General features: G+C 69.9%; 51 protein-coding genes (1 of these 51 running past the window's edge). 15 read left to right on the top strand and 36 right to left on the bottom strand.

Going from position 1 to position 56,072, the window contains the following annotated elements:
- The 5 genes from VLG41_RS04190 to VLG41_RS04170 form a co-directional block, all read left to right on the top strand.
- Positions 1-750 carry the 3' portion of a TRAP transporter substrate-binding protein DctP gene (locus tag VLG41_RS04190; protein ID WP_325348143.1) on the top strand. 333 nt of this gene lie to the left of the window's left edge, so the window shows 750 of its 1,083 coding nt (coding positions 334-1,083); the start codon falls outside the window, past its left edge; the stop codon is at positions 748-750.
- 120 nt (positions 751-870) lie between these two features.
- Positions 871-1,089, top strand: coding sequence for a type II toxin-antitoxin system Phd/YefM family antitoxin (locus tag VLG41_RS04185; RefSeq protein WP_325348142.1), 219 nt, complete (start codon positions 871-873; stop codon positions 1,087-1,089).
- A gap of 5 nt (positions 1,090-1,094) precedes the next feature.
- Positions 1,095-1,523 (top strand): type II toxin-antitoxin system RelE/ParE family toxin, encoded by a 429-nt coding sequence (locus tag VLG41_RS04180; RefSeq protein ID WP_325348141.1) that lies wholly within the window; start codon positions 1,095-1,097, stop codon positions 1,521-1,523.
- 3 nt (positions 1,524-1,526) lie between these two features.
- The gene (locus tag VLG41_RS04175) at positions 1,527-2,450 is read left to right on the top strand and encodes a delta(1)-pyrroline-2-carboxylate reductase family protein (protein ID WP_325348140.1); all 924 of its coding nucleotides are present in this window, start codon (positions 1,527-1,529) and stop codon (positions 2,448-2,450) included.
- Positions 2,447-3,169 carry an aldolase gene (locus VLG41_RS04170; RefSeq protein ID WP_325348139.1) on the top strand — a complete coding sequence of 241 codons (723 nt, stop codon included), beginning with the start codon at positions 2,447-2,449 and terminating at the stop codon, positions 3,167-3,169. The genes VLG41_RS04175 and VLG41_RS04170 overlap by 4 nt, the downstream gene beginning before the upstream one ends.
- Before the next feature lie 7 nt (positions 3,170-3,176).
- Here VLG41_RS04170 and VLG41_RS04165 read toward each other — a convergent pair whose 3' ends face one another.
- From VLG41_RS04165 to VLG41_RS04145, 5 genes are read right to left on the bottom strand one after another with little or no spacing between them, the layout of a single operon-like run.
- A complete protein-coding gene (locus tag VLG41_RS04165; RefSeq protein ID WP_325348138.1) occupies positions 3,177-4,166 on the bottom strand; it encodes a 2Fe-2S iron-sulfur cluster-binding protein in 990 nt (329 codons plus the stop codon).
- 20 nt (positions 4,167-4,186) lie between these two features.
- A complete protein-coding gene (locus VLG41_RS04160; RefSeq protein ID WP_325348137.1) occupies positions 4,187-5,164 on the bottom strand; it encodes a PdxA family dehydrogenase in 978 nt (325 codons plus the stop codon).
- A gap of 16 nt (positions 5,165-5,180) precedes the next feature.
- Complete coding sequence (locus VLG41_RS04155) at positions 5,181-5,624, bottom strand: aromatic-ring-hydroxylating dioxygenase subunit beta (protein ID WP_414652436.1); 444 nt, start codon at positions 5,622-5,624, stop codon at positions 5,181-5,183.
- 17 nt (positions 5,625-5,641) lie between these two features.
- On the bottom strand, positions 5,642-6,877 hold the full coding sequence (locus tag VLG41_RS04150) for an aromatic ring-hydroxylating dioxygenase subunit alpha (protein WP_325348135.1): 1,236 nt from the start codon (positions 6,875-6,877) through the stop codon (positions 5,642-5,644).
- Positions 6,878-6,885: 8 nt separating this feature from the next.
- On the bottom strand, positions 6,886-7,878 hold the full coding sequence (locus VLG41_RS04145; protein WP_325348134.1) for a tripartite tricarboxylate transporter substrate binding protein: 993 nt from the start codon (positions 7,876-7,878) through the stop codon (positions 6,886-6,888).
- 109 nt (positions 7,879-7,987) lie between these two features.
- On the opposite strand from VLG41_RS04145, the gene VLG41_RS04140 reads away from it, so the two are divergent.
- Entirely contained in the window at positions 7,988-8,806 is an 819-nt protein-coding gene (locus tag VLG41_RS04140) for an IclR family transcriptional regulator domain-containing protein (RefSeq protein WP_325348133.1), read from the top strand.
- A gap of 7 nt (positions 8,807-8,813) precedes the next feature.
- Here the strand turns inward: VLG41_RS04140 and VLG41_RS04135 are convergent, their stop codons facing one another.
- Complete coding sequence (locus tag VLG41_RS04135) at positions 8,814-9,773, bottom strand: LysR family transcriptional regulator (RefSeq protein WP_325348132.1); 960 nt, start codon at positions 9,771-9,773, stop codon at positions 8,814-8,816.
- Between the two features lie 131 nt (positions 9,774-9,904).
- Between VLG41_RS04135 and VLG41_RS04130 the strand changes: the two genes are divergently transcribed.
- From VLG41_RS04130 to VLG41_RS04120, 3 genes are all read left to right on the top strand, one after another.
- Complete coding sequence (locus VLG41_RS04130) at positions 9,905-10,885, top strand: tripartite tricarboxylate transporter substrate binding protein (protein ID WP_325348131.1); 981 nt, start codon at positions 9,905-9,907, stop codon at positions 10,883-10,885.
- Positions 10,885-12,423, top strand: a complete 1,539-nt coding sequence (locus VLG41_RS04125) for an altronate dehydratase family protein (RefSeq protein WP_325348130.1) — start codon at positions 10,885-10,887, stop codon at positions 12,421-12,423. Before VLG41_RS04130 ends, VLG41_RS04125 begins: the two co-directional genes overlap by 1 nt.
- A gap of 129 nt (positions 12,424-12,552) precedes the next feature.
- Positions 12,553-13,302, top strand: coding sequence for an IclR family transcriptional regulator (locus VLG41_RS04120; protein WP_325348129.1), 750 nt, complete (start codon positions 12,553-12,555; stop codon positions 13,300-13,302).
- 1 nt (position 13,303) lies between these two features.
- Here the strand turns inward: VLG41_RS04120 and VLG41_RS04115 are convergent, their stop codons facing one another.
- The 16 genes from VLG41_RS04115 to VLG41_RS04040 all read right to left on the bottom strand — a co-directional run bounded on the left by VLG41_RS04115 (position 13,304) and on the right by VLG41_RS04040 (position 32,473).
- A complete protein-coding gene (locus tag VLG41_RS04115; protein WP_325348128.1) occupies positions 13,304-14,269 on the bottom strand; it encodes a tripartite tricarboxylate transporter substrate binding protein in 966 nt (321 codons plus the stop codon).
- Between the two features lie 40 nt (positions 14,270-14,309).
- Complete coding sequence (locus VLG41_RS04110) at positions 14,310-15,551, bottom strand: CoA transferase (protein ID WP_325348127.1); 1,242 nt, start codon at positions 15,549-15,551, stop codon at positions 14,310-14,312.
- A gap of 3 nt (positions 15,552-15,554) precedes the next feature.
- Positions 15,555-16,700, bottom strand: coding sequence for an FAS1-like dehydratase domain-containing protein (locus tag VLG41_RS04105; protein WP_325348126.1), 1,146 nt, complete (start codon positions 16,698-16,700; stop codon positions 15,555-15,557).
- 49 nt (positions 16,701-16,749) lie between these two features.
- On the bottom strand, positions 16,750-18,312 hold the full coding sequence (locus VLG41_RS04100) for an acyl-CoA synthetase (RefSeq protein WP_325348125.1): 1,563 nt from the start codon (positions 18,310-18,312) through the stop codon (positions 16,750-16,752).
- A gap of 128 nt (positions 18,313-18,440) precedes the next feature.
- Positions 18,441-18,869 carry a PaaI family thioesterase gene (locus tag VLG41_RS04095; protein WP_325348124.1) on the bottom strand — a complete coding sequence of 143 codons (429 nt, stop codon included), beginning with the start codon at positions 18,867-18,869 and terminating at the stop codon, positions 18,441-18,443.
- A 60-nt stretch (positions 18,870-18,929) separates the two neighbouring features.
- The gene (locus VLG41_RS04090; RefSeq protein WP_325348123.1) at positions 18,930-20,372 is read right to left on the bottom strand and encodes an FAD-dependent oxidoreductase; all 1,443 of its coding nucleotides are present in this window, start codon (positions 20,370-20,372) and stop codon (positions 18,930-18,932) included.
- Between the two features lie 7 nt (positions 20,373-20,379).
- Positions 20,380-21,354 carry a tripartite tricarboxylate transporter substrate binding protein gene (locus tag VLG41_RS04085; protein WP_325348122.1) on the bottom strand — a complete coding sequence of 325 codons (975 nt, stop codon included), beginning with the start codon at positions 21,352-21,354 and terminating at the stop codon, positions 20,380-20,382.
- A 38-nt stretch (positions 21,355-21,392) separates the two neighbouring features.
- Positions 21,393-22,379: a tripartite tricarboxylate transporter substrate binding protein gene (locus VLG41_RS04080; protein ID WP_325348121.1), complete on the bottom strand. Its 987-nt coding sequence runs from the start codon at positions 22,377-22,379 to the stop codon at positions 21,393-21,395.
- Positions 22,376-23,278 carry a sugar ABC transporter substrate-binding protein gene (locus VLG41_RS04075; protein WP_325348120.1) on the bottom strand — a complete coding sequence of 301 codons (903 nt, stop codon included), beginning with the start codon at positions 23,276-23,278 and terminating at the stop codon, positions 22,376-22,378. Before VLG41_RS04075 ends, VLG41_RS04080 begins: the two co-directional genes overlap by 4 nt.
- A complete protein-coding gene (locus tag VLG41_RS04070; RefSeq protein WP_325348119.1) occupies positions 23,278-24,000 on the bottom strand; it encodes an SDR family oxidoreductase in 723 nt (240 codons plus the stop codon). Before VLG41_RS04070 ends, VLG41_RS04075 begins: the two co-directional genes overlap by 1 nt.
- A gap of 99 nt (positions 24,001-24,099) precedes the next feature.
- Positions 24,100-25,878 carry a thiamine pyrophosphate-binding protein gene (locus tag VLG41_RS04065; protein ID WP_325348118.1) on the bottom strand — a complete coding sequence of 593 codons (1,779 nt, stop codon included), beginning with the start codon at positions 25,876-25,878 and terminating at the stop codon, positions 24,100-24,102.
- Between the two features lie 13 nt (positions 25,879-25,891).
- Positions 25,892-27,352 (bottom strand): aldehyde dehydrogenase family protein, encoded by a 1,461-nt coding sequence (locus VLG41_RS04060; protein ID WP_325348117.1) that lies wholly within the window; start codon positions 27,350-27,352, stop codon positions 25,892-25,894.
- Positions 27,352-27,744: a cupin domain-containing protein gene (locus VLG41_RS04055; RefSeq protein WP_325348116.1), complete on the bottom strand. Its 393-nt coding sequence runs from the start codon at positions 27,742-27,744 to the stop codon at positions 27,352-27,354. The genes VLG41_RS04060 and VLG41_RS04055 overlap by 1 nt, the downstream gene beginning before the upstream one ends.
- A gap of 50 nt (positions 27,745-27,794) precedes the next feature.
- Positions 27,795-30,329 carry a branched-chain amino acid ABC transporter ATP-binding protein/permease gene (locus VLG41_RS04050; RefSeq protein WP_325348115.1) on the bottom strand — a complete coding sequence of 845 codons (2,535 nt, stop codon included), beginning with the start codon at positions 30,327-30,329 and terminating at the stop codon, positions 27,795-27,797.
- Between the two features lie 10 nt (positions 30,330-30,339).
- The gene (locus VLG41_RS04045; RefSeq protein WP_325348114.1) at positions 30,340-31,215 is read right to left on the bottom strand and encodes a branched-chain amino acid ABC transporter permease; all 876 of its coding nucleotides are present in this window, start codon (positions 31,213-31,215) and stop codon (positions 30,340-30,342) included.
- A gap of 7 nt (positions 31,216-31,222) precedes the next feature.
- Entirely contained in the window at positions 31,223-32,473 is a 1,251-nt protein-coding gene (locus VLG41_RS04040) for an ABC transporter substrate-binding protein (RefSeq protein ID WP_325348113.1), read from the bottom strand.
- 160 nt (positions 32,474-32,633) lie between these two features.
- Between VLG41_RS04040 and VLG41_RS04035 the strand changes: the two genes are divergently transcribed.
- Positions 32,634-33,569, top strand: a complete 936-nt coding sequence (locus tag VLG41_RS04035; RefSeq protein ID WP_325348112.1) for a LysR substrate-binding domain-containing protein — start codon at positions 32,634-32,636, stop codon at positions 33,567-33,569.
- A gap of 72 nt (positions 33,570-33,641) precedes the next feature.
- On the opposite strand, the gene VLG41_RS04030 is transcribed toward VLG41_RS04035, so the two are convergent.
- The gene (locus tag VLG41_RS04030; protein ID WP_414652434.1) at positions 33,642-36,143 is read right to left on the bottom strand and encodes an autotransporter domain-containing protein; all 2,502 of its coding nucleotides are present in this window, start codon (positions 36,141-36,143) and stop codon (positions 33,642-33,644) included.
- A 234-nt stretch (positions 36,144-36,377) separates the two neighbouring features.
- On the opposite strand from VLG41_RS04030, the gene VLG41_RS04020 reads away from it, so the two are divergent.
- On the top strand, positions 36,378-36,833 hold the full coding sequence (locus VLG41_RS04020) for a hypothetical protein (protein ID WP_325348109.1): 456 nt from the start codon (positions 36,378-36,380) through the stop codon (positions 36,831-36,833).
- 11 nt (positions 36,834-36,844) lie between these two features.
- On the opposite strand, the gene VLG41_RS04015 is transcribed toward VLG41_RS04020, so the two are convergent.
- The 5 genes from VLG41_RS04015 to VLG41_RS03995 all read right to left on the bottom strand — a co-directional run bounded on the left by VLG41_RS04015 (position 36,845) and on the right by VLG41_RS03995 (position 40,654).
- Entirely contained in the window at positions 36,845-38,044 is a 1,200-nt protein-coding gene (locus VLG41_RS04015; RefSeq protein WP_325348145.1) for an MFS transporter, read from the bottom strand.
- 137 nt (positions 38,045-38,181) lie between these two features.
- Positions 38,182-38,490, bottom strand: coding sequence for an Atu4866 domain-containing protein (locus tag VLG41_RS04010; protein WP_325348108.1), 309 nt, complete (start codon positions 38,488-38,490; stop codon positions 38,182-38,184).
- Positions 38,491-38,549: 59 nt separating this feature from the next.
- On the bottom strand, positions 38,550-39,047 hold the full coding sequence (locus VLG41_RS04005; RefSeq protein ID WP_325348107.1) for a carboxymuconolactone decarboxylase family protein: 498 nt from the start codon (positions 39,045-39,047) through the stop codon (positions 38,550-38,552).
- Between the two features lie 119 nt (positions 39,048-39,166).
- Positions 39,167-40,135: an AraC family transcriptional regulator gene (locus tag VLG41_RS04000; protein ID WP_325348106.1), complete on the bottom strand. Its 969-nt coding sequence runs from the start codon at positions 40,133-40,135 to the stop codon at positions 39,167-39,169.
- 90 nt (positions 40,136-40,225) lie between these two features.
- A complete protein-coding gene (locus VLG41_RS03995; protein WP_325348105.1) occupies positions 40,226-40,654 on the bottom strand; it encodes a helix-turn-helix domain-containing protein in 429 nt (142 codons plus the stop codon).
- Positions 40,655-40,747: 93 nt separating this feature from the next.
- Between VLG41_RS03995 and VLG41_RS03990 the strand changes: the two genes are divergently transcribed.
- The 4 genes from VLG41_RS03990 (at position 40,748) to VLG41_RS03975 (ending at position 42,647) form a co-directional block, all read left to right on the top strand.
- Positions 40,748-41,239 carry a DUF2938 family protein gene (locus VLG41_RS03990; RefSeq protein WP_325348104.1) on the top strand — a complete coding sequence of 164 codons (492 nt, stop codon included), beginning with the start codon at positions 40,748-40,750 and terminating at the stop codon, positions 41,237-41,239.
- Positions 41,240-41,319: 80 nt separating this feature from the next.
- On the top strand, positions 41,320-41,889 hold the full coding sequence (locus tag VLG41_RS03985; protein ID WP_325348103.1) for a flavodoxin family protein: 570 nt from the start codon (positions 41,320-41,322) through the stop codon (positions 41,887-41,889).
- A gap of 26 nt (positions 41,890-41,915) precedes the next feature.
- Positions 41,916-42,146 carry a DUF2798 domain-containing protein gene (locus VLG41_RS03980; RefSeq protein ID WP_325348102.1) on the top strand — a complete coding sequence of 77 codons (231 nt, stop codon included), beginning with the start codon at positions 41,916-41,918 and terminating at the stop codon, positions 42,144-42,146.
- 12 nt (positions 42,147-42,158) lie between these two features.
- A complete protein-coding gene (locus VLG41_RS03975; RefSeq protein ID WP_325348101.1) occupies positions 42,159-42,647 on the top strand; it encodes a DUF6622 family protein in 489 nt (162 codons plus the stop codon).
- Between the two features lie 4 nt (positions 42,648-42,651).
- Here VLG41_RS03975 and tcuB read toward each other — a convergent pair whose 3' ends face one another.
- The 8 genes from tcuB to VLG41_RS03935 form a co-directional block, all read right to left on the bottom strand.
- Positions 42,652-43,827, bottom strand: coding sequence for a tricarballylate utilization 4Fe-4S protein TcuB (gene tcuB / locus VLG41_RS03970; RefSeq protein ID WP_325348100.1), 1,176 nt, complete (start codon positions 43,825-43,827; stop codon positions 42,652-42,654).
- Positions 43,814-45,229, bottom strand: coding sequence for an FAD-dependent tricarballylate dehydrogenase TcuA (gene tcuA, locus VLG41_RS03965; RefSeq protein WP_325348099.1), 1,416 nt, complete (start codon positions 45,227-45,229; stop codon positions 43,814-43,816). Before tcuA ends, tcuB begins: the two co-directional genes overlap by 14 nt.
- Positions 45,230-45,340: 111 nt before the next feature.
- Entirely contained in the window at positions 45,341-46,294 is a 954-nt protein-coding gene (locus tag VLG41_RS03960; protein ID WP_325348098.1) for a LysR family transcriptional regulator, read from the bottom strand.
- A 17-nt stretch (positions 46,295-46,311) separates the two neighbouring features.
- Positions 46,312-47,733: an efflux transporter outer membrane subunit gene (locus VLG41_RS03955; protein ID WP_325348097.1), complete on the bottom strand. Its 1,422-nt coding sequence runs from the start codon at positions 47,731-47,733 to the stop codon at positions 46,312-46,314.
- A gap of 5 nt (positions 47,734-47,738) precedes the next feature.
- Complete coding sequence (locus tag VLG41_RS03950; protein WP_325348096.1) at positions 47,739-50,882, bottom strand: efflux RND transporter permease subunit; 3,144 nt, start codon at positions 50,880-50,882, stop codon at positions 47,739-47,741.
- Between the two features lie 5 nt (positions 50,883-50,887).
- Entirely contained in the window at positions 50,888-54,058 is a 3,171-nt protein-coding gene (locus VLG41_RS03945) for an efflux RND transporter permease subunit (RefSeq protein ID WP_325348095.1), read from the bottom strand.
- 7 nt (positions 54,059-54,065) lie between these two features.
- Positions 54,066-55,280, bottom strand: coding sequence for an efflux RND transporter periplasmic adaptor subunit (locus VLG41_RS03940; protein ID WP_325348094.1), 1,215 nt, complete (start codon positions 55,278-55,280; stop codon positions 54,066-54,068).
- Positions 55,281-55,464: 184 nt separating this feature from the next.
- The coding region (locus tag VLG41_RS03935) for a LysR substrate-binding domain-containing protein (RefSeq protein WP_325348093.1) at positions 55,465-56,072 on the bottom strand (608 nt) is incomplete at its 5' end.

Raw genomic sequence — 56,072 nt, 5'->3', positions numbered from 1 at the left:
GTGCCCTTCGGCCTGACCGCGCGCCACATGGACGCCTGGATGGAGCACGGCAACGGCCGCAAGCTCATGGACGAGTTCTACGCCAAGTTCAACATCCTCTCCATGAGCTCCGGCAACACCGGCACGCAGATGGGCGGCTGGTACCGCAAGGAAATCAAGACGGTGGCCGACCTCAAGGGCCTGAAGATGCGCATGGGTGGCGGCCTGTTCGGCGAGTCCATGGCCAAGCTGGGCGTGGTGGCGCAGAACATGCCCGCCGGCGAGGTGTACCAGGCCCTGGAGAAGGGCACGCTGGACGCCACCGAGTTCGTCGGCCCCTTCGATGACGAGCGCCTGGGCTTCAACAAGGTCGCGCCCTTCTACCACTACCCCGGCTGGTGGGAAGGCGGCGCCGAGCTCGAGTTCTTCATCAACAAGAAGGCCTTCGACGCGCTGTCGGCCGAGAACAAGGCGATCGTGCGCGCCGCCGGTGCGGTGGCCGCGCGCGACATGACCGCCAAGTACGACGCGCAGAACCCCATCGCCCTCAAGCGCCTGGTGGCTTCGGGCACCAAGCTCGTCGCCTTCCCCAAGGCCGTGATGGACGCGGGTTTCAAGTCGGCGCAGGAGGTGTTCGCCGCGCACGAGGCCAAGTCGCCCGAGTTCAAGAAGATCCACCAGGACATGCGCGCCTTCCAGCGCGACCAGATCCTGTGGAGCCGCTTCTCCGAGTGGCGCTACGACAGCTACATCACCTCGGCCAAGATCTGAACGATCGGCCCCGAGACGAAGCCCGCCGCCCGGCGGGCTTTTTTTTGTCTTATGAGCGCTAAAATCAGCGCTTATTTTGGAGCGAATATGGATACCATTCTTGCTGACCAAACCGTAAGCATGTCGGACTTCAAGAAAAATCCCGCAGCCGTGCTGCGCGAAGCCAAGCACAAGCCCGTGGCCGTGCTCAGCCACAACCGGCCGGCCTTCTACATGCTCAAGCCCAGCCTCTTCGAAGCCATCATGGAAGAACTCATCGATCACGAACTGCAAGCCAAGGTCGCGGCGCGGCTCGCGGAGAAGATGAACGCCATCGAGGTCGACATCGACTCCGTCTGAGCGCCGTGGCCAAACCCAAAGCACCTGCATCCGCACCCGCAGCGGTGCAGTCAGCTCAGCCTCACAAGTTCCGGCTGAAATTCCTTCCCTCGGCGCTGGAAGAGTGGAAGAGCCTCGATGGCTCCGTGAAGGAGAACTTCAGAAAGCTGCTGAAGTCGCGCCTTGACAACCCTCACGTGCCGGGCGCGGAATTGCGGGGCGAGCTGAGGGGCTACTACAAGATCAAGCTGCGCAAGCAGGGCTATCGCCTGGTGTATGGCGTGGAGGACGATGCCCTCGTCGTGATGGTGATGGCCGTGGACAAGCGCGAGGATTCCGAGGCATACGCATCGGCCATCGCGCGCCTGCAGCCGTCCAGCAAACGCATCGCAAAAGCGGGTGCTGGCGAGCGATCACCCCCGAAGAACACCAGGCCAGGCAAACGAGGCCACTGAACCATGAGCCATCCCACGCTGTACTCGCCCGAGGCCACCGCCGCCGCCCTGCCCTATCCCGAACTGGCCAAGGCTATCGCGGCCTTGCTGCGCGACCCGGCGGTGAAGGTGCCGGCGCGCACCGTGTTGCCGCTGCCGGCGGGCGGTGTCCTCATCGCCATGCCCGCTACAGACGCGCGCGTGGCCATCACCAAGCTGATCAGCTTCGTCGCCGACAACGGCGCGCGTGGCCTGCCCGCCATCCAGGGCGATGTCATCGTGTTCGACGCGCGCGACGGCCGCCGCCTGGCCCTGCTCGACGGGCCAACGGTCACGGCGCGGCGCACCGCCGCCGTCTCGCTGCTGGCCGCGCAGCGGCTGGCGCCGCGCACCGACGGGCCACTGCTCATCGTCGGCGCGGGTGTGCAGGGGCGCGCGCATCTCGAGGCTTTCGCCAGCGGCCTGGGCGTGAAGCAGGTGCGCGTGGCCTCGCGCAGCGCCACGAGCGCCGACGCGCTGGTGGCGCACGCGCGCAATCTGGGCCTGGACGCGATCCGTGTCGACGACGCCGACGCCGCGCTGCCCGACTGCCCCCTGGTGGTCAGCGCCACGCCCGCGCAGGCCGCCTCGCTGCACGCCACGCCGCGCGACGACGCCTTCATCGCCGCCGTGGGCGCCTTCACGCCAGCGATGCTGGAATGGGCGCCCGAGGTCTGCCGCCACATCGCCGCGCGCGGCACGCTCGCGGTGGACACGCGCGACGCCGACCACGAGGCCGGCGACCTGTTGCAGGCCGGCCTGGACGTGCCGGCCGTGGCCACGCTGGCCGATTGGCTCGATCGACCGCGCCCCTCGGGCCCGGTGTTCTTCAAGAACTGCGGCTGGGCCGGTTGGGACCTCGCCGCCGCCCGGCTGGTCGCAGCCGATCTCATCGACACCACCCCATGAACCACGAACACGACTTCCAGAGCGACACCGTGCGCCAGTTGCGCGCCGACCTCGCGCTGGCCCTGCGCGCCGCCGCGCACTTCGGCCTGTCCGAAGGCGTGTGCAACCACTTCAGTGTGGAACTGCCCGACGGCTCGGGCCGCTTCCTGCTCAACCCGCGCGGCCTGCTGTGGCAAGAGGTGCAGGCCGACGACATCGTGATGGTGGACACCCAGGGCCAGGCACTGGCCGGCCGCCACCCGGTGGAGAGCACGGCCATGCACATCCGCGCCGGCGTGCACCGGGTGGCGCGCCAGGCCGTGGTGCTGCACACGCACATGCCCTACGCCACGGCGCTCACGCTCACGCGCGAGCGCGCACTGGACACCGCGCTGTCGCAGAACGCCATGCGCTTCCACGGCCGCGTCGGCACCGACCCGGTCTACAACGGACTCGCGCTCGACCACCCCGAGGGCGAACGCATCGCGCGCGCCATGGGCGGCGCCGACGTGGCCTTCCTCGCCAACCACGGCGTCATCGTCTGCGGCGCGCGCATCGACCACGCCTTCGACGACCTGTACTACCTGGAGCGCGCCTGCATGGCGCAGGTGATGGCCGCCTCCAGCGGGCTGGCGCTGGCACCCAGCACGCCCGAGATGGCCGCGCGCGTGGCCGAGCAGACGCTGGGCGAGCGCCTGCAGTCGGAGCTGTTCTTCGAGGCGTTGCGGCGCCGCTTGTGAGCGCGCGTCAGCCGACGACGAAGATGTCGGCGTGAAAGCGCTCGGGCGGCAGGCCCAGGGCCGTGCACGCGGCGCGGACCGCCGACACCATGGCCGGCGCGCCGCAGCAGTACACCTCGGCATCCTCCAGGCCATCGGCCACGGCGCGCACCGCCGAGTCGACGCGGCCGTGGTGGCCTTGCAGCGCCTGCGCGTCGGCTTCGTCCTCCAGCGCGGGCACGAAGCGCCAGTCCGGCAGGCCGCGCGCCCACTTCTGCACGTGCTCCAGCAGGTACAGGCCTGATCGATCGCGCGCACCCCACACCAGCGTCACCGGCCGCGTGGACTTCTGGCGCAGCAGGTGATCGAGCAGCGACTTCACCGGCGCGAAGCCGGTGCCGCCGCACACGCACAGCAGCGGGCGTTCCGACGACGGATCGATCTCCACCTGGCCGAAGGGCAGTTCCACGTCCAGCGTGTCGCCGGGCTGCAGCCCGGGCACGATCGCGCTGAAGCGGCCACCGGCCACGTGCCGCACGTGCAGTTGCACGCCATCGCTCTCGTGCGGCGGGTTGGCCATGGAGTAGCAGCGCGGCTCACCACCCGGCAGTTGCACCTGCAGGTACTGCCCGGCGCGAAAGCGCGCGCGCTTGCCGGCCGGCAGGCGCAGTTGCAGCAGGCTCACGTCGGGCGCGGCCAGGGTGTTGCGGTAGACCTTGAGCTGCAGGCGCTGGCGCGCACCCGGCTCGGCGCGGCGCCAGCTCGCGGGCGCGATGCTCAGGTCGCTGCGCGGGCGGCACTGGCACAGCAGTTCCTGCCCGGGCGGCGTCGCCTCGGCGGAGACGACACCGCGCTCGAACTCGCCACCCTCGACGCGCGCGGCGCAGTTGCCGCACACGCCCTTGCGGCAGGAATAGGGCATCTCGATGCCCGCCTTCAGCGCCGCGTCGAGCACGGTGTCGGTGGGCTCGCAGGCGAAGGACACGTCGGTGCCGGCGATGCGGATCTGGTGGGTCATGCGAACAAGAGGGAACGGGTTCAGGCCGGGGTTGGGGTCGGCGTGGAGGTCGGCGTTGGGCCCAGCACCAGGCGCAGGCTGCGCAGCAGCGCATCGGGCCGCGCCTGGCCGGTGCCGGCGATGTCCATCGCGCTGCCGTGGCCGGTGCTGGCCAGCAGCACCTCGGCGCCGATGGACAAGGCGCTGGCGCCCTGCGGGGCCAGCAGCTTGATGGGGATGTGGCCCTGGTCGTGAAACATGGCCACGTACAGGTCGTGCGGGCGGCGCGGATGGTCGGCCAGCAGCACGTCGGCGCCTTGCGGCTCACCCACGTCCAGGCCCTGCTCGCGCAGCGCGCGCGCCGCAGGCACGGTGCAGCGCGCATCGTGCGGGCCGAACAACTCACCCTCGGATGCGTGCGGGTTGACGCCGAACAGCGCCACGCGCGGCTCGGCGATGCCCAGACGGTGGCAGGCGCGCACGCCGGCCTGCGCGGCGGCCACCACCAGCGCCGGGTTCAGGCGCGAGAGCGCGCGCTCCACGCTTTCGTGCAGCGTGGCGTGCACGATGCGCAGACCACCGCCGATGAGCAGCAGGAAGACCTCGTCCTCGCTCTGCCCGCACACGGAAGCGACCAGGCTCGGGTAGCCGCTGAAGCGGATGCCCGCCTGCGCGATGGCGGTCTCGTGGTGCGGGCCCGCCACCACGGCTTGCACCTCGCCCGCGCGGCAGGCCTCGATGGCCGCGCTCGCGCTGGCCACCGCGCTGCGGCCGGCCTCGGCGTGAATGCGCCCGGGCTGGTGCGCGCCGGCGGGAAGGCCGCCCACGTGCACCTGCGCCACACCGACCAGCAGGTGCTGCAGGCCCAGGGACCGCGCAGTGGCGCGCAACACCTCGTCAGGCCCGTAGACCACGAGGCGTTCGCGTTCCTGCGGCGCCAGTTCAGCCAGCGCCTTCAGCGCGATCTCTGGACCGACGCCGTTGGGGTCGCCCAGGCTCAAGGCCACGCGCGATGTCATCGCTCGCTCCGGAGGCTCACAGCGGCAGCGCCATCAGCGTGTCGGTGACGGTGCTGTCGCACACCGCCACGCGCTCGGCCAGCAGCAGCTTCCCATCCACCCGCACGAAGCGGTCGCGGTACACGCCGGTGGCGAAGAGCTGGGTCTCGCCGTGCGCCATGATGCGCGCCACCATGAAGGGCGTGCTCGCGCGCGCCGTGTGCTCGTCGGCCGCTTCCAGCAGCGGCACACCGAGCAGGTGGCGGTAGCGCTGGCGCTCGTAGATATTGGCCTCGCGCAGCGCGGCCACGCGGTCTTCCAGCATGGCGCGCGAGTCGGCCCAGACGATGCCGGCCGGCAGGCCCTGCTGCTCGTTCTCCACGTGCGTGATGCGGTAGTGCGCATCGGACGCGAAGAAATCGGGCCACCGCTCCAGGCGGTCGCTGTCGATGGTCTCGGCGTACGCCGCATGAAAAGCCATGAGGTTCAGCAGATCGATCACGCCGCCACCCCCATGTGCTGTCGGTAGGCTTTCCAGAAGCCACGCACCGAGGTCTCGGTGGCCCGGCCTTCGCCGGAGGCCACCACGTCGCCGCCCATGGCCACCACGGCCTGCTGGTCGCGCGCGCCGGCGATGCCGCGCTGCACGAAGCCGCCCACCGCGCCGTCTTCCATGGAAATGAAGCCCGCCGGGCCCACCAGGTTGCACTGCTTCAGGCGCACGCGCAGTTGCTCGGGCGTGTCGTCCTCGAAACCCAGGTAGACCCAGTGCAGCTCGCTGCGGTCCTTGCCCTTGGTGACGACCTGGCGCACGGCCAGGCAGTTCTGGATCTGCTGCAGCACGAAGCCCGGAAACACCGAGAGGATCTGCAGGGTGATGCCATCGGGCCACTCGTCGAAGCCGGCGAGCACGCTCGGGTCCTTCAGGCGGTAGCGCTCGTGGTCGGAGCGCAGACCCTGCTCCTTGTACGACTCGTCCTTGGCCGCCGGGTCGATCATCGAGTAGCTGACGTGGTTGCCGCCCGATTCGTCCACGATCACCCCGCCCTTTTGCGAGAGGCGGTTGAGTTCGAAGGTGGTGAAGAACAAGTGCAGCAGGCTCGCGTGGTAGCTGTCGCGCACGTTCTCCACGTAGAGCTTCCAGTCGTTGGGCAGGGCCTGGGTGAAGCGGCCGATGACCTTCACCGGCTTGTGCAGCACGCGCTCGATGCGCGCGCAGATCTCCTCGCCGAGGTACTCCTCGATCGGCGGCACGTCGTCGCTGAAGCTGCCGAACACCAGGCCGCAGTACACCGCCACGCGCAGCTTGCGCGGGCCGTGCTCTTGCTTGCAGAAATCGGGCGGCATGCCGCCCTGCCCCTTCACGCCTTTCTCGAAAGCCACGCCGGTGAGGTCGCCCTGGCGGTTGTAGCTCCAGGCGTGGTACACGCACTGGAAGCTCTCGGCCTTGCCGGATTTCTCCAGCGCGATCAGTGCGCCGCGGTGCGCGCAGCGGTTCTCGAAGGCGTACACCTCGCCGTCGGCGTCGCGCACCACCACCACGGGCGTCTCGCCCACGAAGGTGGTGCGGTAGCTGCCGTCCTCGGGCAGCTCGGCCTCCAGGCACAGGTAGTTCCAGGTGGCGCCGCGGAACACGCGCTCCTGCTCCTGCGCGTGCACCTCGTCGTCCGCGTACACGGCATAAGGCACGCGGGTGAGCCTATCGGCCCAATGAATGGCTTGCACGTCTGACATGTCGGCGGTCACTCGAGGGTCACGTTGGCGGACTTGATCACGCGGGCCCATTTGTCGGACTCGGCCTTGATGAAGGCGCCCGTCTGCTTCGGCGTCTGGCCGCCGGGCTCGGCGCCCTGCGCGGCGAACTTCTCGCGCACGTCCGGCAGCGTCATGGCGGCGGCGAAGTTCTTCTGCAACTGCTGGACCGCTGCATCGGGCGTGCCCGCCGGCGCGACCACGCTGAAGAAGGTCACGGCCTGCATGTCGGGCAGCTTGAGTTCACCGAAGGTCGGCACATCGGGCAGCGCCTTCGAGCGGCGCTCGTCCGCCACGGCCAGCACCTTGATGCGCTTGCTCTGGTGGTACTGCGCCGAGGAAGCGATGTTGTCGAAGAACACGTCCACCTGGCCGCCGACCAGGTCGGTCAGCGCGGGCGCGGTGCCACGGTAGGGGATGTGCACCATGCGCGTGCCGGTGAGCTGCATGAACAGGTTGGCCGTGAGGTGCGAGGTGGAGCCGTTGCCTTGCGAGGCGTAGGTCACCTTGTCGGGGTTGGCCTTGAGGTAGGCGATGAACTCGGCCAGGTTGTTCGCCGGCACCTTGGTGGACACGCCCAGCACATTGGGCACCGTGGCCACCACCGTCACCGGCACCCACTTGGTGGGGTCGAACGGCATGGTCTTGTAGAGGTGGTGGTTGATGGCGATCGGGCCGGGCGGCGACACCAGGAGCGTGCTGCCATCGGCGTCGGCGCGTGCAACGAATTCGCCGCCGATGTTGCCGCCCGCGCCGGTGCGGTTCTCCACCACGATGCCGGCGGGGTACGCGTCGCGCATCTTCTCGGCCAGCACGCGCGGCAGCACGTCGGCGGTGCCGCCGGCGGGAAACGGCACCACCAGGCGCAGCAGCTTGGGCGTGGCGCCCGACTGGGCCAGTGCGTTCAGGGGCAGCGCGGCGCTCAGGCCGGCGGCGATCGACACCGCCGCGAGGGCGCGTCGTGTGAATCGGGGGGAGTTCATGTCATTCCTCTGCGTGGGTGGGCGAAACGTGTCGGCCAATCACCGGCACGGCGGCGCAGTCTAGGCGCGTGCTTGATCAGCATCAACGAATTCGCACAAAATGTGCGCTATGCGAACTTCCAATAAGACTTTCCCCAGCATCAACGAACAGGACGTGACGAATGGCACGGCCGAACGCTCCGAGCGCGACTACGTCATGGCACTGGAGAAGGGCCTGGCCATCATCGAAGCCTTCGGCCAGTTGCGCGGCGCGGCCACGCTCACGCAGCTCGCCGAGGTCACGGGCCACACCAAGGCCTCGGTGCGCCGCTCGCTGCACACGCTGTGCCACCTGGGTTACGCCACGCAGGACGGCCGCCAGTTCCAACTGGCCGCGCGCGCCTTGCGCCTGGGCTCGGCCTTCGTGGTGTCGGACGCGCTCACGCGCCTGGCCCAGCCCATCCTGGAGACCACCGCCGAGCGCACGAAGGAATCGGCTTCCATCGCGGTGCTCGATTCGCAGGACTCGGTCTTCGTCGCGCGCGCCACGCACCGGCGCAGCCTCTCGGTGGGCCTGGGCGTGGGCGCGCGCCTGCCGGCCTACGCCAGCGCCACGGGCCGCGTGCTGCTGGGCGGGCAGCCGCGCGACTGGGTGCGCTTCATGCTCAACCGCATGGGCCGGCCCGCGCTCACGGTCAAGACCATCACCAGCCTGCCCAAGGTGATGCAGCAGGTGGACCTGGCCCAGCGCCAGGGCTACGCGCTGTGCGACCAGGAACTGGAGATCGGCCTGCGCTCGATCGCGGTGCCCATCCTCGACCGCCGGGGCCGCACCATCGCGGCGATGAGCCTGTCGGTGGCCACGAGCCGCATGGACGTGCCCACCATCCTGGAGAAGCTGCTGCCCGAGCTGGAGCGCGCGAAGCAGAAGTTTCCGGCGCTGCTGTAGAACCTGCTCAGCGCGCTGGCCGCCGCCGCGGCCTCGCACCGCGCCGCGCGCTCGCGCGCAGCAAGCCCAGCAGCTTGTCGGCCGCCGGTGTGCGCAGGCCGCCGCGCAGCATGATGATCCCCACCGGCGGCAGCTCGATCGGCACCGGCAGCGGCAGGGTGCGCGCGAGTTGTTCGTCCTCCAGGTAACGCGCCACGTCATGCGCCACGAAGGCCACGCGCCGGTGCTGGCGAAGGCAGCTCAGCGTCACCAGGAAGGACGCGGTCTCCACGATGTCGACCGGTGGCTCCAAGCCGTGCTTGTAGAACATCTGGTTGAGCTTGATGCGCGAGGAGGCCCAGGGCGGTGGCACCACCCAGGGCTGCGCGGCCAGGTCCGCCCAGCCAGGTTGGCGTCGGCGGGCCAGTGCATGGTCCTGCGCGACCACCACGCTCATCGCCTCGGTGTACAGCGCCTCGGTCTCCAGATCGGGCGAGGCGTAGCCCGGTTCGATCCGGCCGACGATGAAGTCCAACTCGCCCACGCGCAGGCGCGGCAGCAGGCGCGACAGGTCGCCCTCCTCCACCAGCACCGCCGTGCGCGGCGCTTCCTGCTTCAGGCGGCCGACCGCCTCCACCAACAGGCCCGGCGTGGCCACCACCATCGCCCCCACGCGGATGCGCCCGGCCCCGCCGCTGGCCACGGCCGAGATGTCCTCGCGCGTGCGGTCGAAGTCGGCCAGCACCGAGCGGGCGAAGCGCGCCACCTTCTGCCCATAGGCCGTGGGCTCGGTGCCGCGCGTGGAGCGCACGAACAGCTCCAGCCCGAACAGACGCTCGATCTCGGCCAGCGACTTGCTCACCGCCGGCTGGGTGAGCGAGAGAAACTCGGCGGAGCGCCCGAGGTGGCGGAACTCGTCGAGCGCGACGATGAGCTGCAGGTGCTTGAGCTTGAGGTTGGAACGCAGCACGCGGTCGATGTCGCTCACGGGGTGTTCTCCTGGATGGGCGCTACATGAAGAATATGACATGCAGACTGTCCACTTCTTCATTGGTCCGGCATGACACGAATCACCAGAATGCGACGCGTTCCCCCACGCACAACGACAGGAGACAAGCCATGCACATGAACCGCCGCCAACTCATGCTCGGCACGGTGGGCGCCGCGCTCTCGGGCGCCACGCCCTTGCTGCGCGCCGCCGGCTACCCCGAGCGACCCATCACCTTCATCTGCCCCTGGCCCGCCGGTGGCACCGGCGACATGACCATGCGCGCCCTGTGCGTGGCCGCCGCCAGCGCGCTCGGCCAGCCCGTGGTGGTGGAGAACCGCGCGGGCGCCTCTGGCATGCTGGGGCTGAAAGCGCTTGCCATGGCGCGCCCCGATGGCTACACCGTGGGCCAGATCCCGATTTCGGTGACGCGCTTCTCGCAACTGGGCAGCGTGCAGGTGGACCCGATGAAGGACCTCACCTACCTGGCCCGCACCTCGGGGCAGACCTTCGGCATCGCGGTGCGCGCCGACTCGCCGCACAAGACCTTGAAGGACTTTGTTGCCGCGGCCAAGGCCGCCCCAGGCAAGCTCACCTACGGCAGCGCGGGCGTGGGCGGTGCCACGCACGTCGGCATGGAAGAGTTCGCCATGGCCGCTGGCATTGAGCTCAACCACGTGCCCTACAAGGGCGGCGCGCCCGCCCTGCAGGACCTGCTCGGCGGACAGATCGACGCGCTGGCCGATTCCAGCTCCTGGGCGCCGCACGTCAAGTCGGGCAAGCTGCGACTGCTGGCCACCTGGGGCGAGCAGCGCACGCGCGAGTTCGCGGACGTGCCGACGCTCAAGGACTCGGGCTACGACGTGGTGGTGGACGCGCCCAATGGCGTGGGTGCCCCGAAGGGGCTGGACCCGGCCATCGAGAAGCGCCTGCGCGAGGCCTTCAAGGCCGCCGCGGCGAGCCCGGAGTTCGCGGCCGCCTGCGGCAAGATCGACGCGCCGCTGATGTACCTGGATGGGCCCGATTACGCGAGCTATGTCGCCACCACCTACCGCAAGGAGACGCAGCTCATCGAGCGGCTCAAGTTGCGCGAACTGATGAGCAAGAGCTGATGCCCGTGCCGGTGCCCGACGCCTCGCCGCTGATCCGCCTGCACGCCAGCGACAACGTGCTGGTGGTGCGCCAGCCGCTGGCGCTGGGGCAGTCGCTGCCGGGCTTCGGCCTGCGCGCGAAGGCGCAGTTACCGGCCGGCCACAAGATCGCGGCGCGCGACATCGCCGCCGGCGAGCGCGTGCTCAAGTACAACGTGCCCATCGGCCGGGCCGCGCGCGACATCGAGGCCGGCGAGCACGTGCACGGCCACAACCTCGAGCTCACGCATGAGGCGCACGACCCCGGCTTCGGCCTGGACGCGCGGCCGGTGGACCACGTGCCCGAAGCCGAGCGCGCGCATTTCATGGGCTATGTGCGGGCCGACGGCCGCGTGGGCACGCGCAACTTCATCGGCATCCTCAGCTCGGTGAACTGCTCGGCCACGGTGATCCACCGCATCGCCGCGCACTTCACGCCCGAGCGCCTGGCCGACTACCCGAACGTGGACGGCGTGGTGGCCTTCGCGCAGACCAGCGGCTGCGGCATGTCCAGCCCCAGCGAGCACTTCGACCTGCTGCGCCGCACGATCGGTGGCTACGCGAGCCACCCCAACCTGGCGGGCGTGCTCATCGTGGGCCTGGGCTGCGAGCGCAACCAGGTGTCCGATCTCATGGCCTCGCAGGGCCTGCAGGAGGGCCCGCTGGTGCGCGGCTATGTGATGCAGGACGTGGGCGGCACGCGCGCCACCATTGCGGCCGGCGTGGCCGCCGTGCAGGCCATGCTGCCGCTGGCCAACGCCGCGCGACGCCAGCCCGTGAGCGCCGCGCACCTGAAGGTAGGCCTGGAATGCGGCGGCTCGGACGGCTTTTCCGGCATCGGCGCCAACCCCGCGCTGGGCGCGGCCATGGACCTGCTGGTGCGCCACGGCGGCACGGCCATCCTGTCGGAAACACCCGAGATCCATGGCGTGGAATTCATGCTCACGCGCCGCGCGGTGAGCCCCGAAGTGGGACAGAAGCTGCTGGACCGCCTGGCCTGGTGGACGGAGTACACGCGCGGCCACCAGGCGCAATTCAACGGCGTGGTGGGCGCGGGCAACCAGGCCGGCGGCCTGGCCAACATCGTGGAGAAATCGCTTGGCTCAGCCATGAAGGGCGGTACCACGCCGCTGGTGGACGTGGTGCGCTATGCCGAGCGCATCGACACGCCCGGCCTGGTGTTCATGGACTCGCCCGGCTACGACCCGGTGGCCACCACGGGCCAGATCGCCAGCGGCGCCAACCTCATCTGCTTCACCACCGGGCGCGGCAGCATGTTCGGCAGCAAGCCCGCGCCCACCCTCAAGCTCGCCAGCAACACGCCCATGTTCCAGCGCCTGGAGGAGGACATGGACATCAACTGCGGCCTGGTCATCGACGGCGAGCTCGACATCCCGCGCATGGGCGAGCGCATCTTCGAGCACATCCTGCGCACGGCCTCGGGTGAACGAACCAAGAGCGAGCTGCTGGGCCTGGGCGACCACGAGTTCGTGCCCTGGCACCTGGGCATCGTGAGCTGAAGGACCGCGCCCTGCCCTCGGCCGAGGGCAGGGCGCAGCGCTCCTCTATGATGCCGGCCAGTTCCTGCCCCTGCCCGCGACCCTGCCGGCCCCGCCATGGCGACCAGAGAAAAGCCCCCCAAAAAGGAAATGCGCGTCCGCGCCGTTCCGGCCGTCACCCGGTCCATCGCCATCCTGCGCCTGCTGGGCGAGAACAAGCAGGGCATGGGCGTGAAGGCCATCGCCGACGCCCTGGGCCTGGTGCCCAGCACCTGCCTGCACATCCTGCGCGTGCTGGTCAGCGAAGAGCTCGTCCGTATCGAGGCCGACACCAAGCGCTACACCCTCGGCAACGGCATGATCCGTCTGGCCAAGAGCGTGCTCGAGGACGGCGGCTTCGCCCGCCAGGTGCAACCTGCCCTGGACCGCCTGGCCGCCACGTACGGCGTCACGGCCATGGGCGTGGAGATCACGCCACGGCAATCGGTGGTGGTGCTGGCGCTGTCCAAGTCCACCCAGCCGTTTCGTCTGCACACCGACGTGGGCAGCGAATTCAGCAGCATGGTGAGCGCCACCGGCCGGCTGATGGCGGCCCATGGAGAGGACACGCCAGCGCAACTGCGCAAGAAGTTCAACACCATTGCCTGGGACAAGGCCCCCGCATTCGAGGCCTGGAAGAAGGAAGTGGACCAGGCGCGCGTGCGCGGTTGGGCCATCGACCGCGACAACTTCGTCGTCGGCCTCACGGTGGTGGCCGTACCACTCATCGACGCCGCCGGGCGGCTGAGCCACACGCTGGTGGCCGCCGGACTGTCCAGTCAGCTCACGCCGGCCGCCGTGCAGGTCATGGTGAGCGACATGCGGCGCGAGGCGCAGGCCCTGATGGACCTGCTCGTCTGACTCAGTCCACGCGAATGCCGGCGGCCGCGATCAAGGGCTGCCACTTCTTGCGCTCGGCCTGAGCGAACTCACCCAGCTGCGATGACGGGCCGCCTGCGGGCTCGAAGCCCAGGTCCAGCAGCTTCTGCCGCGCCTCGGGCTGCTGCAGCACCTTGTAGAGCGTCTTGTTGAGAAGGGCCACCACCTCGGGCGGTGTGCCCTTGGGGGCGTAGAGCGCGTTCCAGGCCACGACCTCGAAGTTGGCGTGGCCCTGTTCGGCCACGGTCTTCACGCCCGGCACCAGCGCGCTCGGCTGCCGCGAGGTGACCGCGATGGCGCGCAGCTTGCCGCCGGCGAGCAGCGGACGCAGGCTGGTCGGCGTGTCCACGATCACGGGGACCTGTCCGCCCATCACATCGGCCACCGCACCGCTGGCGCCCTTGTACGGCACGCCGAAGAGCGTGACGCCGGAGCGTTCCTTGAGCAGTTCCACCACCAGGCGGGCGCTGGTGCTCGGCAGGGCCACGTCCGCGCCGCGCGGGTTGCGCCGCACCTCGTTCAGCAGTTCCGCCGTGCCCTGGATGGAAGACGCCGAATTGACCGCCACCACCATCGGGAACGTGCCCACCAGCATCACCGGAACGAAGTCGTGCTCGGGGTCGTAGGCGATGCGCGAGTAGAGGAACTGGTTGAGCACGTGGGTGGCGTTGGTGCCCATGGTGAGGGTGTAGCCGTCGGGCGCCGCGCGCGCCGCCAGCTCGGTGCCCAGGTTGCCCCCCGCGCCCGGCTTGTTGTCGACGATGACGGGCTGGCCCAGGTCGCGCGACATCTGCTCGGCAAGGTAGCGGGTCGCGATGTCGGTGCCCTGGCCGGCCGGGTAGGCGACGATGATCTTGATGGGCTTGTTCGGGTAGGCCTGTGCCCAGGCCCCCGCGGGTGCGAGCGCCACGAGGCCCAGGGCGAGGATCGTCGATGCGATTCTTTTCATGCTGTCTGTCTCCTTCTGTTGGGTGGTGATGATGGGGTGTTCAGGTCAACGCATGGCTTTCTCCGTGGTGCGAGCCGGCGGCGAGCTCGAAGCCCGGCACCGCACCGCTCGCCTGCATCTGCCGCAGTTCCTCGTCACTGAAGCCCAGGCGGCTCAGGATCTCGTTCGCGTGCTCGGCGAAACGCGGCGGCGCTTCGCCGGGCTGGCCCGGCGTGCCCACAAGGCGCACGGGTGAGCGCAGGCCCGTGTGCTCGCCACGGCGCACCACCGTGCCCCGGTGCGCGCAATGCGGGTGTTCCAGCGCCTGCGGCACCGACAGCACGGCCGCCGCCGGCACGCCGGCGCGCATGAGCGTCTCGCACAGGGGCCCGCCATCGCGCCCGGCGATCGCCGCCTCGATGGCCTCCTTCAGCGCGTCGCGGTGTTCGACGCGCAGGGCATTCGAGGCGAAGCGCGGATCGCGCGCGAGCGCGGGCGCCGACACCTGCTCGCAGAAGCGGCGGAACTGCGCGTCGCTGAGGATGCCCAGGAAGACCTCGCCATCGCGCGCGCGGAACTTGTCGTACGGCGCGATGTTGGGGTGCGCGCTGCCCAGCAGGCCGGGCCGCTGCCGCGAGGCAAACCAGTTGGCGGCGTGGGGCAGCAGCAGGCTCAGCGCCGTGTCGTACAGCGTTGCCTCGACCCGCTGGCCATGGCCGTCGCGGTCCCGCGCGCGCAGCGCCATCAGGATGCCGGCCATGGCCACGTAACCGGTGAGGTGGTCCACCACCGGCACGCCGACGCGGGTGGCGCCGCCGCCCTCGTCGCCATTGACGCTCATCAGCCCGCACTGCGCCTGCAGCACGGCGTCGTAGCCTGGCAGTCCGCCCAGTGGGCCGTCAGCGCCGAAGCCGGTGATGCTGCAGTGGATGAGGCGCGGATGCCGGTCCGCCAGCGCCTGCTCATAGCCCAGGCCCCAACGCTCCAGCGTGCCGGGCAGGAAGTTCTCCACCAGCACGTCGGCGTCGGCCAGCAGGCGGTGCAGCACCTCGCGCGCCAGCGGTTGCGACAGGTCCAGGCTCAGTGTGCGCTTGCCGCGGTTGAGCGCGGAGAAGTACGCCGCGTCCCCGCAGGCATCGAACGGTGGGCCGAGGCGACGCGTCTCGTCGCCCGCGGGCGGCTCCACCTTGATCACCTCGGCCCCGTGCTCGGCCAGGATCTGCGTGCACAACGGGCCGGCGAGCACCCGCGTAAGGTCGATGACCTTGAGGCCGTGCAGCGCGCCGGGGGGCTGCCGGTTCATGGCTCAGCGTCCCTTGGAAGGCAGAACCACGATGCCCGTGCCGCGCACCGAGAGCTCGTCGTCCTGGTTGCGGCCTTCCTGCTCGATCTCCACCAGGTGGCGGCCACCCTCCACGAGCTTGCGTTTGACCCGGCCTTTGATGAACAGCATGTCGCCTTCGGGGTTGTGTCGGCGCACCTGGCAGCTCGCCTTGTGCAGGAAGCCGGCGTCGCCCATCCAGTTGGTGAGGTGGTGCGTGAGCCAGGAGGTGCGCTCCGGGCCGTAGTCGTAGGCGCCAGGGGCGCCCACCTCCAGCGCGAATTCTTCCTCCCAGTGCACGCGCTCGGGCACGTCGGGGATGCCGAAGCGGTTCTTGATGCCCACGCCCGGGTGCGCGTCGATCAGCTTCCAGGCGAGCTTGTTGGCGCGGATGTAGAGGCCGCCCCAGCCCTGCGCGTAGGCGATGAAACCCGTCACGGTCATCGGCCCCTTGAACATGGTGGGCAACTCCTCGCCCTCTTTCACGTCTTCCCAGTAGCGCGGCACGGCACCACGCACTTCCTCGTTGCGGTAGAGCTTGTAGGCCTCGCCGAGCTCCTCGTCGGTGTAGCGGCGCGGCTCGCGCGAGCGCGCCTCGCTGTACTTCGTTCCCTGTTCGCGCGCGTGGTCGCGCTCGGTTCGGAAGCACCAGCTGTCGGCCTCGGCCACCTTGTCGCCGTTCTGGTTGAAGAAGTCCACGTGGTAGATCTGCTGCACGGCGCGGCCGGCGAACCGCGTCTGATGCTCGATCAGATCCTTCAGGTGCGCTTCGGTGTGGATCTCGTCGTTGCGCAGCACCGGCTTGTGCCAGGTCCAGTCCGCGCCCGACCACATGGCGTGCACGCCGGGCAGGCCGCCCACGTAGCCCGAGACGATGCGGCTGGTGGCGAACAGGAAGCTGGGTAGCGCGACGAGGGTGCCGTAGCTGGTTTTCTCGGCGTATGCCGGGTCGCACCACAGCGGGTTGTCGTCGCCGATGCCGTGCGCGTAGTGGCGGATGTTGTCGCGCGTGGCCTCGTGGCACCACGGCTCGGCGGTCTGGCCGATCTTCACGCCGATGCGCTGGCGCAACTCGTCGAGGCCCTGTTCGGTGATCTTGGGAAAGCTGCGTTGGTGCACCTTGGTCAACATGCGGATGTCTCCTTGCTTCAGAAACGGGTTGGAACGAAACGGGGGGTGATCACGGCGCCACGGCCAGCGACTGTTCGAGTTCACGCTGGCGCAGCACCTTGCGGTGCACCTTGCCGGCGGGCGTCTTGGGGAGTTCGGGCACGAAGGCCACGTGGCGCGGGTACTCGTGCTGGCTCAGCTTCTCGCGCACCAGGTTCTGGATCTCGGCGGTGAAGGCCTCGTCGCCGGCGCGGGCGCTCACCACGAAGGCCTTGACCACCTGGCCGCGCAGTTCGTCGGGCACGCCGATGGCCGCGGCTTCCAGCACATCGGGGTGCATGAGAACCACGTTCTCGATCTCGACGGCGCTCATGGTCCAGCCCGCCGAGATGATCACGTCGTCGGCGCGACCGCCGTGATAGAAGTAGCCGTCGGCGTCGGTGCGCCCCAGGTCCTTGGTGCGCACCCACTGGCCGCGGCGCATCACCATCAGCTCGCCGGTCACGCCGGGCGGGCACACCTGACCGGCGGCGTCGTGCACCTCCACCCGCGTGCCCGGCACCGCCTTGCCGAGGGAGCCGCGTTTGACGGTGAAGTCCTTCGCGCCGGGGTAGCTCACCAGCACCACACCGATCTCGGTGGTGCCGTACATGCTGCACACCTCGAGGCCGAACGTGCGCCAGATGAAGCGCGCGGTGTCGTCGTCGATGGGTTCGCCCGTGAACGACAGCTTGTCGAAGGCGAAGCGGTACTGCCCCGCCTGGCCGCAGTTCTTCATCATGCGGTAGTGCGTGGCAGCCGCGCTCATGTTCGTGAAGCGGTGCGCGTGCAGGGCCTGCAACAGACGTTCCGGCTTGAACTTGCCGCTGTAGGCACCCACCGTCAGGCCCATGGCCAGCGGCGCCAGGGTGCCGTGCCACAGGCCGTGGCCCCAGGCGGGTGACGAGGGACAGAAGAAGCGATCACCGGGGCGGATGCCGGTGCCGTACAGCGCCGCTACCGTCAGCGTCACCAAGGCCTTGTGCGTGTGCTTCACGGCCTCGGGCAGTTCGCGCGTGGTGCCTGAGGTGTACTGGAACACCGCGAGTTCGTCGGCCCGGGAGCGCACCTGATAGCGGCTTGGCCACGCCTGCAGGCTGTCATGGAAGTCTGCGTCATACACCAGGGTTTCGGTGGCGGCGATGCTGCGGGTGATCTCCGCCTTGGCGGCGTTGGTCACCAGCAAGCGCGGCTGGCAGTCGTTGACGCGCAGGCGAATGCCATCGGGCCCGAACAGAGTGAACAGCGGCACCGCGATGGCGCCGCACTTGATCACGCCGAACATGGCCGTGTAGAAGGCGCGGGACGGGTCCAGCATGATCGCCACGCGATCACCGGGCTGAACGCCCCGGGACGCCAGGTAATGCGCGAAGCGCGACGAGTCGTCCGCCAGCTCGGCGTAGCTCAGCACCTCGTCGGTGCCGTCCGCGTGCACCACCACCAACGCGTCCCTGCCACTGCCCGCGTGCCGGTCGATGCACTCGTGGGCGATATTGAGCTGTTCACGGTTGCCGTCGAACAGCTCCCACAGTTTCTCCGGGGAAAAGGCGGCTTGCGCTTCGGCGTACAGGCTGAGATCAGTGAGGCGTGTCATGGGGCATCTGCATTCGTTTGGCGTGAATGCAGTTTCGTTCTCGACGTCACTTTTGTCAATAGACACTATATTTTGTCTATATACAACTTATGACGAGGCAAAAAAAGGGAGCGGTCCGCCGCCCCCCTTCATCCGCCCATCACCTTGAGGATGGCCTGTCCACTGAGCACCGCCTGCCCGGCGGCACTCACCTGGCCCTGCATGAAGATCAAACCACGCGTCCTGTGCTGGACGCGGGCGCTGCCCTCGACGAACTGCCCGACCTGCACAGCCGCCAGGAACTGGCTGTCGAGTTGTACGGTCACGCAGGGCTTGCGATCGCAGGCCTCCCAGGCCACGGTGCTCACCACGTGATCGAGCAGGGTCGCGAGCGCACCGCCATGCATCACGCCAGCCGGGTTGAGATGCTGCTCACCGACCAACAGACCATAGCGCCAGCCCTGTGCCTCGCGGCGCGTCCACAGCGGTCCGGCCGTGCCCATGAACCCGGCCAACTCACGCGGCTTCCAGCCGTCGGCCTCGAGTTGTTCCCTGGTCAATCCTGTTTGCATGCGCATGCTCCATCGCTCGTTCCAATCGATCGAACGATCGATTGTCCATGGCAAACCAATTTGTACCTACGCTTCAGTTTGACCAGTGACTTCAGCTCCCACCCTTCGCCCCGACACGAAGGCCCAGGCCAGGTGGTGTCCGTGGCCCTTGAGCAGCAGACCGCCCTGCCCCGTGGCGCCCGCGGCGTAGAGGCCTTCAATGGGCCGGTCGTTGGCATCGAGCACGCGGTGGCGCGTGTCGACCATGAGGCCGCCTTCGCTGTGCACGAACACCGGACGCACCGGACCCAGGGCCACGTAGGGCCCTTCACCCAAGGAGCGCGCCGCCACCGCTTGCGCCAAGGCCTCGGATGACATGCCCAGGCGCGACGCCAGCGCCGCCACTCTGGGGGCCTCGGTGAACACGTCGGGCCGGTTGCGGCGGTAGTCGTCGATGTAGGCGTAGGCGATGCCGGGCGCGGTGGAGATGAAGTTCGGCCAGACCGCGAAGCGTTGCGCGAGCGCGCGGTCCAGCACGATGTACCCCTGCTTGTCCGGCTGGTCGGCCAGGCGCCAGGCCGCACGGTCGAGTTCGTCGCCGAAGCGCTCGCCGCGCCGGTTCACCAGGGCCGCACCGGCCTCGAACAGCGCCATCGAGGGCGCCAGCGCGGTGGTCAGGAACTTCATCATCAGCGGGCGCAACAGGGCCGCCGGCAGGTGGTCCAGCGACCAGCCCATGAGGCCGGCCAGCCAGCGCCAGGGCGGCAGGCGGCGCACGAAGGTTTCGGTAGCGGGCGCGATGAAACGGATCTCGGGGCCGAGCGCGAGGTCGCCGTTGACGATGCGCGCGCCCAGCGATTCGGCCAGGCGCTGGCCGTCGCCCGTGGCCGTGGGATTCACGCCCTCCACGCGCGATTCCTGCTCTCCCATGAAGCGGCGCTTGAATTCGGGGCTGTTGGTGAAGTCGCCCGCAGCCAGCACCACGCCGCGGCGCGCCTCGAAGCTCAGGCGGCCGTTGGGCCCTTGCGCTTCGACGCCCACGACGCGCTCGCCTTTTCGCAGCAACGCGTCAACGCGCACACCGCAGCGGATCTCCACGCCCACGCGGCGCGCGCGCCGCTCCAGGTGGTAGATGAAGGAACGCGAGTTCGGCAGCACGTTGTGCATGCGCGGCTGGCGGTGCGGCGGCTCGGGCATGGGGCCCATGAAGCGCACGCCCGAATCCAGCAACCACTGGAAGGTCTCGGGGATGTGATCGCACAACACGCGGCGTAACTCGGCGTTGTCGCGCGCATCGAGATCGCCCGCGAAGCCCGGCATGTCGGCCCAGTGGTCGGCCGGGCTGTCCACGATGCCGCGCCGCCGTTGGTGTGGCGTGCCGGTGGACGTGACCGAGCCGATGGACCAGGCGGTGGATCCGCCGAGGCGCTCGTTCTTTTCGAGCAGCAGCACGCGCGCGCCACGCTCGCGCGCCTCGATGGCGGCGGCCAGCGCGGCGCCGCCACCGCCCACCACGATCACGTCGTGCATCGGCGCCTCAGTCGAGTTTTATGTTGGCGGCTTCGATCACCGCACTCCACTTTTTGGTCTCGTCCTGGTTGCGTCTGGCCGCTTCGGCCGGCGTGCCGCCCAGGACCACCACGCCCAGGCTGTCCCAGCGCTTCACCAGGTCCGCGTCCTTCAGGACCGCGTTGATGTCGCTGTTGAGCTTGTTCACCACGGCCACCGGCACGCCCTTGGGCGCTGAGATGGTGTACCAGGGCACCGAGGCGTAGCCAGGCAGACCGGCCTCGGCCACCGTGGGCACGTCGGGCAGGCTGGGGTTGCGCCTGGTGCTGGTCACGGCCAGCGCGCGCACCTTGCCCGAGGGCAGGTGCTGGTGCGCGGTGCCCAGGCTGTCGAACATGAAGTCGATGCGGCCACCGAGCAGGTCCGTCATGGCGGGCGCGCCGCCGCGATAGGGCACGTGCACCACCTCGGTCTTGCTCATGTAGCGGAACAGCTCGGCCGCCATGTGCATGGCCGAGCCGTTGCCGGCCGAGCCGTAGCTCAGCTTGCCGGGCTGGGCTTTCATCAAGGCAAGCAGCTCGCTCACCGACTTGGCGGCCAGGTCCTGGCGCACCAGCAGAACGCTGGGGCTTTCGGCCACCAGGATGACGGGTTGCAGTTCGGTGTTGGGGTCGTAGCGCAGGTTGGGGTAAAGCTTGGTCGCGCCGTTGTGGGCGATGGTGGCCAGCACCAGCGTGTAGCCATCGGCCGCGCCCTTGGCCACCTGCTCGCCACCGGTGTGGCCACCCGCGCCGGGCTTGTTCTCCACCACCACGCTCTGGCCCAGGCGCGGCGAGAGTTTCTCGGCCACGCCGCGCGCGAGCAGGTCCGCCGGGCCGCCGGCCGCGTACGGCACGACGAGGCGGATGGGCTTGCTCGGGTACACGTCCTGCGCCGTGGCGGCCAGGGCGGCGGTGATGATGGCCAGGCCCAGCAGGGCCGAGCGAACGGTCTTCTCGATCATGTCGTGTCTCCGGTAGGTGTGTGGTGCGCTCGGCCGGCTCAGTCGAGCTTGAGGTTCGCGGCCTCGATCACGCGCGTCCACTTGGTGGTCTCGCTCTGGATGAAGGCGCGCGCCTCGGCCGGCGTGTTGGGCGTGACGCCCATGCCCAGGGCGTTGTAGCGCTCGGCCACGTCGGGCGCGGCCAGCAGCTTCTGCACGTCGCGGTTGAGCTTGTCCACCAGCGGCGCGGGCGTGCCGGCAGGCGCGGCCAGCGTGAACCACGAGGTGCCGCTGAAGCCGGGCACGCCGGCCTCGGCGATGGTGGGCAGCTCGGGAAAGCGCGGATCGCGCTTGGGGCCGGTGACGGCCAGCGCGCGCAGACGACCGCCGCGCACATGCGCCATGCCCGAGGACATGTTCTCGAACATCACGTCCACCTGACCGCCGATGAGGTCGGCCAGCGCGGGCCCGCTGCCCTTGTAGGGCACGTGGTTCATGCGCTGGCCGATGGCGAGCTGGAACAGCTCGGTGATCATGTGGATGGACGAGCCCGGGCCGGCCGAGGCGTAGTTGATGCCGCCCGGTTTGGCTTTCGCCTCGGCGAGGAAATCCGCGAAGGTCTTGAAGCGCGAGTTGGCGGGCACCACCACGATGTTGGAGGCCTCGCCGATGATCATGATCGGCTGCAGCTCCTTCGCGGGCTCGTAGTTGAGCTTGCTGTAGCTCGCGTACGCCGCGTGGATGCCGATGGTGCCCACCATCAGGGTGTACCCATCGGCCGGCGAGCGCGCCACGTGCTGCGCGCCCAGGTGGCCGCTGGCACCGGGTTTGTTCTCCACGATCACGGTCTGGCCGTAGAGCGGTTGCAGGCGCTCGGCGATAAGGCGCGCGAGGATGTCCACCGCCCCACCGGGCGCCAGCGGCGCGACGATGCGCACGGTTCTGTTGGGGTAGTCCTGCGCCATTGCCGTGCCCATGCCGATGCCCGGCAGCGCGGCGGCCAGCAGGCCGGCGCCGGTGGCCTTGAGAAAACTTCTCTTCTTCATGCGTGTGGTCTCCTGAGTTCGTCGAGCGTGACGACGGGTCGCTGCTCGTAGGGCAGGTCCCAGCTCGAATGGTTGTGGCGGTCCACGATCTGCACCGGCAGTTCGATGCGCGGCGGAATGGCCTCGCCGCGCAGGTGGCGCACGGCGCATTCGGTGGCCAGATAGGCCATCTGCATGGCGTTGAAGTCGGCCGTGGCCAGCATGCGGCCAGCGCCGATGGCCTCGATGGCCTGCGGGATGGCGTTCACGCCCACCACGGCGGCGCGCCGGCCGGCGCCGGGCAGGGCGTCGAGCACACCGATGGCCATGATGTCGTTGGCCACCAGGCAGGCGTCGGGCGCCTCGTTCGTGGCGAGCCAGCGCGTGGTGCGCTCGCGCGCCACGTCGCGCGCGTAGTCGCCGGCGATCGGGCCGGCCCAGCGGATGCCCGGGTAGTTCTCGCTCGCCGCGCGAAAGCCACGCAGGCGCTCGAGGCTGGTGTACGACTGATCTGGACCGGTGACCACGAGCACGCGGCCCTGGCCACCCAGGTGATCGAACAGGTAAGTGGCAATGGCCTGCGCGAGCGCGGCGTCGTCCGAACTCACGTAGCCCGCCATGGGCGCGGCGTCGATCGGGTTGACGAAGCCGATCATGGGAATGCCGGCGGCGGCGATGCGGCGGATGGCGGGATCGACCTTCGTCGCGTGCACGGGCGAGAGCACGAAGGCGTCGGGCTTCTGATCCAAGGCCAGCGCCTCGTCAATCAACGCGATCTGTTGATCCGGGTCGTCCGGTGTCTGCGGCACGAAGTGCAGCACCTCGGCGCCGCCCAAGGCCGCTGCCGCGCGCTCCGCGCCCAGGCGGGCCGCGCCATAGGCCGGGTTCGTCAGGTTCTTCGTGAAGACGGCGAGCCGCATCACACCATGCCACCGTTGGGCTGGATGATCTGGCCATGCACCCACGAGGCCTTGTCGGACGCGAGGAAGGCCACGACCTCGGCCACCTCGTCGGGCTGGCCCACGCGGTTGAAGGGGCTCATGCCGGCCGAACGGGCAATCGCCGCCTCGTCCTTGCCCGCGCGGAACAGGTCTGTGTCCACCGGGCCGGGCGCCACGCCATTGACGCGGATGCCGCGCGGCGCGAGCTCCTTCGACATGGAGCGCAGCAGGCTTTCAACGCCGGCCTTGGTGGCCGTGTAGGCGCCACCACCGGGCACGGCCACGCGCACCATGGAGGTGGTCAGGCCGATGATGTTGCCGCCGTCGGCCACGTGTTTCGCGGCGGCGCTCAGCACGTTGAAGGCGCCGACGAGGTTCACCTCAACGACCTTGCGGAAGTTCTCCGGGTCGTACTGCGCGATGGGGCCGGGCGGCACGTTGATGCCCGCATTGGCCACCACGCAGTGCGGCGCGGCGCCGAAGTCCCTGGCCACGTTGGCGAACACCTGGGCCACTTGCGCGGGCTCGCGGATGTCGACCTGGTAGCCCTTGGTGGTGGCGCTGCCGATCTTCTGCGGCACGTTGGGTGCGCTGCTCACGTAGGTGTAGGCCACGTCATAGCCGCTGTCGGCCAGCTTCTTCACGGTGGCAGCGCCGATGCCGCGCGTGCCGCCGAAGACGAGGGCAATTTTTCTGCTCATGAATGCTCCAATGGTTCGAGGATCGAAGGGCCTTTTCGCGGGCCACCGCGGAACCGGCTTTGCCGGGCCGCTGGTGGCGTCCCCTGGGGGGAAGCCGCGTCAGCGGCGCAGGGGGGTTCCGAACACGGGTTCCTTGAACGGAATCGGCGGCAACTGCCAGGTGCCGGTGGACGGCGGGCGCACGTCGGCGTCCACGTGCACGTCGATCACGCAGGGGCGTTTGTTCTTCAGTGCCTGCTGCACGGTGGCGCCCAGGTCCTGCGGGCGCGTCACGGTGTAGCCGTCGGCGCCAGCCGCGCGGGCCCAGGCCGCGAAGTCGGGGTTGTAGCGTTCGCCGCTCTGGCCCTTGTAGAAGGCGGTGCCGATCTCGCGGCCATCGAACAGGCCATACTGCAGGTCGCGGATGGCGCCCCAGGCGAAGTTGTTCCAGATGATCCAGACGACGGGCAGGTTCAGCTCCACCGCCGTGCACAGCACGTAGGGCGCCATGGTGAAACCGCCGTCGCCCACCACGGCCACGCAAGGCCGCTCGGGCGCGGCGAGCTGCGCGCCCATCACGCCGCAGACGCCGAAGCCCATGCTGGAGTAACCCCAGCTGTTGAGCATGCTTTGCGGGCGCCTGGCTTGCCAGAACTGCATGAACCAGTTGTGGTGCACGCCCGAGTCGAGCGCGAGGATCACGTCGTCCGGCAACACCTGCTGCAGCGTGCCCACCACGAACTCGGGGCGCAGCGGGTTCGTGGAATCGCCGAAGTGCGGGCGCACGAAAGCCTCCCACTGCGCCTGCCAGCCCTGCACCTGCTCCAGCCAGGGCGCGTAGCGCTCGGCCGATGCCTGCGCACGCTGCGGCAGCGCGTTGATGAGCTGGCGCGTGAACACCTTGACGTCGGCGATCACGCCGAGGTCGGGCGCGTAGTTGCGGCCCAGCTCCTGCGGGTCGATGTCGACGTGAATGAGCTTGGTCGTGGGGAAGTTCCACGAGTAGCCCTCGTGCCAGCTCGATGAGCTGCGGTCGTCGAAGCGCGTGCCCAGGGTAATGACGAGGTCCGCGCGGCGACCGGCCTCGTTCGCCGGGTAGGCGCCGTTGCGGCCGATGAAGCCCAGGGCCAGCGGGTGGTCGCCGCGGATGCAGCCCATGCCGTTGGGCGAGGTGATGACGGGAATGCCGAGCCGCTCGGCGAGTTCGGTGATCTCCTCGCCCGCTTCGGACAGCGTGGCGCCGTGGCCGATGAAGAGCACGGGCTGGCGCGCGGCGGCCAGCAGGGCCAGGGCCTCGGCCACATCGGCCTCGCTGGCGCCGGGGCGGTGCGCGCGGTGCAGGTTCGAGGCCGGTGGCAGCTCGACGTCGGCCTCCTCCTGGTACACGTTGTAGGGAATGTCCAGGTTCACTGGCCCGGGGCGTCCGGTGACCATGGTGTCCATGGCCTGGCGCAAGGCCAACGGCAGCATGTCCACGCGGCTGGGCTGGAAGGCGCGCTTGACCACCGGGCGCATCACCTGCGCGAAGTCGGCCTGGTTGTGCTTGTAGAGCTCCTGGAAGGGCGCGCGGTTGTGCTGCGAGGTCGGCACGTTCGAGGTGATGCACAGGAAGGCCGAGGAGTCCGACAGCGCGGTGGCGCAGGACATCACCATGTTGGCCGAGCCCGGGCCGGTGGAGGTGAGCGTGGCCACCGGCTTGTGCTTCACGCGGAAGTAGGCGTCGGCCATGTGGCCGGCGCACTGCTCGTGGCGCGGGGAGACGAGGGTGAGCTTGTCTCGCACGTCGTAGAGGGCATCGAGGATGCCGACGTTGCCGTGGCCGCAGATGCCGAACACGTACGGCACCTTCTCCTGGACCAGGTACTCGGCGATCAGTTCGCCACCTTTCATCTTGGGCATGTTCGCTATCCGTTCAATTCATCGTGAAAGTGACGACCCGTTCCTCGGTCATCTCGTGCACCGCGTAGCGCGGGCCTTCGCGGCCGAAACCGCTGTCCTTGGAGCCACCATAGGGCATCAGGTCCACGCGCGAGCTCGAGGTCTCGTTCACGTGCACGCCGCCCACTTCCAGCTGGTGCGCGGCGGCGAAGGCGGCGTCGAGCTGGTGGGTGAAGATGCCCGTGGCCAGGCCGAAGGGCGTGGCGTTGACACGGGCGATGGCCTGCTCCAGCGTCTGGAAGGGCAGGATGCAGACCACCGGCCCGAAGATCTCGCGGCAGCTCACGCGCATGTCGTCGCGCAGGTTCGTCAGCAGCGTGGGCGGCACCACCGCGCCCTGGCGCGGGCCGCCGGCCAGGCGCTTCGCGCCCGCGGCCACGGCCTGCTCGATCCAGGCCTCGATGCGGATGGCGGCGTCCTCGCTGATCACGGGGCCGACGAAGGTCTTGCCGTCGCTCGGGTCGCCATAGGGCAGGGCCTGAACCATCGTGGCCAGGCGGACTTCAACCTCGGCCTGCAGCGATTCGTGCACCAGCAGCAGTTGCACCGAGGTGCACACCTGCCCCGCCTTGCGAAAGCCCGCGTTCACGACCTTGGGCAGGGCCGCGTCCAGCCGCGCGTCCTCGCAGAGGATGGTGCAGGCGATGGAACCCAGTTCCATCTGCGTGCGGCGCAGGCCGGCGGCCTGCTGGATCAGGCGGCCCACCTCGGTGCTGCCGGTGAAGGCGAAGAAGCGCACGCGCTCGTCGGCCTGCAGCCAGCGCACCACGTCGCCACCGCCGTGCAGCACATTGAGGAAGCCCTTGGGCATGCCCGCCTCCAGCAGCACCTCGGCCAGCAGGCAGGCCGTCAGCGGGGTGTGCGTGGAGGGCTTGAGGATGACCGCATTGCCCGCCGCGAAGGCGGGCGCGACCTTGTGCGTCACGGTGTTGAGGGGCGAGTTGAAGGGCGTGATGGCCGCCACCACGCCCAGCGGCACGCGGAGGGTGAAGCCGATGCGGCCCGCCGCGCCGGGCGCGCCGCCCAACGGGATCACGTCGCCCGCGAGGCGGCGTGCCTCGTCGGCTGAGAGCTTGAGCGTCTGCAGGCAGCGGCGCACCTCGCCGGCGGCGTCGCTCTGCGTGAAGCCGGCCTCGCGCTGCATGGCGCGCACGAACTGATCGCTGCGCGCCTCCAGCAGCGCGGCGGCGCGCTCCAGCACCACGCCGCGCTCGTAGGCCGCCGGCACGCCGCGCCGGAAGGCCGCGTGAGCCACGTCCACCGCGCGGCGCGCCTGCGCCTCGTCGGCCTGCGTGAGTTCGGCGAAGTCCTTCAGCGTGTACTTGTCGCGCACGCCGACGCGCGGGCCCTGACCGTCCACCCATTCGCCGTCGATGAGCTGGCGCAGCACGCCGTGGCGCGCCGGGTCCAACAGGGCCGATGCCTGACGGTCCATCACAGGGCCTCCTCGTCGTCCGACGCGGGCGTGGTGATCACCAGGAAGACCAGGCCGGCGGTGCCGGTGTTGTGGAAGCTGTGACGAATGCCCGGGGGCACATAGACGAAATCGTGAGGGCGCATCAGGTGGCGTTCCTCATCCAGCGTGAGCACGCCCTCGCCCTCCAGCACGTAGTAGACCTGCTCCTGCACCTTGTGCACGTGCTCCTGCACGCAGGCCATGGGCGCGTAGCGCGAGATGCGGAAGTCCAGGCGGCGGCTGCCAGTGGTGTCGGGGCCGGCCAGCTCCTTGGAGAGCGCGCCGCCGAAGTGGCCCGGGTACTCCTTCCAAAGCAGGTTCGCCATCTTTTCCACCAGCGCCTGGCCAGGGGGACGGGGGGTTTGACTCATGTGCTTTCCTGTATCGCGTAGTGTGTGGGGGAGGAATTCGGTCCCGGGGCTCAGAGCCAGAGAATCTTCTTGCGGTAGTCGAGGTCGGTGAGCAGCGGCTCGGCCGGGCCTTCGTGGAACACGGCGCCGCGCTCCAGCGCGTAGGCGCGGTCGGCCAGGGCCAGCACCAGGTCCAGGTTGTGCTCGACGATGACGATGGCCACGTGCTGGCGCAAGCGGTCGAACACGGTGAACAGCTCCTGCACCACGGTGGGCGCCAGGCCTTCGAAGGGTTCGTCCAGCAGCAGCAGGCGCACGTTGCCCGACAGCGCGCGCGCCACGGCCACCATCTGCTGCTCGCCACCCGAGAGGTAGTCGGCCGCGATGTGCATGCGCTCCCGGATGCGCGGGAAGAACTCGAAGACCTTCTCTTCGTCCCACACCACGCCGGTGCTGCCATCGGTGGGTCGCGCCAGGCGGCCCAGGGAGAGGTTCTCGGCCACCGTCATGCCCGCAAACAGGCCGCGCCCCTGCGGCACGTAGCCGATGCCCAGCCGCGCGATGTCGGGCGCGCCCAGGCCGGCGATGTCGCGGCCGTTGAAGACCACGCGCCCGCTGACCGGCGGCACCAGGCCCACCAGGCTCTTGAGCAAGGTGGACTTGCCCGCACCGTTGCGGCCCAGCAGCGCCACGATCTCGCCCTCGCGCACCTGCAGGCTGGCGCCGTTGAGGATGTGGCTCTTGCCGTAGAAGGCGTCGACCTTGTCGAAGTCCAGTACCAGCGGCCGATCGCCCGTGGCGACGCCGCTGCGGCCGGTGACGGGGGGCGTGCCGGTGCCGGTATAGATCTCCTGCACACGGCGGTCGTCGCGCACCTCGGCCGGCGTGCCGCTCATGAGCACCTCGCCCTGGTTCATCACGGTCACGCGGTGGGAGAGCTCCAGCACGCGGTCGATGTCGTGCTCCACGATCAGCACCGGAATGTTGCTGGCGATGGTCTTCACCAGACGCGACACGCGCTCGCGCTCGGCCGCTGCCAGGCCCGCCAGAGGCTCGTCCATCAGCAGCACCTGCGGCTTGCTGCCCAGTGCGATGCCCAGATCCACCAAGCGCTGTCCGCCGTAGGACAGGTCGGCGCCGCCCACCTGTTCCATGCCTTCGAGGCCCAGGAATTTCATGAGCTCGGCGGTCTCGGCGTTGACGCTCGGGAAACTGTCCACGTCGCGCCAGAAGTTGAAGCGCGCAGGGTGGCGGGCCTGCACCGACAGGCGCAGGTTCTCCTGGATCGTCAGGCCCTTGAACAGGTTGGTGATCTGGAAGGAGCGCGCCAGGCCCTGCTGGCAGATGCGGTCGGGCGAGAGGTGGTGGATCACCTCGCCGTGCAGCTTCACCGTGCCCGTGCTCGGCGGGAACATGCCCGAGATGAGGTTGAACGTGGTCGTCTTGCCCGCGCCGTTGGGACCGATGAGCGCGTGGATCTGCCCGGCCTGCACGGCCAGGTTGGCACCACGCACGGCCTGGATGCCGCCGAAGCGCATGCCCACGTCGTGCGCTTCCAGCACCGCGCCCTCGCGCCGCGCGGGGCGCAGGAACTCGGGCAGCGGCAGGCCATCGTAGATCTTGCGCTTGCTCATGGCCGCGCCGTCGGTGGGCGGCGGGCGCAGGCGGCGTTGCACCTGGCCCCAGATGCCCGTGAGACCCGAGGGCGAGAAGATGATGAAGCCGACGAAGATGAGGCCGAAGTACAGCAGCCAGTTGTCGGTCCACATCGAGAACAGTTCGCGAAACAGCAGGAAGAACAGCGCACCCAGGACCGGCCCCAGGAAGCTGTGCATGCCGCCGATGACCACCATGGCCAGCAGCTCGCCCGAGAAATGCACCGCCGTGGACTCGGCCGCCGCCAGCCGGTGCAGGAACACCAGCAGCGCACCCGCCAGGCCCGTGACCGTGGCCGACAGCACGAAGGCCAGCAGCTTGTAGCGCTTGACGTCGTAGCCCTGGAAGGTGGCGCGCTGCTGGTTCTCGCGGATGGCCACCAGCACATGGCCGAAGGGTGATCGCACCACGCGGTGCAGCGCGCATACCACGGCGAAGCCCACCAGCGCGGCGAACACGTAGTAGCTCAGGTGGCCGTTGAGGTCGGCGGGCCCGAAGCTCACGCGTTCGATGCCACCCAGGCCGCCCTCGCCGCCCGTGAGGCTGGTCCAGCGGAAGGCAATGGCGAAGGTGAGCGCGCACAGCGCCAGCGTGAGCAGCGAGAAGTACACGCCACGCCGCCGCAGGATGAGGAAGCCCACCACCAGCGAGAGCGCGGCGGTGAACAGCACCGAGAACAGCAGGGGCAGCAGCATCTGGCCCTTGAACCAGTGCAGTTGCGCCAGCCCCGCCGCGTAGCCGCCGATGCCGAACCAGGCCGCGTGACCGAAGGACACGAGCCCGGTGTAGCCCACCAGCAGGTTCAGGCCCATGGCCGCCATGGCCAGAATGACCACGACCGTGGCCGAGTCCAAGGTGAGGCCGATGGCCTGGAACACGAGCGGCAGCAACACCAGGCCGGCCGCGGCGATCCACAGCGGGCGGTGCCGGGAAGACAAAAGAGCTTTCATTCTTGTGGTCTCACTCGAAGCGCTCGATGCGCTCGCCCAGCAGGCCGCGCGGCCGGAACATCAGCACCAGGAACATCAGGACGTACATCGAGGCCTCGCTGGCCGCCGGCGCGAAGTGCGTGGTGATGCCGCGCACGACACCCACCAGCAGCGCCGCCGCCACCACCCCCCAGAAGCTGCCCAGGCCGCCGATGACCACCACCACGAAGGCCACGGTCATGATCTCCATGCCCATGGCGGGGTGCACGATGGCAATGGGCCCGAACAGCACGCCGCCCAGCGCGGCCGTGGCCACGCCCAGCACCACGATCGCCGTCATGTAGGGCTGCAGCTTGATGCCGAGCACGGCCACCATGTCGGGCTTCTGCACGCCCGCGCGCACCACGCGGCCGAAAGCCGTCTTGTGCAACAGCAGCCAGATGCCGGCCATCACCAGCACCACCACGCCCAGGATGAACAGGCGGTACTTGGAGAACATGAACTCGCCGAGCATCACGTTGCCCTTGAACTCCGCCGGCATGTTGGAGGCCAGCGGCGCCGAGCCCCAGATCATGCGCAGCGCCTGTTCCGCCACCAAGGCCAGGCCGAAGGTGACGAGCAGGCTGAGGATGGGATCGGCCGAGTAGAAGCGGCGCAGCAGGAAACGCTCGAAGGCGATGCCCAGCAGGCCCACCAGCAGCGGCGTGATGACGATGCTGGGGCCGAAGCCGACGAAGCGGATGACTTCCAGCGACAGGTAGGCGCCCAGCGCGTAGAACGCGCCGTGCGAGAGATTGACGATGCCGCCCACGCTGAAGATCAGCGAGAGACCGAGCGCGAGCAGCAGGTAATAGCCCCCGAGCACCAGGCCGTTGACGACCTGCTCGAGCAAGAAAACGATCTGCATCACCCGGTCACATCTTGCAGGCGCTCTCCGACTTGGGCGGCGCGAGTTTTTCGAGGGGTTCATTGGCGGCCGGCACGGCTTCGCCGAACTGCAGGAAGTCCTGCTTGTGCTTGGCCTGGCCCTTGGGCTTCACCGTGAAGGGGTAGGCCTCCTGCATGAGCTGGTGGTCCCAGCTGCGGAAGTAGGCCTTGCGCGCCTTCAGGATGTCGAACTGCGCCTCGCTCTCGAAGTAGGCGATCAGCTTGTCGGTGTCGGTCGACTTCGTTTCCTTCATCGCCTGCACCAGCATCATGAGCGAGACGTACTCGATCCAGGCGTGGTTCTCGGGGAGGCGGTTGTACTTCTTGGTGAAGCGCTCGACGAAGGCCACGCTGCCCGGCGTCTTGAGTTCGTGGTGCCACACCGTGGGCCAGATGCCGCCCAGGTTGCCTTCGCCCGCGGCCCAGGCGTCGGCCGTGTTGAGGTTGAAACCCGCCACCGGAATCTGCAGGCCGAACTCCGCGTACTGCTTGACGAAGTTGGTGACCTGGTTGCCACCGAGGTTGGTGGCGATGAGGTCGGGCCGCGCCTGGCGGATCTTGATCATCTGCGAGCTGAAGTCGGTCAGGTCGGTGGGCACCAGTTCGTCACCGATCACGGTGCCGCCGTTGGCGGTGAAGAAGCGTTTGGCCGCGCGAGAGAGGTCGTGGCCAAAGAGGTAGTCGGAGGTCAGCGCGTAGATCTTCTTGCCCTTGACCAGGCCCTCGCGCAGCAGGGCCTCGCCGGCCGCGTTCACCATCACCGTGACGGGGATGTCCACGTGGAAGGTGTAGCGATTGCAGTCCTTGCCGCGCAGCGCGTCGGAACGCGCGCCGATGCTCATGAACATCGTCTTGTTGCGCGCCGCCACCTGCGAGATAGTAAGCGCCGAGGCCGAGTTGATCTCGCCCATCAGCACCAGCACCTTGTCGCGCTCGATCATGCGCTGGGCTTTGCTGGAGGCCGTCTGCGGGTTCACCGAGTCTTCGCTGATCAGTTCGATCTTGCGGCCGTTCACGCCGCCGGCGGCGTTCACCTCTTCCACCGCCATCTTGATGCCCTGCGTGGCGTAGTCGCCCAGCGCGCCCAGGAAGCCCGTGAGCGGCGTGAGGTGGCCGATGCGGATGGGTTCATTGCCTTGCGCCAACGCCGGCAAGCCGAGCGCCGCCCCCCCGGCAACCAACGCGCCGGCCTTGAGCAGCGTGCGCCGCTGCGTGCCCTTGTCCTGTGTCTGCTCCACGGTGTTGTCTCCTCGTTGTAGGAATTCGCACTTGGGGTGCGGCGTGGATAGTAGGAAGACCGGGGCACTCTGAAAAATACTGTTTTCCGAGACTGGATAGAAGAAAATCCTATAGCCCGGAAATCACCCCCTCCCCGGGAGCAATGGAGACGACAAGGACATGGACTTCCGGCAACTCAAGTACTTCGTGCAGATCGTGGAGAGCGGCAGCCTGGCCAAGGCCTCGCGCCAGCTCTTCATCGCGCAGCCCGCGCTGAGCCAGCAGATCGCCAAGCTGGAGGCGGAGGTGGGCAAGCCCCTGCTGATCCGCACCGCCAAGGGCGTGACGCCCACAGAGAGCGGCACCGCCCTGCACCACCACGCTCGCTTCATGCTGCGCCAGCTCGAGCAGGCGCTCAGCATCGCGCGGCAGGACCCGGGCTCGGTGCACGGCATGGTGTCGGTGGGCCTGGCGGCCACCACGGTGTGCGCGGTGGGCGTCAGCTTCATGCGCCGCATCCGCGAGAAGTACCCCGGCATCGTGCTCAACGTGGTCGAGGGCATGAGCGGCCACCTGGCGCAGATGATGCGCATGGGCCAGCTCGACCTGGCCATCCTCTTCAGCCGCGACGCCGTGCCGGATCTGCCGAGCGAGCCGCTGGTGGAGGAGGAGCTGTTCGTGATGCTGCCGCAGGACAGCGAGCTGGTGCCTCAGCGGCGCGTGAAGATCAGTTGCGCCGAGACGGCGGCGCTGCCGCTGATCTTGCCCACCAGCATCCACGGCCTGCGCCGGCGCATCACCACCGAATTCGAGCAGCGCAGCCTGACGGCCCACGTGGTGGCCGAGATCGATTCGCTCTCGCTCCTGATGACCTGCGTGCGCGACGGCCTGGGTGCCACCATCAAGCCCATGGCCGCCGCGCTGCTGGAAGGCCGCATGCGCGAGCGCTGGCGCACGCTGGCGTTTTCCGACGCCGACATGAAGCGGCCGAACTACCTCTACTCGGTGGACCCGACGCGGCTGTCGCCGGCAGCGGCCGTGGTGCGCACGGAGTTGCGCGAGACGGTGAAGGATCTGGTGCGCGAGGGCGTGTGGCGGGGCGTGAACCTCATCTGACGCGGCGCACCGCCGCCGACGCGAAAACGCCGGGCGCGGGTACGAACGGCCGCGCGCCCGTGCAGGACGGCGTCACCAGAGCACCCGCACCCCCACCCCACCGCTGATGCCGCTGTCGGTGCGCGCGCCCCCACCCAGTTCCCAGAGCTGGCTCAGCTCGCCGTACAGGCTGGTGCGCGGGCTGAGCTGCCAGCTCGTGCCCAGGCTCAGCTCGCCGCTGTTGCCACCGGTGCGGCTGCTGATGTCGGTGCCGCCCACTCCGCCGGCGAAGCGCGTCACGTCGGTGCTGTTGCTGCGCTTGTAGAGGTTGAGGCTGGCGTAGGGACGCAGGGCGCCCGGGCCGGCGTTGAACAGACCCTTCACGCGCACGCCAGCGCGCACGATCCAGCTGCCGTCGGTGTCCTGCTGCACCGTGGCGCCGCCGAGGCCGGTGTCGTCCAGGCTCAGGTGCTGGTAGGCCACCTGCACCGAAGGCTCGATCTGCCAGCGCGTCGAGAGCGCGAAGCCCTGGGCCGCTTCCAGCGAGGCCATCAGGCTGTCGCCCTTGCCCGCGCTGGACTCGCCCTCGGCGGGCGTGGCGGTGTAGCGGTGGCGGCCCAGCTGCAGCACGGCGTCCAGGCTCAGGCTGTCGCGCTGCCAGGTGGCGTAGCCGCCCAGGTACTGGCTGCGCAGGTCGTTGCGGCCCGACGAGTAGTTCGCGGCACCGCTTTCCTGGCCGCGCACGGCCATGTCGCCCTCGAGCTGGCCCAGGTAGAGACCGGCGCGCCAATTCGCGTTGGTCCACAGGTCGGTGCCGGTCTGAAATCCGTTCAGGCGCCCGTTGCTCGTGGGGCTCACGGTGCCCTGTTGGGCGATGTCGCGGTCCACGCTGAAGACGCGGCCCCAGGCCTGGCGCTCGCGGCCGTCGGCGTCGATGGCGGTGCGCGACTCGCCCATGCGCTGCTGGCGGTTGGCCAGCATGGCGATGTCGAGCGCGCGGAACTGCTCGGGCACCACGGCGTACAGCGCCACCTCGGCGCGGTAGCCCTCGGAGCGCAGGTACCAGTTCTCGCCCGCACCGTTCGCGTCGGCCGCGTACAAGCGGTACTGGTAGGCGCCTCCACCCACCACGCCACCGGCCAGGCGGAAGGCGTCCTTGGTGGTCTGCGCGGTGGTGGTGGCCCCGCCGGTGGCGGTGATGACCTCGATGCCGTTGCCCGTGGTCTCGGCGCCCAGGGCATCGAAGTTGGTGATGCGCAGCAGCGTATTGCCGCTGGCGCTGGCGGCCGCGCCATCGAGCACCAGGCGGCCACCGCCCAACTGCAGCGTGCCGCCATTGCCCACGTAGGCGCCCGTCATCGTGAGCGTGCCGCCCGACAGCGACACCGTGCCGGCGTTGTTCAGCGCGCTCAGGGTCTGGTTGAAGGCGCCGACGTCCAGCGTGCCCGTGGCGCCGACCGTATGGGCCGAGGCGGCGCTGAAGGCATTGGCCACGCCCGCGCGCAGCGTGCCGCCGGTGATGGTCGTCGCGCCGCCGTAGGTGCTGGCGCCGGTGAGCGTCGTCACGCCGCTGCCCACGTGGTTCACGCTGGTGCTGCCGGTGATGGCCGGGGCAAAGCCATAGGCGCTGGCGTTGTGGTTGAAGTTGAGCACCGCCGTGCCGGCGCCGCCGTTCACTGCAGAGGCGATCACCGCACCCGGTGCCACCGCGGCCTGCCCCACGGCGCCACCGATGTTCAACACGGCGGAGCCGCCGCCGTTGGCCGCGAGGTTGATCGCGGAAGCCCCGCTGTTGGCGGAGACCATCGCCCCGTCGGCCACGGTCAGCGTCGCCGAGCCCGACGCACCCAGGTTGATGGTGACGGTGGTCGACATCAGTCGGGAGCCGGCCCCTGTGATCAACCCGGTGAATCCGCCTGGCATGGAGCCCAGATGAAGGACAGCCCCCTCCAGCGTGCCTCCCTCGGACACCTCCAGCGTGCCGCGCTGATGGATATACAGGACCGAGGAGCGCAATATCGAGCCGGCACCGCTGACGAGCACATCGGCAACCCCGCCGTTGGATACCGCTGCTGATGTGCCGCCGAGCCGTATGCCCGACGGGCCCGTCGAGGTGAGCACACCCCCGTCCAACACACGGATGCGGGCCTGTCCCGAAACGCCCTGAAGCACGGTCGCCATCACCGTGGTGCCCGAACCCTGAACGGTCAAAGCGCCTGTGGTGCCAGCCGTTTGACCCACCTGCAAACCGCCAAGGGTGCCGAAGTCCGCCCCGGCTTCGAACGTCAGCGCGGCTCCGGCGGCAGACTCCACCGTCAAAGTGCCGCCCCCGGGGACGAGTGCCACGTTGCCCCGAACCGGCGGCAGGGCCGTCGCGAGGGTGAAAGAGCCCACCAGGTTGATCGTGGAACTCGGGTCCGTGCTCGCGTTCGCCGCGTTGATCGCGGCAATCAATTCGGCTTCATTGGAGGCCGTGAATGTGGCCGCCTGCGACATGCCGCTGCCCGCCAAGCCGGCCAAGGCCAATGCCACGCCGCCAAGCGCTCGCGCCGAACCGCGCGCCCTGCTGCGCGGTGTGCTCGCGTTTTCTGCCACTGCCACGCTGGCGCCGAGCGCCGCGTTCCATACCGTTTTGTGACACCGGTTCACTGGATCGCCTCCCTATGAAAACAATAGCGCTACACGGCGGAAACATGCGGCCCGCCGAGAAGCACGGCAGTCTAGATGTTGCGGGAGCAACCAACTCCGGCCGGGGATGACCAAAGGAATGACTGGGGGCATGAGCGGCCTTCGCTTCTCATCGGGCGGGCACCACGGCACACTGGTCCCATGAACACCTCATCGCCCCGGTACCTGGCAGCGGCCCTGGCGGCGGCCCTGTCGCTCGCGGCCTGCGGAGACCGTGACACCGCCGCCACGACCGCCCCCGCACCCACCACATCACCCGAGCCGGCCCCCGCGCCCGCGCCCGCGGCCTCGCCCTCCGCGCCCGCGGCACCGCCTCCGGCGCCCGTCACCGACCAATGGATCGGCCAGTGGAACGGGCCCGAGGGGACCTTCGTTCGCATCACGGGCGGCAGCGGTCACTACGATGTCACCGTGCAGAACCTGGACGGACCGCGAACCTTTGTCGGCCGGGCGGCAGGCGACAAGATCGAGTTCGAACGCGACGGGAGATGGGAAACACTTCGCGCCAGCAACGGCGAGCAGACGGGCATGAAGTGGCTGGCCGGGAAGAAGGACTGCCTGATGGTTCGCGCGGGGGAAGGCTACTGCCGGGATTGACAGGGCCGCGCTCAGCTTGCTCTGCGCCCTGCCAGGAAGCAGACGATCGCAGCGCCCTGGATCGCCGCCGCGGCCAGGAAGAACGGCGAAGTGCCGGAGCCCATCCGCATGCCCTCGGCGGCCGATGCAGCGAGCACCAGTCCGAATGCCGCCGGCGCAAACGCGTAGGTGGCTTGCGCCAGCGCCACGATCAGCGCCACCACCCGCGGCACGTCTTCCCTGGCGAACTCCGCCTGCGCGATGAGCGGCGGCAGCGAGGTCGCGTTGCCGATGCCCAAGCCGAACAGCACCGTGCCGAGCAGGACCCACACGGTGTGTTGTTCGCCCGCCAGCAGCAGCGTCACCGTACCCACCAGTTGAACACCGTAGGCCAGCGCAGCGACGGTGCGGCGGTTGGCACCCGAGGGCAAGATCCTCGCCACGACGAGGCGCCCGCCCATCGCGCAGGCGGTCGACAAGCCCATCACAAGGCCGGCGGCTTGCGCGCCCAGCGCAGGGACCAGCAGTGAGAAGAGATGCGCCAGCAGGCCGATCTGCGCAAACAGGCCCACCGCCATGCCCAGGGCCAAGGTGACGAAGCCGCGGTCGCGCCACAACAGCCGGCCGGTCAGCGCGCGCACCGGGACCGACGCGACGCCTGCCGCGGCGGCAGACGGCGCGATGCCATCTGGATGCTGACCGAGCCGCTCAGGCGTCCTGGCATACACCCCGCGCGCCAGCGCGGTCATCACGGCGACCATCGCCAGCCCGATGGCCATGGCCGCGGCCGTGAAGCCCCAGTGGGCAATCAACAGCACCCACAGCGGCGCGAACACCACTCCGCCGACGCTGGCACCGTTGTAGGCCTTGGCCAGCGCCATCGGACGGTCTCGCACATACCACGGTGCGATGGCGGCGTTCACGGCCACCGCGCCCATCGTCACCCAGCCCGCACCGCTGACGAGCGCGCAAGCCATCAGCTGCCATGGCGTGCCCGCGACCGACCAGCCCAGCACGCCCAGCCCCGTGCACACGGCGCCTATCACCGCCGTTGGCCCGACACCCAGCGACCGATGCAGAACAGGCAACCGGGAGACGACGAGTGCGCCGAACAGGTAGTGCACGGTGATCGCGGTACTCACCAGGGCCAGCGACCAGCCGGTGCGCTGCACGACCGTGTGCAGAAAGATCGGGGGGCCGTAGAAGCCCACGCCCCAGCCGAACATGGCCATGATGAACGTCGCGCGGACGACCGAGGGGCCGAGGAAGTTGGAGGGTGCGTGCACGGGTTGCTGGCGAAGTGGCGCGATGCCACCGATGTTGACGCCCATCAGGGGCCGGATGCTTCGCTCGCAGCCGAAGCGTGCGGCTACCGACCCACCCGCAGAAACACGTAGCCCCCGTGATGGAACACCCCACCCACGAAACGCCCATCCGCCGTGAAGCCCGTGTCGTCCACGTACCAGATGCGCTCGCCGCGCACCCAGTAGCGCCCCTGGTACGCGCTCTTCCTTCCGCCCCGCTCTTCGTCGTAGCGGCCATTGGGCAGCAGTTCGTGGCGGATGTATCCGTCGTCCGTCACCCATAGGCCGAGCCAGGGGTGGCGCGCGGGATCGTCGTGGTGGTCGGGGCCGGGTTGTCCGGGGACCTGAATGGCGGGGGGCAGTGGTCGGGCCATGAGCAGCGAGGGCAAAAGAAAGGTGAAGAGGGGCAACGCCAGTCGCATACGCGCGCGGCTCATGGCCGGTCCGCGGGTGCCGTGGCCAGGCCGCGCTCCTTGAACAACTCCTGCAGGGTCTGCGAGGCTTCGATGGCGCGCGGGAAGCCGGCGGGAACAGTGATCAGGTAGGCGATTTCCTTCAGCTCGTCGGGCGTGGCACCGAGGTTGAGCGCGTAGCCGGCGTGGGTCTTGAAGAAGCCGCGCAGGCCCAGTGCCGCGAAGGCGGCCGAGGCGGCCAGCTGCCGGGTCTTGGGGTCGAGCACGGTGCGGCCCCAGACGTCGCCCAACGCGTACGAGGCCGTGCTCTCGGCCAGGAACGGAAATTCCTGGCGCATGGCCTCGAACACGGGTTGGGGCTGGCCGTTGTTGAGCTCGCGCAGCACCTGCAGGCCGCGCTCGTAGCGGGCGCTGTTCTCGGCCGGGGGCGACGTGGGGTTGGCGTGGGCGCTGGCCGCCAGCGCGGCGCTGCCCGCGAGGGCCAGACCCAGTCCGCGCCAGGTGATCGAGGTGTTCATCGAATGGGCTCCTTCAAAAGGTGGCTGGTGAAGCCACCCACTCTAGGAGCCCATGCGCCCGACGCCTTGCCCAAAACCCGTGGGCGCTTGCCCGTTTGTGCGCGATGCGCGCGATGGCGCTACGACAACCAGCGCGAGGCGCCGGCGTCCAGCAGGCGCTGCTTGTCGCGCCGCGGGGGCTCGCCGAACTGGCGCGCGTACTCGCGGCTGAACTGCGAGGGGCTTTCGTAGCCGATGTCGAAGGCGACAGAGGCGGCGTCCATGTCGGCGGTGACGAGCAGTCGGCGCGCCTCCTGCAGGCGCAGTTGCTTCAGGTACTGCAGCGGCGTGAGCGAGGTCACCGCCTTGAAGTGCTGGTGCAGGGCCGAGGGGCTCAGGTGCGCGATATCGGCCAGCTCGGGCACACCGAGCGGCTCCCGAAAACGCGCGCGCATGACGGCGATGACGCGCGCGATGCGCTGGTCGCCGGAGTCGGCCTGGGCGGTGCGCGCGATGCGCCAGCCGTTGGGGGAGGACAGCAGCCGGTACAGGATCTCGCGGCGGATCAGTGGCGCGAGCGCGGCGACGTCGCCCGGTGTGTCGAGCAGTTGCACCAGGCGCAGCAGGGCATCGGCCAGCGGCACGGTGGAGGGCTCGGTGTACAGGCCGCGCGCGGCGGGCGCGCAGGCCCCGGCCGGCTCGCGCGGCAAGCCGTGGTCCAGAACCATCTGGCTGACCTCGGTCTGTTCGATGCGCAGGTGCAGGCAAAGGTAGGGGTCTGCCGCCGTGGCCTCGATGACCTGGCCGACGAGGGGCAGGTCCTGCGAGACGACGAGGTGGCAGCGCTCGCCGTACTCGGTGACCTGGTCGCTCAGGAACACGCGCTTGCGCCCGGCCAGCAGCAGGCACAGCGAGGGGCGGTACATCACGCCGAGCGGTTCGCTGGGCGCGCCGGCGCGGATGAGCTGCAGCCCCGGGATGGGCGTGGGAAACATGCCGTCGTGCGTGGCGTGCCGCTCCACCAGGGGGCGCATGGCGGCGATGCGGGGGGCGATGTCGGCGGTCATGGCGAATGCCGGTGCGTCGGAGGAGCGGTCGATCTCGGCCATGGCGCGACTCTAGGGCACGGGCGCAACGGCGTCGACCGCCCGCGCCGCGTTCAGGCAAGCATGGAAGAGGATCGGGCAAGCACGGTGGGCTCAAGCGCCGTGGCGCAGTGGCCTGTACCGCTGGCGGTTTTCCAACGCGCCCGCCGAAGCGGCCTTCAGCAGCCGCTGGAATGACGGGCACTCCGCGTGGCTCGGCGCGGGGCATGCCGCGGCGTGCCGCAAGCCTTCGATCATGGTCTTCAGCCGCTTGACCATGCGCTCCAGCTCGTCGGCCTTGGACGACAACACGGCCCGGTCGATCTGCGGCGCGCCACCGGGCGTGAACATTTCCCGGATCTCGTCCAGCGAGAACCCGGCGGCCTGCCCCAGGGCGATCAGCGCCAGCTGGTCCAGCACCGCGGGCGAGAAGCGGCGCCGCGTCCCCGCCGATGTCAAGGCATGGATGAGGCCTTTGCGTTCGTAGTGGCGCAGCGCCGAGGCGGCCACGCCAGATTTTCTGGCGACTTCGGAGATGTCCATAAAAACCGCTTGACTTGAAGTTGACTTCAACTTCTATGCTTTCTCCATCACGTTCAAAAGTCAATTGCAGTCAATCGGTTCCTGGAGATTCCCATGCCTTCTTTCTCCCTCGTTGTCCCCATCGTGCTGGTCGGCATCGGCGCCACGGCCGTGATGGACGTGTGGTTGCTGATACTGGCCCGCCTGGGCGTGCCCACCGCCGGCTTCGCCATGGTCGGGCGCTGGGTGGGGCATGTCGCCCGGGGGCGTTTTGCCCATGCGGCCATCGCGAAAGCGGCGCCCGTGCCGTTTGAGAACGGCCTGGGCTGGCTCACCCACTACCTCATCGGCATCGCCTACGCAGCATTGCTCGTTGCCGTGGCGGGCGGGGAGTGGCTGGCGCAACCGACGGCCCGGCCGGCCCTGCTGATCGGGGTCGCCACCGTGGCCGCGCCGTGGTTGGTGATGCAACCGGCCATGGGTGCGGGCTTCCTCGCCCTAAAGACGCCAACACCGCTGAAGAACTGCCTGCGCAATCTGGCCAACCACGCCGTGTTCGGCGCCGGCTTGTACCTCGCCGCCGCTGCCCTGGCCACGGCCCGTTGATCCACGCCTTCCTCGATCGGGATTTCTCGACGAAGGCCTCTCATCCCCCGAAGTCCCTCCACCCTTCCGGAGCCACCCACATGAGCAAGCTCGCCATCATTTATCACAGCGCCCACGGCCACACCGAACACATCGCGCGGCTGGTGCGCATCGGCGCCATGGACATCGGCGGCGTCGATGCCCGCCTCATCAAGGCGGAAGACATTGCCCTCACGCCCGACGAACTGATCGGGTACGACGGCTTCGTCTTCGGTTCCCCCACCTACCTCGGCGGCGTCTCGGGGCCGTTCAAGGGCTTCATGGATTCGACGGGCCGACTGTGGCGCACCCAGCAACTCAAGGGCAAACTCGCTGCGGGGTTCACCGTGTCTTCTTTGCCGTCGGGCGACAAGCAATCGACCCTGCTGTCGATGTTCGTCTTCAGCATGCAGCACGGCATGCTGTGGGTCGGCAACCCCATCCTGCCCGAGCAACACAGCGGCGTACCCTACGACGAGGCCGCCAACCGGCTGGGGTCGTGGTCGGGGCTCATGGCTCAGGCAGGGCACGCGGCGCCGGCAGACTCGTTCGTGCCAGGCGACGTGAAGACCGCGCGGATGTTTGGCCGACACGTCGCCCACAGCCTGACCCGCGTGGCGGTTGCGGCCTGAACCACACCTGTTGAAGGAGATTTCAAATGCTTCCCGCCAAATTCGCACCGGCCCTCTTTGGCCTGATCCTGTCGGGCCTGATGTCGCTGCTGGTATCGGGCATTTCCACCTTGCGAGCCGTCGGCTTCATCGATGGGTTTGCGAGCCTGTGGGTCAGCGCCTGGCTGAGCGCATGGCTCGTGGCCTTTCCGGTGGTGTTGGTGGTGGCGCCGCTGACACGCCGTGCCGTGGCCCGGCTCACCGCCAGCCCGCAGTGAGGGAGGACCGCCATGGTCCGGATCCTGTCCCACACACCCGCCTGGGTCTTCGTGCTGTTCCTGGTGTTGCTGGCGTTCGGCCTCATGCAGACCAGAACGCGCCGCGTGAGAAAGCTGCCCGCACTGCTGCTGCCTGCCGGCATGGTGGCCCTCTCGCTGGCGGGCATCCAGTCCAGCTTCGGCCTTCGGCCCTTGCCGCTGCTGGCCTGGGTCGCCGGGTTGGCAGTGGCGGGCTTCGTGGGCTACCGATGGTTTCGGGATGATCGCGTGATGTACGACGCCACCGAGAAGGCGTTCTTCATTCCCGGCAGTTGGACCCCGCTCGCCGTGATCATGGCGATCTTCCTGGCCAAGTACGCCTATGCCGTGATGCTCGCCATGAAGGCCGAGGCCATCGCGTCAGCGCTGTTCCTCATCGCCTTGTCTGCCATCTACGGGCTGCTCAGCGGCTACTTCGTGGCGAGGGCCATCCATCTCGTCATGAAGACCCGGAAGGCCTGATCGTTCAATCCGCCCCCAGACCCACCGGGTTCGGCAGCCGCTTCTCCACCGCGTGCCGCAGCAGCGAGGCCGTGCGGAACACCCCGTGAGCGAACTTGCCATAGGGCAGTGTCGCGAACAGCGCCATCACCGCGCCCAGGTGCGCGCACAGCAGCAGCGTCATCGCGGGCGTACCGCGCCCCCACCACAGCAGCAGGCCGCTCAGGCTGGTGAGGAAGAGCAGCGCGATGAAGCCCAGGTCCATGGGCTTTTGCGCCAGGTCACCGTGCGAGGGATCGCGCCGCCGGTTCAGGCGCCACAGACCGGCCGTGCCCAGCACCAGCATGAGCCCGCCCGTGCCGCCCAGCAGCTTGGGCAGGCTCGGGAAGTCGTACGGCGCGACCCAACCGAAGAGATAGTGGTACAGCGTGCCCACGCTGGTGGCCGCGAAGCACAGCAGGAAGCCGTAGAAGGTGAAGTGGTGGAAACGCCGGCGCGAGAGGGTGTAGGCGTCGTCCTCGTTGTGGCAGCCCTCGCCGTGGCCGCCGTCCAGGTACTTCAGGCGCAGCACGTCGTGCGTGGCCTCGGCGGCGGCGGGGGTCTGCACGTCCACACCACCGGTCACGGGTTTGATGTCGCGCCAGAAGCGGCGCACGCCCATGCCCAGCGCCAACACCACAAAGGCGAACACCGGCAGGAAGATGGACACCAGCAGCTTGTGCGGAAACACGCGGTAGAAGTCGCCGCGCGGCGCATCGGCCCACAGCGCGCCTTGCGTGGCCGCGGCCAGCAGCAGGAACAGCGCCAGGCCCAGCGCCAGCGCCACCGACAGCACCAGGCCGTTGCGCTGGTAGAGCTTGCCGAGCGCGGGCGGCCAGGCGTAGTCGGCGTACGTCTGGCCGCGCACCTGGGCCATGGCCTTCGGCAGGTTGACGGCGAAGTCGTGCGGCGGTGCGTACTGGCAGGCGTGCAGGCAGGCGCCGCAGTTGTGGCACAGGTTGGCCAGGAAATGCACGTCGGCCTTGGGGAATTCCAAGCGCCGCGTCATGGCGGGGAAGACGGCACAGAAGCCTTCGCAGTAGCGGCAGGCGTTGCAGATCTGCAGTTGGCGCGCGACCTCGGCCTCGGGTTCAGACACCGGCACCGGCTCGCCCTGGGCGAGGTTGCGCGCGTCGCGCGTGAGGGCTTCAAGCGCTTGCACGTTGCGCCCCTTGTTTGCGCGCGGCGGCGGCGGCCTGCGTGCCCGCGATGCGCCCGAAGGCGGTGCCGATGGACATGCCCACGCCCGCCGTGTAGCCCTTGCCGAGCACGTTGCCGGCCATCATCTCGCCGGCCACGAAGAGGTTGTCGCTGGGCGCGTCGTTGAAACGCACGGCGGCGGTGTCATCGGTCTTCAGGCCCAGGTAGGTGAAGGTGATGCCGGGGCGCAGGGCGTAGGCGGAGAACGGCCCGGTGTCGATGGGGCGGGCCCAGTGCGTCTTCGCGGGCAACACGCCCTCGGTGTGGCAGTCGTCGAGCGCGGTGTGGTCGAAGCGACCCACGCGGCAGGCGGCGTTGTAATCGGTCAGGGTCTGCATGAAGGTGGCCTCGTCCAGGCCGATCTGGCGCGCGAGTTCGGGCAGGCTGGTGGCTTTCACGCCCGGGAACACGGGCGGCATGAAGCGGCCGATGGCCTTGGAATCGATGATCGAGTACGCGATCTGCCCGGGCTGCTGGGCCACGAGGCGACCCCAGATGGCGTAACGCTTGGGCCAGAAGTCTTCGCCCTCGTCGTAGAAGCGGCGCGCCTCGCGGTTCACCACCACGCCCAGGGACACGCAGTCGATGCGCGTGCAGATGCCGCCGTCGTAGAGCGGCGCGCGCGCGTCGATGGCGACCATGTGCGCCTGCGTGGGATCGCCGATGCGCTCGGCGTGGTGGTCCTCGATGAGGTGCTTGAGCAACACGCCCTGATTGAAGGCCGTGCCGCGAATGAGGAAGTTGTCGGCCGGCCATTCACCGCGATCGTTCTGGCCCCAGGCCTCGCGCAGCCAGTCGCGGTTGGATTCGAAACCGCCGGCCGCCAGCACGCAGGCGCGCGCGCGGATGCGCTCGCCGTTGCGCAACAGCGCAGCGACGAAGCGGCCGTCCTTCAGCTCGATGCGGTCGACCGGCGCTTCGTAGCGCACCTTCACGCCCAGGCGTTCGGCGCTGCGGTAGTAGGCGTTGACCAGCGCCTTGCCGCCGCCCATGAAGAAGGCGTTGGTGCGCGCCACGTGCAGCGCGCCGGAGAGCGGCGGCTGGAAGTGCACGCCGTGGCGGCGCATCCAGTCGCGGCAGGTGGACGAGGCGCGGATGGTCAAACGCGCCAGGTGTTCGTTGGTGATGCCGCCGGTGACCTTGAGCAGATCCTGCCAGTACTCCTCTTCGGGGTAGGCGTCGACCAGCACGTCCTGCGGGGCGTCGTGCATGCAGCGCAGGTTGCGGGTGTGGGCGGAGTTGCCGCCACGCCAGGCGCGCGGCGCGGCTTCGAGCAGCAGCACGCTCGCGCCCGCCTCGCGGGCCATGAGCGCGGCGCACAGGGCGGCGTTGCCGCCGCCGATGACCAGGACATCGGGTTCCAAACCAGCCTCGTGGAGGAGTCGTTCAAGGACGGCCGGCGCCCTCCGCCAGCACTGGGCCGCACTCTAGGCAGGCCGCGCGAGCCCGGGAAGCGGGCGCGCGACATGGGGGCATCAGTTTTCGTGAACCCAGAGCTGCGTGCCGGGCCAGGCACCACCTTCGATGAGGCGCTTGGCGCAGTCCACCACCACCACGCGCGTGGCCAGGGCCGCGGGTGACAGTTCGTCCTCGCTCAGGCTGCACAGCAGGTTGGTGCGGCGCACCTGGGCGTCGTCGATGAGCGAGAGGCGGAAGCGCTGTTGCGCATCGGGGAAGCCGTGCACGGCCGCGTAGGGCTGCAGGCTGCTGCCCAGACCGGCATCCACGGCGGCCATCACCATGGAGAGGGAGTCCACCTCCATCACCACCTGGGGGCGGACGCCCGCGCGCTGGAAGGCCGCGTCCAGCGTGAGGCGCAGGCCGTGCGGGTGCGTGGGCAGGATCAGGGGTTCGTCGCCGAGGTCGGCGAGCCTCAGGCGTTTGCGTTGGCGCCGCCGGGCTTGCGTGATGAGGAAGATGTCCTCGGTGAACAGGGGCTGGCGGTCCATCAGGCGGTCGCCGGGCGTGGGCACGCCCTGCCCCGCGTGCGGGTCGAACAGCACGGCGAGGTCGAGCTCGCGCGCCTTGAGTTGCGCCGAGAGGTGGCCGGACATTCCCTCGACGAGGTGCAGGCGCACGTCGGGGTAGCGCTCGCGCATGGCCTGCATCAGCGGCAGGCCCAGCACGGCGGCCGTGGTGGGCGCCAGGCCCACGCTGACGGAGCCCGAGAGGCGCGCGGCCTGCGCGGCGCGCGCGGCCTGTTCGGCGTGGCGCAGGGTGAGCTTGGCCTCGCGGAAGAAGGCCATGCCGGCCTCGGTGGGCAGCACGCCGCGCGGCGTGCGCTGCAGCAGGCGCGTGCTGAGCTCGCCCTCCAGCCGGCTGATCTGCTGGCTCAGCGCGGACTGGACCATGTCGAGCTCGGCCGCGGCGCGGCTCATGGAGCCGAGCTCGACGATGCGGACGAAGTAGCGAAGTTGTCTCAGTTCCATGGTGCGTTCTCGCGCGGTCAGGGGGCCTGCCAACCACCGCCCAGCGCGGCCACCAGCGCCATGCTCGCCGCCAGCCGCTCGGCCCGCACGTCCAGCGCGGCGCGGCGCGCCGACAGCGCGAGGTTCTGCGCAGTGGCCACTTCCAGGAAGCTGATCTCCCCGGCCTCGTAGCGGTAGCCCACCACGCGCTCGTTCTCGTTGGCCAGTTCGACCAGGCGCGCCTGCTGGCGTTCCTGCTCGGCCAGGGTGGCGAGTTGCGCGAGCGCGTCTTCGGTCTCGCGCACCGCCGACAGCACACCCGCGCGCCAGGCCGCGGCTTGCTCGTCGTAGGCCGCGCTGAACAGGGCCTCGTTGGCGCGGCGCGCGCCGCCGTCGAACAGCGTGGCCGCCAGGCGCGGGCCCAGCGACCACACGCGCGAGGGCGTGTCGAGCAGGCGCGCGAAACTGGACGCCTGCCAGCCGACGCTGGCCGAGAGCGAGAGGTCCGGCAGCCAGGCCGTCTGCGCGATGCCGAGGCGGGCGTGCGCGGCGGCCAGCGCGCGTTCGGCAGCGGCCAGGTCGGGGCGGCGGCGCAGCAGCTCCGCGGGCAGCGCCGCGGGCACCGGCGGCACGCCAGGCAAGGCGCCTTCGCGCGGGGCGATGGGCAAGTCCGAGGGCGTGGCGCCGGCCAGCAGCGCCAGGGCGTTGGCCTCCAGCGCGCGCTGGCGCGCGATGGCGAACACCTGTGTGCGCAGCGACTGCAGTTGCGTCTCGGCCTGGATGACGTCGGCGCGCGCGACGAGGCCGGCCTCGTATTGCAGGCGCGTGATCTGCAGCGAGCGCGCGTAGGCCACGTCGGCCTCGGCCTGCAGGGCCAGGTGGGCGTCGAGCGCGCGCAGGCGCACGTAGCCTTGCGCGGCGGCCAGTTGCAAAGCCAGGCTGCCGGCATCGAGCAGCGCGGCCTGGGCGTCGGCGCCGGCCGCGGCGGCCTCGCGCTCGCGCGCGGCGCGGCCCCAGAGGTCGGGCGTCCACGACAGGTCCAGGCCCGCGTCGTAGAGGCGGCGCGTGCCGGCACTGGCGCCGCTGCTGGTGGTACCGCCACCGCTGCGCGTGACACCGACGCCCGCGCCCAGCTGCGGCATTGCCAACGCGCGCGCCGCGTCCACCTGAGACAGGGCCTGGCGCCAGCGCGCCTCGGCCTGCGCGAGTTCGGGGTTCGCCTCGGCCACGCGGCGCAAGAGCGCGTCGAGTTCGGGGTCGCCATAGGCGCGCCACCACTCGGGGTCGATGGGCGCGGCGGGTGCGCGGCTCTCGGCGGCGGCGTACTGGAAACCGGCGGGCAAGTCGATGCGCGGGGCGGGCGGCTCGCGCGTGCCGCTGGCGCAGGCGGCCAGCAACAAGGGCAGCGCCGCGAGCACGAAGCGAGGCGACCAGAAAGGGAGCGGGAACGAAGCGGGCATGGGCGTCAGGCGGGCGTGGCAGCGGGCTCGTGTGCGGGCGGCGGATTCAGCTTCGCGCGCAAACGTTCCAGCATCAGGTAGACCACCGGCGTGGTGTAGAGCGTGAGCAACTGGCTCACCGCCAGGCCGCCGATGATGGCGATGCCCAGCGGGCGGCGCAGCTCCGAGCCCTCGCCCAGGCCCATCACCAGCGGCACGGCGCCCAGCAGCGCGGCCAGGTTGGTCATGAGGATGGGGCGCAGGCGGCGCAGCGCGGCCTCGTGGATGGCCTCGCGCGGCACGAGGCCGCGCTGGCGCTGCGCGGCGAGCGCGAAGTCGATCATCAGGATGGCGTTCTTCATCACCACGCCGATGAGCAGGAACAGGCCCAGCAGCGCGATCAGGCTGAACTCGGTGTTGGAGATGCGCAGCGCCAGCAGCGCGCCCACGCCGGCCGAGGGCAGCGTGGACAGGATGGTCAGCGGGTGCAGCAGGCTCTCGTACAGCATGCCCAGCACCAGGTAGACGGTGACCAGCACGGCCAGGATGAGCCAGGGCTGGCGCTTGAGCGTGGCCTGCAGGCTGTTCGGGTCGCTCGCTCGGTCCCCGGTGGAGATGCTGGTGGGCAGGAGCAGGCCGTTGACGGCGCGCTCGATGGCCTGCTGCGCCTGCTGCAGGCTCACGCCCGGCGCCAGGCCGTAGCTGATGTTGGCGGAGGCGAACTGCGCGTCGTGCTGCACGCGGTCGCGCGTGAGGCCGTACTGCCACGTGGCGATGGCGCTGAGCGGCACGCGCTCGCCCGCGTTGTTGAGCAGTTGCACGGTTTCCAGCGCGCTGGGTTCGCTGTTGCCGCGCGGGTCGGCCTCCATCACCACGCGGTACTGGTTCAGCGCGTCGTACAGCGTGGCCACCTGGCGCTGAGAGAACGCGTTGTTGAGCGCGGTGGTCACCGTGTCCATGCCGACGCCCAGGCGGCGCGCGGCTTCGCGGTCCACCTGCAGCACCACCTGCTGCGCGTCCTCGCCGACGCCGAAGTCCACGTCGGCCAGTTCGGGCAGGGCGCGCAGGGCCTCGCCGACGGGCTTGGTCCACTGGCGCAGGTCGGCCAGGGAATCGGAGCGCATGACGAAGACGTACTCGCCATCGCCGCCGCCCGCGGAGAGGCGGATGTCCTGATCGACCGAGACGAACAGGATGCCGCCCGCGATGGGCGGCGCGGCGCGGCGCAGGCGTGCGACCACGGCGTCGGCCGATTCGCCGCGCTCGGCCAGGGGCTTGAGGCGGATGCGGAACCAGGAGTTGCTGGTGCCGGTGCGCCCGCCGCTCACGCCGGTGACGTCGGCCACGGCCGGGTCGGCCACGAGCAGGCGGCGGTAGGCCTCCACCTTGGGCTGCATGCCCTGGAAGGAGAAGCCGTCGTCGCCGCGCACGAAGCCGCTGAGCTGCCCCGTGTCCTGCTGCGGCAGCATGCCCTTGGGGATGGCCACGTAGAGCCAGACGTTGAGCGCCACGGTGCCCGCGAGCAGCAACAGCGTGAGCCAGTGGTGGCGCAGCGCGAAGGCCAGGCTGCGCGCGTAGCCGGCCTGCACGTCGGCCAGCGCGGTGGCGATGAGGCGCGCCAGCGGCCCCGGGGCGCGCGTGCGCGGGCCGGCCGGCAGTCCGTGCGCGCACAGCGCGGGCGTGAGCGTGACCGACACCGCCAGCGAGATGAGCATGGCCGCCACCAGCGTGAGCGAGAACTCGCGGAACAGGCGCTCGACCACCCCGCCCATGAACAGCGTGGAGATGAATACCACGATGAGCGCCAGGTTCATGGCCAGCAGGGTGAAGCCCACCTCGCCCGCGCCCGCGAAGGCGGCGCGCCAGACGGTGCGCCGGCCCACCTCGCGCTGGCCGGCGGCGGCCATGGCGGCGCGTGCGCGTTCGATGTGGCGCTGGATGTTCTCCAGCACCACGATGGCGTCGTCCACCACCAGGCCGGCGGCCACGATGAGCGCCATCACCGACAGGTTGTTGAGCGAGAAGCCCAGCCACCACATGGCCGCCAGCGCGCCCACCAGCGAGACCGGCAGCGCCAGCGCGGGGATGAGCGCGGTGCGCAGGCTGCCCAGGAAGGCCCAGACCACGGCCATCACCAGCACGCAGCTCAGCATGAGGGTGAAGCGCCCCTCGCGCAGCGTGGCGCGGATGCCGGGCGAGCGGTCCATCACCACGCGCAGCTCGGTATCGGCCGGCAGCAGGGCGCGCAGTTGCGGCAGTTGCGCGTGGATGGCGTCGATCGTCTGCACGATGTTGGCGCCGGGGCGCCGGCTCACCAGCAGCACCACGGCCGGGCGGTGGTTGTGGTAGCCGGCGGTGTAGCGGTTCTCCACGGAGTCGGTGACCTCGGCCACGTCGGCCAGACGCACCAGGGCGCCGCCCTCGTTGCGCACCACCAGCGTCGAAAAATCCGCCGCCGTGCGCAGCGGATCGGGCAGCGCGATCTGCCAGCGCTGCGCGTCGCGCTCCACCAGGCCCACGGGCCGCCAGGCGTTGGCGTCGGCGATGGCGCGGCGCACCTCGTCCAGCGACAGGCCGCGGTGCGCCAGGGCCTGCGGCTGCAGTTGCACGCGCACGGCCGGCAGCGAGGAGCCGTCGACCGTGACCTCACCCACGCCGGCCACCTGCGCGAGCTTTTGCGCCAGCACGGTGGAGGCGTTGTCGTACAGCGCCGAGGACGGCAGGCGCGGCGAGGACAAGGCCAGCGCCATGATGGGCGCCTGCGAGGGGTTCACCTTCACGAACGTCGGGTTGCCCGTCATGCCCGAGGGCAGTTGCCCGCGCACGGCGTTGATGGCGGCCTGCACCTCGCGCGCGGCCTCGTCGATGTCGCGGCTCAGGTCGAACTGCAGGGTGACGTTGGTGCTGCCCTGGTTGCTGCTGGAGCGGATGCTGGTGACGCCGGCGATGCTGCCGAGCGAGCGCTCCAGTGGCGCGGCCACGGTGGCGGCCATGCTCTCGGGGCTGGCGCCGGGCAGGCTGGCGCGCACCACGATGACGGGAAAGTCCACGCGCGGCAGCGGCGCCACCGGCAGCAGGCGCAGGGCCAGCAGGCCGGTGAGCACGATGGCGATGGCCAGCATCGCGCAGCCCACGGGGCGGCGGATGAAGAAGCGGGCCAGCGCGTGCATGGCGTTCAGGCGCCCGTTGTGCGCCTGGCGCGGCGGCGGCCCAGCCGGTCGAAGGCCAGGTAGACCACCGGCGTGGTGAACAGCGTGAGCACCTGGCTCAGGATCAGGCCGCCCACCATGACGATGCCCAGCGGCTGGCGCAGCTCGGCGCCCGATCCGCTGGCCAGCATCAGCGGCACGGCGCCGAACAGCGCGGCCAGCGTGGTCATGAGGATGGGCCGAAAGCGCAGCAGCGCGGCGCGGTGGATGGCCTCGCGCGGGCTCATGCCCAGGCGGCGCTGCGCGTCGAGCGCGAAGTCGACCATCATGATCCCGTTCTTCTTCACCAGGCCGATGAGCAGCACGATGCCGATCACCGCGATCATGTCCAGCGGGCGGCCCGCCAGCAGCAGCGCGGCCAGCGCGCCCACGGTGGCCGAGGGCAGCGTGGACAGGATGGTGAGCGGGTGCACCGCGCTCTCGTAGAGCATGCCGAGCACCAGGTACATCACCACCACGGCCGCGAGGATCAGCCACAGCGTGTTGGCCAGCGAACTGCGAAAGCCCTCGGCCGCGCCCTGGAAGCTCAGTTCCACGGCCAGGGGCAGCTCGATCTGTTCCTGCACGGCTTCGATGGCGGCCACGGCCTCGCCGAGCGAGTGACCGGGCGCGAGGTTGAAGGACAGCGTGGCGGCGGGGAACTGGCCCTGGTGCTCGATGGCCAGCGGCGCGCGCCGCTCCACCGCACGCGCCACGGCCGACAGCGGCACGGGGGCCGCACCGTTTGCACTGTTCGAGCCGTTCGGATTGCTGGCACTGTTCGCGCCGTTCGCGCCGTTCGCGGGGCGCACGTACACGCCCTCCAGCGCCTGCAGCCCGCCGCGCGCGGCGTCGTCGCTTTCCAGCACCACGCGGTACTGGCTGGCGTGCGTGAACAGGGTGCTCACCTGGCGCTGGCCGAAGGCGCTCTGCAGGGCGGAGGCGATGTCGCTCATGCGCAGGCCCAGGCGCGCGGCGGCGTCGCGGTCCACCTCCAGGTAGGCCTGCAGGCCTTCGCGCTGCAGGTTGCCGGCCACGTCGGCCAGTTCGGGGCGCTGCTGCAAGGCCTGCAGCAGGCGCTCGCTCCACTCGGCCAGCAGCGCGCTGTCGGGCGAGCTGAGCGTGAACTGGTACTGCGTGCGGCTGATGCGGTCTTCCAGGCTCAGCTCCTGCACGGGCTGGAACCAGGCCTGGATGCCGCCCACGCCACGCGCGGTCTCGCGCAGGCGTTCGATGAGATCGCCCGCCGAGACCCCGCGCTGCGCGTGCGGGGCCAGCGTGATGAGCATGCGCCCGCTGTTGAGCGTGGCGTTGCTGCCGTCCACGCCGATGTAGGAGGCGATGCTCTGCACGGGCGCCTCGTCCAGCAGGGCCTTGGCCAATGCCTGTTGGCGCTCGGCCATGGCGCCGAAGGACACGCTCTGCGGCGCCTCGGTGACGATCTGGATGGCGCCCGCGTCCTGCACCGGGAAAAAGCCCTTGGGCACCATGAGGTAGAGCAGGCCCGTGAGCAGCAGCGTGGCGGCCATGGCCAGCAGCGCGAGCGGCTGGCGCGCCAGCACCCAGTCGAGCCAGCGGCCGTAGCGATCGATCGTTCCACTCAACCAGTCGCGCCGCTCGCCGTGTGCGGGTGGCCGCGGCAGCATGCGCGCGGCCATCATGGGCGTGAGCGTGAGCGAGACCGCCAGCGAGATGGCGATGGCCACCGCGAGCGTGACCGCGAACTCGTGGAACAGGCGGCCCACCACGTCGGCCATGAAGAGCAGCGGGATCAGCACCGCCACGAGCGAGACGGTGAGCGAGACCAGGGTGAAGCCGATCTCGCTGGCGCCCTTGAGCGCGGCCTCCATCGGGCCCGCGCCTTCCTCGAGGTGGCGCGCGATGTTCTCCAGCATGACGATGGCGTCGTCCACCACGAAGCCGGTGGCGATGGTGAGCGCCATGAGGCTGAGGTTGTTGAGCGAGTAGCCCAGCAGCAGCATGGCCGAGAAGGTGCCCACCAGCGAGAGTGGAACGGCCACGCTGGGAATGAGCGTGGCCGCCGGCGTGCGCAGGAAGACGAAGGTGACCAGCACCACCAGGGCGATGGCGAACAGCAGTTCCTTCTGCACGTCGCGCACCGAGGCGCGGATGCTCTCGGTGCGGTCGGACACGACCTGCACCTTCACCGTGGCCGGCAGCGTGGCCGTGAGCTGCGGCAGCAGCGCGCGCACCTGGTCGGCCACGGCGATGACGTTGGCGCCGGGCTGGCGCTGGATGTTGAGCAGCACGGCGGGCGCGAGGCCGCAGTTGGCGCTCTGCCCTTCGGCGCAGGCCATGCCGGCCCAGGCGGCGAGGAAGCGGTCCTCGGCGCCCTCCGCCACCTGGGCCACGTCGCCCAGGCGCAGCGGCGCGCCGTCGCGCCAGGCGACGATGAGCCGGCGGTACTCGGCCACCGACCGCAACTGGTCGTTGGCGTCCAGCATGGTGCTGCGCAACTCACCGTCGAAACTGCCCTTGGGCTGGTTGTTGTTGGCGGCGGCAATCGCCGTGCGCAGCTCTTCCAGCGTGAGCCCGTTGGCGGCCAGCGCGCGGCTGTTGGCCTGCACGCGGATGGCCGGGCGCTGCCCGCCCGCCAGGCTGACCAGGCCCACGCCGGGCAGGCGCGAGAGCTGCCCCGCCATGCGCGCGTCCACCAGATCGACCACGCGCGGCAGCGGCAGCGTTTCCGAACTGATGGCGAGCGTGAGGATGGGCACGTCGGCCGGGTTCACCTTGCGGTAGATGGGCGGGGCCGGCAGGTCGGACGGCAGCAGGCTGTTGGCGCTCTGCAGCGCGGCCTGCACGTCCTGCTCGGCCACGCCCAGGTCCACGGCCAGTGCGAACTTCATGGTGATGACGGAGGCGCCGCCCGAGCTGGTGGACGACATCTGCGCCAGGCCGGGGATCTGCCCGAGCCGGCGCTCCAGCGGCGCGGTGACGGTGCGCGCAGTGACGTCGGGGCTGGCGCCGGGCTGGAAGGTGAAGACCTGGATGACCGGGTAGTCCACCTGCGGCAGCGCGGACACGGGCAACTGGCGCCAGGCCAGCAGGCCGGCGATCAGCACCGCCAGCATCAGCAGCGAGGTCGCCACCGGCCGCAGGATGAAGGGGCGCGAGAGCGAGGGCGCGGCGGACATGGCGTCCTCAGCGGGGCGCGGCGGCGTCCGGGGCGAGCGGCGAATTCGCCGGCAGCTCGGTGGCCTGCACCACGTTCACCGCGCGGCCGTCCTCCAGGCGGTCCAGGCCTTCGAGCACCACCGGCTCGCCGGCCGTCAAGCCTTTGAGCACCACGGTGCGCCCGCCACTGGCCGGGCCCAGTGTCAGGTCGCGCACGCGGGCCTTGTTGTCGGCGATCACGTACGCGTAGCTGCCGCGCGAGCCATGCTGCACGGCGTCGGTGGGAATGGTGACGGCGCCGGGCAGCTCGCGCAGCGCCAGGCGCACGTTGACGAACTGGTTGGGAAACAGCGCGTCGTCGGCGTTCTCGAAGCGGGCCTTCAGGCGCAGGGTGGCGGTGGCGGCGTCGATCTGGTTGTCCAGCGTGTCGAGGCGGCCGGTGGCCAGGCGCGTGCGGTTGTCGCGGTCCCAGGCCTCGACCACGGGCGCGGTCTTCTCGGCGTGCGCGGCGCGCACGTCCGCCACCTGCGGTTCGGGCACGCTGAAGAGCACGGCCACGGGCTGGGTCTGCGTGAGCGTGAACAGGCCGTTGGTGTCGTTGGCGCCGATGAGGTTGCCGGCGTCCACGCGGCGCAGCCCCACGCGGCCGGCGATGGGCGCCTCGATGCGCGTGTAGGAGAGCTGCAGCTTCGCGTTGTCCACCTGCGCCTGGTCGGCCTTGAGCGTGCCGCGCAGCTGCTGCACCAGCGCGGCCTGGCGGTCGAGCTGCTGGCGGGCGATGGCGTCGCGCGTGAAGAGCTGTTCGTAGCGCGCGAGTTCACTCTCGGCGTTGCGCAACTGGGCCAGGTTCTGCTGCTGCTGCCCCTGGGCCTGGGCCAGCGCCACGCGCAGCGGCTCAGGGTCGATCTCGGCCAGCAACTGGCCGCGCGCGACGCGCTGGCCTTCGCGCACCAGCACGCGCGCCAATTGGCCATCGACGCGGCTGCGCACGACCACGGTGTTGTACGGCGCCACGGTGCCGACGGCGCGTGCCTGCACGGTGAAGTCCTCGGTGCGGGCGGGCTCCACGCGCACGGCCACCGGACCGCGCCATTGGTTGGGCGCGGGCGGCGGCGTCTGCGGCGGGCGCAGCAGGAACCACCAGGCCGCCACGCCCACGATGAGCAGCAGGCCCAGCCAGAGCAGGCCACGCGCCCAGGGACGGTGAGACGGGGGCGCGGGCGATCGATCGGAGTCGGGCATGGGAAAGTGCTTGGAGGGCGCGCACGGCGCGGTGCACGCAAGGCGCCGCGGGCGCGCTGGGGGCTGTCTCGGCAAATGATAGCCACTCGCAACTGCGGGCGCATGAAAGACCCGCGGGTGCGTCCGCGCCGCGTCCGTGCCCCGGGCATGCCTCGCGCGCCGCGCAGCCGCTGCGCCGGCGGCCTCAGCGCGGCTGGCTGAGCAAGTGATCGCGAAAGGCCAGGGCGATCGGCGACAGTCGCTTGCCCGCGAGGTGGACGATGCTCCACTGCGACGCGATGGGGAAGCCCTGCACGTCGAGCACCACCACACCGTGCTCGCGCGCATGGCCATGCAGCGCGTGCTGGGAAATAACGCCCAGGCCAAGCCCGCCGGCGACCGCCTCCTTGATGGCCTCGTTGCTGCCCAGCTCCATGCGCACGTCCGGTGCGAAACGCTGCGAACGCAGGTAACGGTCGACCGCCATGCGCGTGCCCGAGCCGCGCTCGCGCAGGATGAAGCGCTGATCGGCCAGCCCGCGCAGCGTGAGGCCCCGGGTGCGGGCGAGCGGGTGGCGCGACGCTGCGATGACGACCAGGGGGTTGGCCATGAACACCTCCCCCTCGACCGCGAGGTCGGCGGGCGGCATGGACATGATGTAGAGGTCGTCGAGGTTGTCGCGCATGCGCTGCACCACGCCGTCGCGGTTGAGCACCTCCAGCGCGACGTCGATGGCCGGGTGCTTGTGGCAGAAGCGGCCGAGCTGGCGCGGCACGAAGTACTTGGCGGTGCTCACCACCGAGACCTTCAGGT

Source organism: Hydrogenophaga sp., assembly GCF_035481345.1.
GTDB lineage: Bacteria > Pseudomonadota > Gammaproteobacteria > Burkholderiales > Burkholderiaceae_C > Hydrogenophaga.
This window is presented reverse-complemented; position numbering and strand designations above follow the sequence as displayed.

What these genes read in the sequence shown, in the direction of transcription:
- VLG41_RS04110 (WP_325348127.1), bottom strand. Translation starts at nt 15,551, where the DNA reads ATGAACCGGCAGCCCCCCGGCGCGCTGCACGGCCTCAAGGTCATCGAC.
- VLG41_RS04010 (WP_325348108.1), bottom strand. Translation starts at nt 38,490, where the DNA reads ATGGCCCGACCACTGCCCCCCGCCATTCAGGTCCCCGGACAACCCGGC.
- VLG41_RS03955 (WP_325348097.1), bottom strand. Translation starts at nt 47,733, where the DNA reads ATGCCCGCTTCGTTCCCGCTCCCTTTCTGGTCGCCTCGCTTCGTGCTC.
- VLG41_RS03985 (WP_325348103.1), top strand. Translation starts at nt 41,320, where the DNA reads ATGAGCAAGCTCGCCATCATTTATCACAGCGCCCACGGCCACACCGAA.
- VLG41_RS04060 (WP_325348117.1), bottom strand. Translation starts at nt 27,352, where the DNA reads ATGGACCGTCAGGCATCGGCCCTGTTGGACCCGGCGCGCCACGGCGTG.
- VLG41_RS04045 (WP_325348114.1), bottom strand. Translation starts at nt 31,215, where the DNA reads ATGCAGATCGTTTTCTTGCTCGAGCAGGTCGTCAACGGCCTGGTGCTC.
- VLG41_RS04015 (WP_325348145.1), bottom strand. Translation starts at nt 38,044, where the DNA reads ATGGCCATGTTCGGCTGGGGCGTGGGCTTCTACGGCCCCCCGATCTTT.
- VLG41_RS03975 (WP_325348101.1), top strand. Translation starts at nt 42,159, where the DNA reads ATGGTCCGGATCCTGTCCCACACACCCGCCTGGGTCTTCGTGCTGTTC.
- VLG41_RS04150 (WP_325348135.1), bottom strand. Translation starts at nt 6,877, where the DNA reads ATGTCAGACGTGCAAGCCATTCATTGGGCCGATAGGCTCACCCGCGTG.
- VLG41_RS04075 (WP_325348120.1), bottom strand. Translation starts at nt 23,278, where the DNA reads ATGCGGCTCGCCGTCTTCACGAAGAACCTGACGAACCCGGCCTATGGC.
- VLG41_RS04185 (WP_325348142.1), top strand. Translation starts at nt 871, where the DNA reads ATGTCGGACTTCAAGAAAAATCCCGCAGCCGTGCTGCGCGAAGCCAAG.
- VLG41_RS04170 (WP_325348139.1), top strand. Translation starts at nt 2,447, where the DNA reads ATGAACCACGAACACGACTTCCAGAGCGACACCGTGCGCCAGTTGCGC.
- VLG41_RS04035 (WP_325348112.1), top strand. Translation starts at nt 32,634, where the DNA reads ATGGACTTCCGGCAACTCAAGTACTTCGTGCAGATCGTGGAGAGCGGC.
- VLG41_RS03995 (WP_325348105.1), bottom strand. Translation starts at nt 40,654, where the DNA reads ATGGACATCTCCGAAGTCGCCAGAAAATCTGGCGTGGCCGCCTCGGCG.
- VLG41_RS03940 (WP_325348094.1), bottom strand. Translation starts at nt 55,280, where the DNA reads ATGCCCGACTCCGATCGATCGCCCGCGCCCCCGTCTCACCGTCCCTGG.
- VLG41_RS03990 (WP_325348104.1), top strand. Translation starts at nt 40,748, where the DNA reads ATGCCTTCTTTCTCCCTCGTTGTCCCCATCGTGCTGGTCGGCATCGGC.
- VLG41_RS04165 (WP_325348138.1), bottom strand. Translation starts at nt 4,166, where the DNA reads ATGACCCACCAGATCCGCATCGCCGGCACCGACGTGTCCTTCGCCTGC.
- VLG41_RS04055 (WP_325348116.1), bottom strand. Translation starts at nt 27,744, where the DNA reads ATGAGTCAAACCCCCCGTCCCCCTGGCCAGGCGCTGGTGGAAAAGATG.
- VLG41_RS04120 (WP_325348129.1), top strand. Translation starts at nt 12,553, where the DNA reads ATGCGCGTCCGCGCCGTTCCGGCCGTCACCCGGTCCATCGCCATCCTG.
- VLG41_RS04145 (WP_325348134.1), bottom strand. Translation starts at nt 7,878, where the DNA reads ATGAACTCCCCCCGATTCACACGACGCGCCCTCGCGGCGGTGTCGATC.
- VLG41_RS04105 (WP_325348126.1), bottom strand. Translation starts at nt 16,700, where the DNA reads ATGTTGACCAAGGTGCACCAACGCAGCTTTCCCAAGATCACCGAACAG.
- VLG41_RS04005 (WP_325348107.1), bottom strand. Translation starts at nt 39,047, where the DNA reads ATGAACACCTCGATCACCTGGCGCGGACTGGGTCTGGCCCTCGCGGGC.
- VLG41_RS04095 (WP_325348124.1), bottom strand. Translation starts at nt 18,869, where the DNA reads ATGCGCATGCAAACAGGATTGACCAGGGAACAACTCGAGGCCGACGGC.
- VLG41_RS04090 (WP_325348123.1), bottom strand. Translation starts at nt 20,372, where the DNA reads ATGCACGACGTGATCGTGGTGGGCGGTGGCGGCGCCGCGCTGGCCGCC.
- VLG41_RS04065 (WP_325348118.1), bottom strand. Translation starts at nt 25,878, where the DNA reads ATGCCCAAGATGAAAGGTGGCGAACTGATCGCCGAGTACCTGGTCCAG.
- VLG41_RS04175 (WP_325348140.1), top strand. Translation starts at nt 1,527, where the DNA reads ATGAGCCATCCCACGCTGTACTCGCCCGAGGCCACCGCCGCCGCCCTG.
- VLG41_RS04115 (WP_325348128.1), bottom strand. Translation starts at nt 14,269, where the DNA reads ATGAAAAGAATCGCATCGACGATCCTCGCCCTGGGCCTCGTGGCGCTC.
- VLG41_RS04020 (WP_325348109.1), top strand. Translation starts at nt 36,378, where the DNA reads ATGAACACCTCATCGCCCCGGTACCTGGCAGCGGCCCTGGCGGCGGCC.
- VLG41_RS04155 (WP_414652436.1), bottom strand. Translation starts at nt 5,624, where the DNA reads ATGGCTTTTCATGCGGCGTACGCCGAGACCATCGACAGCGACCGCCTG.
- VLG41_RS04070 (WP_325348119.1), bottom strand. Translation starts at nt 24,000, where the DNA reads ATGAGCAGAAAAATTGCCCTCGTCTTCGGCGGCACGCGCGGCATCGGC.
- VLG41_RS04080 (WP_325348121.1), bottom strand. Translation starts at nt 22,379, where the DNA reads ATGAAGAAGAGAAGTTTTCTCAAGGCCACCGGCGCCGGCCTGCTGGCC.
- VLG41_RS04130 (WP_325348131.1), top strand. Translation starts at nt 9,905, where the DNA reads ATGCACATGAACCGCCGCCAACTCATGCTCGGCACGGTGGGCGCCGCG.
- VLG41_RS04140 (WP_325348133.1), top strand. Translation starts at nt 7,988, where the DNA reads ATGCGAACTTCCAATAAGACTTTCCCCAGCATCAACGAACAGGACGTG.
- VLG41_RS04085 (WP_325348122.1), bottom strand. Translation starts at nt 21,354, where the DNA reads ATGATCGAGAAGACCGTTCGCTCGGCCCTGCTGGGCCTGGCCATCATC.
- VLG41_RS04000 (WP_325348106.1), bottom strand. Translation starts at nt 40,135, where the DNA reads ATGGCCGAGATCGACCGCTCCTCCGACGCACCGGCATTCGCCATGACC.
- VLG41_RS03950 (WP_325348096.1), bottom strand. Translation starts at nt 50,882, where the DNA reads ATGCACGCGCTGGCCCGCTTCTTCATCCGCCGCCCCGTGGGCTGCGCG.
- VLG41_RS03980 (WP_325348102.1), top strand. Translation starts at nt 41,916, where the DNA reads ATGCTTCCCGCCAAATTCGCACCGGCCCTCTTTGGCCTGATCCTGTCG.
- VLG41_RS03945 (WP_325348095.1), bottom strand. Translation starts at nt 54,058, where the DNA reads ATGTCCGCCGCGCCCTCGCTCTCGCGCCCCTTCATCCTGCGGCCGGTG.
- VLG41_RS04160 (WP_325348137.1), bottom strand. Translation starts at nt 5,164, where the DNA reads ATGACATCGCGCGTGGCCTTGAGCCTGGGCGACCCCAACGGCGTCGGT.
- VLG41_RS04125 (WP_325348130.1), top strand. Translation starts at nt 10,885, where the DNA reads ATGCCCGTGCCGGTGCCCGACGCCTCGCCGCTGATCCGCCTGCACGCC.
- VLG41_RS03960 (WP_325348098.1), bottom strand. Translation starts at nt 46,294, where the DNA reads ATGGAACTGAGACAACTTCGCTACTTCGTCCGCATCGTCGAGCTCGGC.
- VLG41_RS04050 (WP_325348115.1), bottom strand. Translation starts at nt 30,329, where the DNA reads ATGAAAGCTCTTTTGTCTTCCCGGCACCGCCCGCTGTGGATCGCCGCG.
- VLG41_RS04100 (WP_325348125.1), bottom strand. Translation starts at nt 18,312, where the DNA reads ATGACACGCCTCACTGATCTCAGCCTGTACGCCGAAGCGCAAGCCGCC.